Genomic DNA, 57,671 nt, shown 5'->3' on the forward strand with positions numbered 1-57,671 from the left:
GTTCGCAAAGTTTTTTATGATGTCTAATTTTTTTAGATCGCAGAGGCGTTTCACTCAGCAATGTATACAATGAGGTCTTTGCTGAACGAAGTGCCTTTGCGAACTGATAAATTTTATATAGTAATAAACCTAGCGAACCTTAGCGTTAATAATGATTGACGATTGACTTTGCGAAGCAAAAATTAACCATTGACTTAACACCTTCCAAATCTTTTTTCACAAAAAATATATTGCGTCAAGTTTTGTCGCATTACGGATATAGCTTTGTCATATCAAAATTACAGAGCTATGGAATTGCCATTTTACTTAAACTTTAACGACTTTGAAAGTAATTATTACGATAACCTTGAAAAATGGTTTGAAGAATATCATAATACCAGCGAAACAGATTATCTGAACGCTCTTGCGGAGCTTTACCGTCCGTATGTGTATTATAACTTTGCAGATGATATGCTAAAGCCCGATGCTTCCATTGAAGTGAAAGACTGCTTTTTCCCCTATCATGAAAAAATCGGGATATCTTTCTGTATTGATAGTGAAAACGGAATTTCCCCATCCAACGGAATGAATCAGGTATTTGAATTTAAAAATATTTCCATGATGGAGTATGCCCAGCATATTCTGGATAAGATCAATAAATTTTGTTCAAAAAATGCCCATGCTCTGGACGGTAGTAAAAATATTCAGGATTATATTAATAACTACAGCATTATTACTTCAATGGAAGGGGTAGGGTATTGTATCAGCTACAACCGTCATCAGAAAGCCATTCCTTTTTTAAAAGCTTATCTTCCTTATTATGGACAGACCGTTAATATGGCGGTATACAGAGACTTTCTTTTTTCTGTTGTTCAGATTGCAGAGTTTATAGACCAGAAATTAAAAACTGTACACGCTTTTAAACAAACTATTTATGCACGCTCAAGAGCGGAAGCCAAATTCAATGTGCAGTTGAGCCGTCAGTTTCTGACTTTGTGCAACTAAAATTTTACACCAAACATTCATACTTAATTATATTGCGGAAAACTTATGTTTTCAACCAAAAATCCCGGTTAGTAATGATCGGGATTTTGTATGGCAATTGTATGAATACTTGCTTACGTGTATTACTTGTTTTTTTTATAAGGAATGTTCCATACCAGATCGGCAGCCAGATAATGAACACCTCCATGATGAATACTTCTGCTGTCTCGGATGAGGTCATCCATATATCCTATATCTACAGTAAAAGGAGAATTGGGAATCGTAAACATATAATACGCCGCAATACGCATTTCGCGATAACCGAATGCACTCCATTCAGAATCCGGTTCATTGAGATAGCTTATAGAAAACAAAGCTTCTGCACTCAAAGCCAGTTTCTGATTGTTTTTTGGAGATAAATTATAGGTTAGCTGACTCTTGATGCGTGTTCTCAACTGAAAATCTTCCTCTACTTGATGAAAGTCTGCATCAAAAAACTTCCTGAATTCCTGACGGACGGTACTTTTAAGTTTCCATTTCCTGCCAAGATCAAAAGTATAGGCATATCTTCCGTAAATTCTGAATTCCTGTTCTGTATTTTCCTTATCATAAGGAGCTGTACTTTCGTACTGTGGCTGACGTCGGTAACTTAATGCATAACTATACTGCTGGTGTGGAGCAAAGGAATGATAAACTTCATGATTTAAAACAATGATCGCTTGCTTCGAAAATAAATTATGGTTATCAGTACTGCTTTTTCTCCCGATGGCCACATAGCTCAAAGCCTGTTTTTTACCCAAAGAGTCAAGTTGTCGCTTCACTCCGAAGGCTCCCCAGAATGCATTGTTGGCATCTCCCAGTCCAGGTGGACTGATCTGTGCTTTGATCGATGTTCCTATACATCCCAATAAAAATAATCCTGCAAAAAATTTCTTCATGCTCAATAGTGTGGATAACTGTTTTACTGTTAATGTTAAATAACTGCGAAACCATGAGACGGATAAGAATACTTTTGATACGCAGAGAGAATACTTTGTAATAGCAAAATTAGAGGCTTTGTTCATAGAATGTTTATTCAAAATCTTGTAATACTGTTTAAAAACAAGACAAAGTAAAGGCCCGATTTAGGATAGATTTAGGAATACTGTTTTTAAAGGAAAATAAATATGTTAATAAAATGTGGATAACTTGTGGAAAAGTGGATAGTGAGTAAAAGGATGTAAAAGCTAATCGTTTGTATAGCTGTATATATACTATCTTTTTACGATTTCAATGATCAGAACTGGCATGAAATGGATTAAAATTTATTTAGAATAGTTTAAATTAATATTGTGGGAGAGTTCTCGAATCCTTTATTTTGCACCTTTATTTATAATTATTTTAAATAAGGCTGAAAAAATGACACAATCAAATGAATGTATGCTCTTATCAGGGCATATGAACCATTCTGGAACGGCAAGATGGAATAACACATCAATCCATCACAACATCCGGTGGTTTAAACAACTGCTGATTCTTTTCTTCTCATTATTGAGTTTAACCACTTTGTACGCTCAGGATTTGCATGGAGAAATAACGGGAAAAGTGACTATGGTAGACGGACAGCCTCTGAGAGCAATATCTGTTTCATTGCTGGAAAGCAATCGTCAGACTTTAACGGATGATGAAGGAAATTATCATTTTGAAAACCTTAATGCCGGTTCCTATACCATCAAACTACAAATTCTGGGTAGTAAAGAAGTTCGTCTTCCTGTTGAAGTTAAAACAGGTGAAAATACAACACTTGATTATCAGCTTACCAAAGAAAATATTCAGGCAATACAGGAAGTGGTTATCATGAAAAATACCAACAGATTTTCTAAGAAAGAAAGTGGATTTGTAGCAAGATTACCTTTAAAAAACTTAGAAAATCCTCAAGTGTATAATACGGTTACAAAAGAACTTTTCCAGGAACAGGTAGCTGTGGATCTTGGAAGTATTTCCAAAAATGTACCGGGAGCAGGCGTTCCTATGATTGCTAATCAGGGAAGAGTAACCTTCCGTTCAAGAGGATTCGAAACTGAGCCTAATGCCAGAAATGGAGTAGCAGGAGCGGCTTTCTCAGTGATTGATCCTGTAAATCTTGAACGTATAGAAGCTATTAAAGGGCCGTCAGCTACATTATTCGGGAAAAGTGTAGCCAGCAGTTATGGCGGAGTCTACAACAGAGTGACGAAAAAACCTTATAATAAATTCGGTGGTGAAGTAGGCTACGTGGGAGGAAGCTGGAGTTATAACCGATTGACTGTAGACGTGAATACTCCTGTGAACAAAGACAGAACAGCGCTTTTCCGTCTTAATGCAGCTGGAACTTTTGAAAAGAGTTTTCAGGATCTTGGGTTTACCAATTCTTTAGCCATTGCACCGAGTTTTTCATATCAGATTAATGATCGTATGTCGCTTCTTCTTGATGTGGAATTTAATCAGGCAAAAGGAACATCTGTAGTTCGCTTTAATCCTTATACAGGAAGCAATAAAACTCAGTCTATTGCGGATATGAAGTTTCCTTATTATAAAAAATTCTTAGGTGATGATCTGGCATATGAAACTCAGATGATGAATATCTTTGCCCAACTGAATTATAAAGTTTCGGAAAACTGGACTTCTCAAACCATTTTATCCCGTGCAAGGTCAACAATTAATGGATATATCTCTGCGATAAATGGAAAAACAGACTCCACGGCAAGTGCTCAGGTTATGGTAGGGACAACTTCATTTATAGCGACCAATATCCAGCAGAATTTTATCGGAGACTTTCGTATCGGACGTTTCAGAAACAGAATGGTAGTAGGGCTGGATTATTATAACAATTCTAATCATTTCGACCGTTACCATACCAATACCAAAGTATTCAACTTTGTTCACCCTTCGGCAGACTTCAGAGTTAATCAGAATATCATTGATGCACTTACTGCAACCTCTGCCTTCAGAAAAGAAAACAATAGTGATAATACTTATGCTGCCTATGTATCGGATGTATTCAATATCACCGATCAGCTTATGGTAATGGCCAGTTTAAGGGTAGATCGTTTTCAGTTTAATGGAGTATATGATATTACCACAGGTGAAATTAAAGGAGGCTTAAGCAATAGCGGAACTCAATCAGGACCTTATGGGCAGACTGCTTTTTCACCTAAGATGGGAATTGTATATGAAATACTGAAAAATAAAGTTTCCTTGTTTGGAAATTATATGAACGGTTTTAATAATGTAAGCGGTGTAGATATCAATGGAAATACATTCAGACCGGAATATGCCAATCAGTTGGAGTTTGGGGTGAAGGCCGATATTTTCAATCACAGGTTGGTAGGAACATTAAGCTATTATAACATCCGTGTGGATAATATCTTAAGAACGAACCCCGATGATGTAAACTATTCCATACAGGATGGAACACAGCTCAGCAAAGGAATAGAAGCTGAAATTACAGCCAATCCGTTTTATGGATTCAATATTGTAGCTGGATATGCTTATAACGACAGTAAGTATACCAATGCCAATCCTTCTGTTGACGGTTTAAGGCCTGCGTTATCCGGGCCTGCCAATATGTTTAATTTCTGGGTCAGCTACCGTATCTCCGAAGGTACATTAAAAGGCCTTGGAATAGGTGGTGGTGGAAATATGGGATCATCTTCCTATCAAACCAATACGCAAACAGCAAAAGTTATTATTCCATCTTATAAAATGTTTGATCTGGGAATTTTCTATGATCAGCCTAAATATAGGGTAGGACTGAAATTCGATAATATAACGAATGAAAAAACATGGTCTGTACGTTTGACGCCACAGGCTCCGGCACGTTTTCTAGGAAGCGTTTCTTTAAAGTTTTAAATAATGATTATCATTGTAAAAAGCCCGGACATCAGTTTGGGCTTTTTATTTTTTTATGATAAAGATACGATCAGTTGATCCAGAGGCAGTAATTATTCCGGTAACGAATTTTTCCATAGGAGTTTCCCTGAAAATTTCCAGGAGTATTATCATTCCAGTCTTGTCGGATTACATACAGTCCGGGAAGTGTCGGTTTAAAAACAGCCCGGTGATTTTCATCAACAGAAAGATTCTTTTCCCAGTTTTCGGGGTTAAAGATCCTGATTGCAGTTCCTTTTTCAACAGGTTTCATATTTCTGTAGGGAAGAATAGTGTACAACCCATCTTTTTCCTGAAGAATAATATCCATAAACTGAGCGGGTGACACCACTTCCGAAGGTTTTCCAATCTGATAAGCACCACACATAAAATCAATAGGGCGTACATTTTCGTAAGGATTTTTAGAACGCAAAAGAACAGGCAGCTGGTCGTTCATTCCCACAATCCGGTAAGTTCCTTCTTTCTCAGGAATGAAAATTCCCTCCCAGTGATCTCCTTTCATTTGTAATTCAAGTCTTGCTTTTTCTCCTTTGGTATTCAGAATAAAAAATTGGAAATTTTTAATCTCATGAAATTCTGGTCCCGTAGTCCGGTGACGCTGGCTAAGATCATCAATAAAACCATAAAAAACCTGAACCTTTACAGGATCTTTTAATTTTCCTGATCCATGAATTTCCATCCAGTAAGCACTTGCTTTTGCTAATTGTGAGGAAAGAAAAAAAGCTGAAAATAGCAGCAGTGAAAATACTGTTCGGAGTTTATGCATATTGAAATATCCTGTTTGAGTAAGCGAATTTAATGAAAAAGGTTATTTTGCCATAATAAATTGCCACAATATCTACATACTGTGGCAACTTGGTTTTATGGACTGGTTGATTACCTGTTAGTTCTGTCTTACTCCGCACATCGCATCCCATGTCGTCCAGAAATGGGCGTTAATAGCTCCGATAGGAGGATTGGTACTGTCCGCAACAATTCCTACCATAGAAGCACAGTTGGAGTTACAGCCTATTTCATTATGACTTCCGGCCTGAGGCGGAATCTGGCGCCATGTACCTGTAGAACCACTTAATAATTCTACTTTGATTTCAAAGATTCCTGAAAGATTAGGAGTCTGAATCTGTTTGGTAGGGTTTTCACTTGAGATGAAGTCGCTCCAGTCTCCCTGTGAAAAAGTTACACGCCATGTTGAAATCATCTTAGAGGTATCGTTTTGTGGGGAAAGATACACCCAGAATTGTGCTCCGTTTCCAAGTACTAACTGACCTGAAGAATTTGCATTTACACTTGTTGATGTCATATTGATTTGTTTTTTAGGTGATTAGATTGTATTTCAAAGTAACGAAGAACAAAGCACCTGAAGTAGAGTATAAATTACCAATTATTAAACTGAGTATAAATACCTATGAGAAAAGGTATCAAAATATTAATCACAAAAAAGCCTGTGCTAATCATTAGCACAGGCTTTGGTTTCTTGCAGAAAGGAAGGGATTCGAACCCTCGATACAGTTACCCGTATACTACCTTTCCAGGGTAGCTCCTTCAACCACTCGGACACCTTTCTTTTTGAGATTGCAAAAATAGTGTATTTTCTGGAATATCCAAATAATTCTTACAAATTAATCTGTAATTTCTCCACAAAGGCTTCTGGTGAAATTATCAGCAAAGCTTCCGGAGTAACTTGGATTATCAATTAAGTGCATGGCTTTGGTGATCGCTGTTTCCGCTGTCATATCTCTTCCGCTGATCGCTCCGATTCTGGAGAAAATATTACTGTTTTCATACTTTCCGAATGAGATACCTCCTGAAATACACTGGCTTACCACCACAATTTCAGTTCCATTATCTCTGATTTCCTGAAGCGTTTCCTGAGTTTTTGCACTGCTGAAAATAGTTCCTGAACCGAAAACCTGAAGAATGAGAACCTTCATTTTAGGGATTTCTCTGAAGTGGCTCAAATGCATTCCCGGAAAAATTCTCCAGAATAAAATATCTTCAGAAATATGTTCATCCACGTGAAACTCAACCTCCGGATCACAACGGAACAGGTTATCTTTAATAATATTCAAATGAACTCCGGACTGTCCAAGAATAGGGTAATTCGGGCTTGAATAGGCATCAAAATACTCAGCAGAATATTTCAACGTTCTGTTTCCTCTTAATAATTTGTATTCAAAATAAATGGCAACCTCCTGAATGACTGCTTCATCATTTTCATAAAGACTGGCGTAATAAAGGCTGGTCAGAAGGTTTTCTTTGGCGTCTGTTCTCAGATCACCAATCGGAAGCTGAGAACCTGTCATAATTACAGGTTTTCTTAATCCTTTTAGCATGAAACTTAGTGCTGAAGCTGTATAAGACATAGTATCTGTTCCGTGAAGAATCAGAAAACCGTCGTAGTCATCGTAATTTTTTTGAATATAATTAGCAATAACTCTCCATTCCTCAGGTCCCATATCCGAAGAATCCAGTGGTTTGGCAAAAGGATGAACAAAGACTTCGCATTCCATAAGCCTCATTTCAGGCATTTTTTCAAATATATTTCCAAAATCAAAGGCACGGAGACTTCCGGTTTCGTAATCTTTTTCCATTCCGATGGTTCCACCGGTATAGATGAGCAGGACTTTTCGCTTCATGTATTAATTTATTAAGAATTGGAGCCCGATTAGGGTTCATAGGCCAAAATTACGTTAATTTGCAAAGATTTGAAAATGAATGAAACGCTTATCATGAAATTTTATAAAAATAACATGAAAATGACAGATGTTTCATAGGACTATTGAAAAAATAACTAAATGCGGATGAAAGATTTAACGCAAACCTTTGAATATTTAAAACAGTTTTTAACCGAAGAAAGACTTGAGAAAATTGAACATTTTTCTCAGGAAAGTTCAGACTTTGTCCTTCCCGTAGTGGAAGATATCTATCAGTTTAGAAATGCAGCAGCCATTGTACGGTCTGTGGAAGCCTGTGGTTTCCATAAAGTAGTGGCTTTGCAGGAAGAATATAGTTTTGAACCCAATCTTCGTGTAACAAAAGGAGCAGATACCTGGGTTGAAGTGGAAAAACTTCCCCGGAATATGGAATCCTTCCAGAATATTAAAGACCGGGGATATAAAATAGTGGTTGTTTCGCTGGAAAAGAATGCTAAAATGTTACCTGAATACGAAATAACAGAACCCATTGCTCTGGTTTTCGGAACTGAAATGGAGGGCGTTTCCCAGGAGATTTTAGATTTTGCGGATGAAACCCTTGCCATTCCGATGTATGGCTTTACCAGAAGCTTTAACGTTTCTGTCGCAGCTTCAATCTGCATGTATGAATTGAAACAAAAGCTGATAAAGTCTGGTATTGATTATAAACTGAATGAAGAAAAACTTTTAAGGATGCAAATCCTTTGGGCAGTGAATTCAATAAGAAGCGGACAGCAGATTTTTGAAAAATACCTGAAAGAGAACAATATTGACTGGAAATAATGAGTCAAAAATAAAAAAGAGAAGGTCTGAAACCTTCTCTTTTTTAGTCTATATCATATTATAATAATTCCAGGCTGCAACAAAAACGCCAGCCGTTTCTGTTCTGAGTCTTTGATTTCCCAGAGATACAGCTCTTATCTTATTTTCTGCCAGAAATGCAATCTCCTTTTCGGAAAAATCACCTTCAGGGCCTATTAAAAATGTAAGATGCTGCAGTTGAGGAATATCTTTAAGATCAATTCTTTCCAGATTCTCATGGCAATGGGCTACAAAAGTATGTTCCGGATCAATATTTTTTAGAAAATCACCTAGCTTTACAGCATCATTGATCACCGGAAAATGAAATCTCAGACTTTGCTTGGATGCTGCGATCGCTTGTTTCCTGATTTTATCGATGTTGATGTTTTTACGCTCCGTTTTCTCAGTAAGAATAATGCTTATTTCTGAGATACCCATTTCCACAGCTTTTTCCACAAAGAATTCGATTCTGTCAATATTTTTGGTAGGAGCAATGGCAATATGAAGTTTCGGATTGAATTCCGGTAGATTTTCTTTGATCTCAGAAACATCAATGCCGGCTTTCTTGCCTTCTATAACAAGTTTTCCCGAAGCCAGTTTCCCATTTCCATCCGTCACATGAATATCTTCTCCATCTCGCATGCGAAGAACTTTTACGATATGCTGCTGCTCTTCATCGTTGATCGTAACTTTATTTCCGTTGATATCTCCGTAGAATAGTTTCATATATCCTGGTTTATAAATGCCACTCCTGTTTTGATGGTGGTGTATATATCCGTATCACACTCCCTGTAAGAACACATGTATATTTCTTCTATCCATACATTATTAATGAAAATCAGATTTAAGTATTCCTGTTTTCTCAAATTATTTTTGATAGATAAATAATCTCCTTCTTTTGGTGTATAAGGAAAACTAAAAAGATGTTCAGAATTAATTAATTGTAAAACTTCCTCTTTGATATCCTGAATATATCCTGTCTCAGAACTTCCTCCGTTAAACTCTGAAAAAGTTTCTGATCCCTCCTGTCTTCCTGTGATCGTTTCTAATACCCAGTAATATTTTGAATTCTTTTTAGACTGTGTCCCCAGTATTTTTTCTTCTAAGAGTATTTTCATAAGTCGTATTTTGCGGTTGCGGAAGTTCTCAGATCGGTAAATTCTCCACGTTCAAACTTCAGTTTTGCCACCATGGCAATCATGGCTGCATTGTCTGTTGTATATTCGAATTTAGGAATATAGATATCCCAACCAAGTCTTTCTTTATTGTCTTCCATTGCTTTTCTAAGCGCAGAATTGGCAGATACACCACCTGCAATCGCCACCTGATTTACATTGAGATCTTTGGCTGCTTTTTCAAGCTTATTCATCAGGATTTCAATAATAGATTTCTGTACAGAAGCACAAAGGTCATTAAGATTTTCCTTGATGAAATCCGGGTTTTTTCTGACTTCTTTCTGAATGAAATACAACACTGAAGTTTTAATACCACTGAAAGAATAATCGTAGTTTTCCAGCTTCGGTTTGTTGAATTTAAAAGCATCAGGATTTCCTTCTTTGGCCAATCTGTCGATGATAGGTCCTGCAGGGTAATCAAGGTCAAAAATCTTTCCGATTTTATCAAAAGCTTCTCCCGCTGCATCATCAATGGTTTTCCCGATGATTTCCATGTCAAAATAGTCTTTTACCAGTACAATCATAGTATGTCCACCGCTTACGGTAAGGCATAAAAAAGGAAAGGTAGGCGGCACAGGATTTGCATCTTCGATGAAATGGGCCAGAATGTGGGCTTGAAGGTGGTTTACTTCAATTAAAGGTACATTCAGGCTCATAGCCAAAGACTTAGCAAATGATGTTCCTACAAGAAGAGATCCTAAAAGTCCCGGTCCGCGAGTAAATCCTATAGCAGAGATAGCATTTTGTTGTATATTTGCTTTAGAAAAAGATTTTTCAACAACGGGGATAATATTTTGCTGATGGGCTCGTGAAGCCAATTCAGGGACAACGCCGCCATATTCTTTGTGGATGGCCTGGTTCGCGGCAATGTTTGAAAGAATAGAATTTCCCTTGATGATAGCTGCTGAGGTGTCGTCACAGGACGATTCAATACCTAAAATTATAGAGTCGCTCATAATAATGGCAAAGTTAGAGAATAATAACGAGAATGAGAATAAAAAATCAGTAGCTGAAAACCTAGGGGATCAGGTACAGAAAACTGTTGAAAATGTAGAGGGAAAAGTACGGGAAACGGTGAAGGAAGCATCAGAGCTTGCTTCGGATGCTATACACCATCCTGTGGAAACCGCTGAGGAATTCGGAAAACAAGCGGTAAAAGATGTTACCAGCTACACATGGTGGGCAAAACTTCTCTTGATTCTCTTTTGGCTGGGGATTTTCCTTGTAGGTGGAGTCCTTATTGCCATCAATCTTCCGGTAACGAAAAAATGGGCAGCTGATCAGGCACTCAAGCTTGTTAACAATGATTTTAAATCCGATTTTTCTACAGAAAGTGTAGATGTCAATTACTTCGGTGATGTTACGATAAAAGGGTTAAAAGTAAAAGATTATAAAGGATTTAATTTTATTACGGCGCGTGAATTTCGTGCCGATTCGGACTGGATATCTCTTGCGGTAAATGCCATTTCAGGCAGCAGCAATTCTTTAAGCTTTAACTCTCTGGCTCTTGTGAATGCTGATGTAAAGGTGATTACTTATAAAGGGGACAGTATATCCAATTTTGTCAGATTTGTAGAACTCTTTGACAACGGGAAGAAAAGAGATCCTAAGAAACCCCCTTTTCAATTGAATTCCAGAATTCAGATCATTGATTCTAAAGTTTCCATTATTAATGAAAACTCTCCGGGAGAACAAGGGAAATGGCTGACAGCCACAAAATTCAATTTAAAAGCACCGAACGTAAAAGTCAATGGTCCGAATGTTTCGGCGTTAATCAATAATATGTCATTTGTAACTTCAAGATGGGGGAAATCTCATTTTGTAGATACTTTTTCAACAGAACTGTCTTTAACGAAGCAGTTTTTGTCATTAAAAGACCTTACCCTGAACACAGATCATACCTTACTTCAGGGAGATATTAAATTTAATCTTCATGACGGATCCTGGGCAGATTTTGCAGACAAGGTACGTTGGGATATGAATATCCAGCAGGGAAGCCAGCTAAGCGGGTATGATATCAGTTATTTTGTAACCAACTGGGATAATATCAAGCCCTTCAATCTTTCCGGGGTTATGACCGGTCCTTTGAATAAATTCCATCTTGAAAATTTTCTGATCAGAAACCCTGATGTTAATATTGCTACCAAAACGATGAAGGTTGACAATCTGTTGAAAGGTCATTTTGCTATTGAAACCAAAGACCTTTCCACAGATTTTACCTACAAGGATTTAAAAGCAATGATGCCTTCATTCATCTCCAAAAAGATGAAGAATTTTGCTGATGATTTCGGAAAGCTTAAATACAATGGAACTGCAAAAGTGAATCCGGATCAGATCTATGTGGATAATGGTAACTTAATGACAGGAATCGGGCAGGCGAAGATTTCCAAACTTACTTTGACGGGCTACAGTACTGCAATGCCAAAATATTCAGGTTATCTTGATGTAAAAGATCTCAATACTTCAGTCATTACAAAGAATAAAGCAGTCGGTTTAATTTCCGGTAAATTTGATCTTAACGGACAAAGTTTTGATGTCAATACCATGCGTCTGACTACAAAATCTCAGATTGCAAGTATTGAAATTATGGATAAAACGATCAATAATCTGTATCTGGATGGTTTATTGGATCATAAAAAATATAACGGACTCATCACTGTTAATGATGAACAGGCTAAAGCTACAGTCAAAGGATTGATAGATTTCAGTACTTCGAGGATCGCTATGGATGTGAATGCGGATGTCACTTACCTGAATATGAATTATTTTACCAATAAACCCGGTACTCAGGTGGTAAGTGGTCAGGTTGAAGGGAAAATGGCGATGTCTTCTATCAACGATCTTACTTTAGATGTAAATGCTAATAACCTTCACTTTGCTTCAGCTACTCAAAAATATAATATTCCGAATGCCAAATTAAAAACGTTTATTGAAGCAGGCGGTCGTGTTATTGATGTAGATGCTCCGGGAGCAGCTACAGGTAAGATTTCAGGAAAATACAGTCTTGCGGATCTTGCAGGAATGGTAGAAAATGGAGTGGGGAAGATATTAGTGGGTCCGCCGCCAAGAAAATTATACCGCGGACAGAATTTTGCACTGAAGTTTGATGTTCAGCAGGGATTAATCAATTATTTCTTACCCGAATTGAGGTTGCCACAGGGAGCTCTTGTAGAAGGGGAATATGATGGAAACTCAAACAACCTGATTTTGAATCTTGATGCAGCCTCTTTAAAATATATTATGACTAAGGAGGAAGAGATTACAGACGCTGACCAGGCGCTGGCATCTTCAAACCCTGATTATAAAATTAATGACCGTAAGAATCTCAGCAGAGATAGTGCGATGGTGGATAGTGTTAAAATTAGAATTAATACAGGTGACCTTAACCAGCAATTGTACGCTAAGATCAACCGAGTCATTTATAATAAAAATGTGATCAAAGATTTTGAGCTTAAAGGAAATAATGAAAACGGAAATACCCTTCATTTAGCCACTGTATTTAAGCATGGAAGTCCTGATGACGAGATTAATGAAAAGCTGAAGGAATATGCCATCAACGTAGATCAGTCTACTGATGCAGCCGGCGATTATGTATTCAGGTTTGAACCTACCGAGGTGAAATTCAATGAAGTTACCTGGGCGATAGATACAAGTCCTGAACTGAATCACTCCATTACCTATAGAAAGAAAACAGGAGATTTCGATATCCGAAATCTGAGAGTTTATTCCGATAAAAGTGCTTTGTTTATTAAGGAAGCCCAGTTTAAGTCTGCGAAAGATTTTTATGTAGATGCAGACATCAACGATTTTGCTGTAGAAAAGCTGCTGGAAATGCAGTCAGGAGGAAATACCATGGATATTAAAGGTCTTGCCAATGGAAGTGTTAAGATCAAAATGGATAAAAGTACCCTTCAGCCACTGGTAGATCTTAATATTGATGATATTAAGATGAATGGTAATGATATGGGAGATATCTCTATTTCTGCCACCAATGGATTCTCACTGAATGTATATGATATTGATGTAAAAGTTCATTCTGCCGGAGTACTTGGAAATAATAGTCTTAATCTGACGGGAACGGTTAATAATAATACTTCTTCGCCGATTATTGACCTTACAGCAGAAATGCGTGATTTTGACTTGTCGTTTACGCAGCAGTTTGTGCAGACTATTTTCGGAAACCTTCGTGGAAAAGCGACAGGAGATCTTAAAATCAATGGAAAGCTTAATAACCTTGATTATAGTGGTGATATTGCTTTAAAAGATTTTGGATTAAAGCTTTTATTTACCGGGGTAGATTATGCATTTGATGATACCGTGATTCAGTTAACTAAAGGACTTGCGATCCTCAACAATATTGAAGTACACGACGGAAGAACCAATTCCAAAGGAAATATCTCCGGGGCGATTCAGTTTGAAACCCTTTCTTCCATGGGGGTATCTCTCGTAATGAGAGCTGATAATCTATTAATGCTGAATACCACACAGAAAGATTTTGACCTGTTCTGGGGAAGAGTATATGGACAAGGAGATTTGTATGTAGACGGACCAGTTTCAGGATTAAGTATAACGACTCCTAATATGAAGGCACTCAACGGAAGTACCTTTACATTTAATTCCAGTTCTACTTCCAATGTGGAAGAATTTAAAATGCTGAGGTTCCTTAAAGAAGGAAAAGATGGTCTGATCACACTGGAAGAAAAGAAGAAAACAGGAGCCAATATGAATATTGACTTCAATCTCGCGGTAGATAAAGGGACCACCGTAAATGTACTGGTAGGAGATGATGTGGGAAATATCACAGTAAAAGGATCTGCTGATCCGTTGAGGTTTCACATGAACAGACAGGGGAATATTGCGATGAGCGGTACCTATAAAGTTGATAACGGAACATTTGTTTCTAAGGCTATTCTTAATAAAACATTCCAGATTGAAAGAAACAGTAGTATCAGATGGGATGGGGATGCTATGAAACCTATGTTGGATATTAATGCCAATTATATAAGAATGGTTTCCAATGCAGGAGAGTACCTTAGCATGGGAAAACTACAGCCTATCAGTATTCTGCTGCAGGCCCATATCACCCAGTCGTTGGTAGACCCTCAGATTGATCTTAATGTGACTGCAATGGATGTATCCAGCCAGGTAAGAGAAACCCTTGCTGCAAAAATGAGCCAGGAAGGAGAGAAGGTTCTCCAGTTCGGATCTGTATTGCTATTGAGTACCTTTAACGTATCCAATACAGGTGGGTTCGATGTAAATGTAGGAAATGTAGCGGAATCCTCAGGATATAATATACTTCTGAAGCAGTTGGGATCTGTTCTTAATACGATGAGTAACGAATTTCAGATTGACCTTAATTATGTGAAAGGAGATCAGAACTCAAATTATGGAGACAGAGCCAATGCGGGAGTAAGTGTAGCGCTTTCCCCAAGAGTTAATATCAAAACAGGTTTGGGTATTCCGTTATCAAAAACAGATGGTGCCCAAAACAATTACCTTTCCACGGAAGGATCAGTAGAATACGATTTATCGAAAAAGAATGATGGTTCACTGGTGATACGTGCTTATTCCAAGCCTACAAACATCGGAATGGTGAGTACAAACGGTTCTGCTAATCAAGCCTATGGAGGAGGGGTAGTGTGGAGTAAAAGCTTCAATTCTTTGTTTAAAAAGAAGAAAAAAGACAAAAAAACTTCAGACGCAAAAGGTGAAATAAAAACAGATTCTATAAAATCGAATGGTAAATAATTAGAATATTTTAATGATTTTTATCATCTGTGTTAATTATTGTTAATATTTGATATATATTTTTTAGTTAAATTATTTTTTGTAAATTTGCAAAAAATACATAGATTTTTTAAAGAAATTGTAATTTAACTAATATGAACTATCAACTGGACGAAATAGACAAGAAGATTCTTGATTTCTTAGTAGAAAACACAAGAATGCCTTTTACTGAAATTGCAAAGCAGATGGATGTTTCTGCTGGAACAATTCACGTAAGAGTGAAAAAGATGGAAGATGCAGGTATTATTTTGGGATCATCTCTTAACATCGATTATGGTAAGCTGGATTATCACTTTACAGCTTTCATAGGTATCCTTTTGACAAAATCAAACCGTACTCAGGAAGTATTGAAAGAATTGTCAACTATTCCTAACGTAATCGAGGCTAGCGTTATTTCCGGAAAATATAATATTTTCTGTAAAGTAAGAGCTAAGAATACTGATGATGCTAAAAGAATTATTTACCAGATCGACGACATTCAGGATGTAATGAGAACTGAAAGTATGATCTCTATGGAGGAATTCTTAAGTGACAAAAACAGACTGATCAACGCAATCTCTGTGTAAGTCAAATTTTAAACGAATAATTATAAAAGAACTTATGAAATCTCTCATAAGTTCTTTATTTTTGTAGGTATGGAAGAATACAGCTATTTTGACGAAGACCCGAAGAAAGGATGGGGATTTATACTGGCATTTGCAGCCTTGATGTTGTTTACTATAATGGGGCTTGGTATCGATGTGGATGAATATCTGCAGCATGAATACCTTCAGATTCCGAGATGGTACTTCTATGTGATTTTTTCTATTGATGTACTGATGATGATAGGGCTGGTATTGATGTTCTTCTATAGAAAAGTAGGAATATTTATGTTTCCGGCGTTATTGGTGCTGCACTTTTTTATGCATAATTATTATCTGTCTACATTTCTGTATACGGATGTTACCAATCTTTTCCTGTTTACAGGATTCGGAATGCTTGCCATTATCCCGAAATGGAAGTTTTTTAAATAAAATTTAATCAATACGATAAAATAACAAACCGCTTTTAAATCAGATTTAAAAGCGGTTTTCAATTATAACAAGGTTTATGAAAAAAATTATCTGAATACCAGGGAATTAAAAATTTCTTGCTTTAAAGGATTTTTTGACCAGTCATCCCAAACGCCTGTATAAGGATTATAGCCGCATTTCAGGGGTTTTGATATATTCAGGCCTTCTTTGTTTTTTAACATGTTTTCAGTGTATGCCCTGCAGTCTGTGCAGACATAACGGAACTCACAGTCTTTGCATATTTCAATTTGGTCTTTGGTAAGGTTCCAGTATTTTTTGAAATCAGGTTGATTGATAGCTTCTTCAAGGCTCTTTTTATCAACGTTCCCAAAACTTTCATTCATCAATGGACAATTTTTAATGTCACCTTTTCTATCGATGCCTACCTTTTTATACAGGCAGGAATTGTGGTTAACAGCTTCTATTACTTTAGAGATATTGGTATTGAAGTATTTCAGTTCCACTTTTCCACACGCAGATATTTTCAGATCATCTTTCAGAAAATTCAGTGAGAATCTATATTCATCTTTAGTTTTGAAAGAAGGCTTCGGACTATTGTAAAAAATGAGGCTGTAAATTCTGACCGTGTTTTTTTGAAGAGCCTGTAGGAAAGACAGGTCGACTTCCTGATGAAAAGGTGAGAAAATTTCTATTCCTGATAACACCGAGGTTTTAAAAATGTTATCAATTTCTATACAATCTTTTAAGGGTAAAGATTTAAGACTATAAATAACCAAATGTTTAACTCCAAGATTTTCTATTGACGGATATATTTTCTTTAAAATCCCGATATCTTCCATTTCGATAAAGAGATTAGTGATAGCGCTGGGCTCGTGATGTTCAAAAGAAAGAGGAGGAAAATTGCTGTCCCAATCATTTTCAGTAACAAATCCGTATTCTTTGTCCAAAAGAAGATTGACGTATTCCTGAATAATTACTTTGGATTCCTGATCATAATCTTTCAACAGGTCTTCAACAGACTTGTTTTTCAGCTCTTCTATAATTTCATACAACTCCAGAGGATATAGTTCGGATACATTTCTCTGTAGATCTGAAATCAGAATTCTGGTGATTCCTTTGGTGATAAGGATGTTTGAGAATAAATTAAAATGCTTCATGAGTTATGATTTTAAGCTATTTATACTCGATTCTGTGATTGAGTTCTATAGGGTTATTATCTTTTCTGATATTTTCTTGTTCGTTTTTATTCATTTGTCTGATATTAAAATCAATAACATTTCCTTGAGCATCTTTTATCGCTATTTATATTCAGCTTTGTAGTTTAGTTCGATGGGATTATTTTTCTCTCGAGTTCGTTTCTGGATATTTTCTTTCATCTCTTTGAAATTAGTTTTCATTATATTTCCGTTTTCATCATAAGCTATTATATCGGATTTTTTGATCATAGATAATGGTTCGGTGTAGTAGTTTTTTTGAAGTTTTTGAAAGTCTTCCCAGGTAATTTGCTTTTGAAATTTATCTGTATAAAGCTCTTTCCATTTAAAGTCTTTTATTTGAATAAGTTCAAAATCATAATCAAATTTTTCATCAGAGATTTTTACAATCAGTCCTGGCAATCCATAAAAAACATATGGACCTTGTGGTAAAGGGATTTCATTTGTAAACCAGGCATCCCACTTTCTCCCTCCATATTCTACTTCCGCCTTTTGACAATTGTAATTGGCTATTTTCTTTTTTTCTTTAGTGATTTTCCAATGAAGGTCCTCATTAACAGGAATAGCATATACGCTATGAATTAAAGGAACAAAAACGTATTTAAAAATCTCGCGATTATTGTTTTTCTTATACACATACAGCTGTTTATTATTATATTCCATATCAAATCCGTTTCCAATACCTTTTTTAGCTCTTAGTGAATCAGAAAGCCGAAATTGATAAGACCGAAATACAGAACTTTTGTCTTTAATATCCAGATAGAAAATAAAATTTTCATATTTTAAATTATCGGAATTGGGTTTATAACTGAGTTCATATATAAAGCTGAAGTTTTGTGCATTTAAAAATGAAATAAACATTATAATAAATGGATAGAATATAAAAGTAAAATTTTTCATAACAACCGACTTATTGATTTCATTGGTCTTTCTCTTGGGTAATATGATGTTTGACATTTGTCGGAATTCAAATAGTATAAAGAACCACTATTCAATTTACTTGTGTTTTTAGTCCTAAAAATATCAATATACTTGAAGGTTAATGGTAATTTATTTTTTTCTTTGTATAATCTTTTCATAAATATTCTGCTAATTTTTGTTCTAAGGAATAGTTACAGATATTGGATAAACTTGAAAATTGACCAATCGGATTAATTTCCAGAAAATAATATTTTTCTCCCTTCTTTATAAAATCCAAGGAGCCACAATTAATGTCTAATATTTTCATTAATAAATTGATTTTCTCCTCAATATGTCTTGGTAACATATAAGGTGAATTTCTATTGGGATTCTTTTTGTTATATTTTCTGAAGTCAATTTTAGTTTCCTCATCATTTTGCGAAAAAATGGCCATTGACCAACAATTACCATTGAAATAAAAAGTTCTAATCTCAAAGTCTTTTTCAATTTTCACTTGAAAAAAAGTGATAAAAAAATCATCATTTTCATGTTCTTCAACGGTGGTTGTATACATAAATCCACTGAAGTCTTTTTTTATTTCATCTAAGGTTACATTTCCCGTAATTGTCTTTAAAATTGTCTTATTAATCTCAACTTGATTCGTATTTTCTGCCAAATAATATTCAGGCACATCAAACCCTATTTCCTTAGCCTTATCTAGTACAATAAGTTTATTAACAGCTGAAGTGCTTTGCTTATTGACATGTCTTTTAGATTCCAATGTTTTTTGTACATAATCTTCAAGCCAATATTGAGTTTCGTTCATATTAAGAAGGATTGAATGATTGTTGTATTTCAGGCGATTGAACTTTAATCCGCCTCTCCTATACCAAACACTTTCAATTTCATCAATAAAGAAACTATTACGATTACTTTCAATCAAAATTCTTTTTTTTATAGTTTTTATATCAAATATTTCATCTTCATGAACTCTAATAAACTTTTTTTTCATGAGGATTAAATGCTTGATGACTTCTAAAGTAGCTGTTTCATTTTTTTGAGAGATTATAAGTATCATAAGTGTTTTTTGTAGAAAATATTTGTAGATCAGTTTAGATTAAAAATGGCAGGGATGTTATTGTTTCATTTTCTTTTGAAAATCTTTGGTGATTTTTGAAGATTGCTTTAGGCTTGGAAATCCAATTGCTCTTCGGTTTTTGTTTATTCGTGCTGAATCTGATGCACTAAAATGAGATGCGGAATAATGAATGAATATCCCATAAATAGTTTCATGATGGTTAATATATTGATGCTTATCTACCATATCTATATATTCTCTGGGGGTACATTCCCCAGATTTTACATATTCAAGCAATCTAACCTTAAAATACTCATAATTCTGTGACCCTGCCATATGATTGAGAAGGGCAATCATGGGCATAAATATGCTATTGTTGCCTGTCAATCCTATTTTTTGCTTGGACGGGAAACCATAATTTTTAAATGTCCATGAGAGAAGATCAGCATTTTTTCTATCATTGATTTCGACCATTGGTCCAGTTCGTCCATTGTATTGGTCCCTTTCAAATGCAATACTGAAAGAATCAACTAATGTTTTATTTAGGCCTTTTTTCCATTGGTTAACCTTCTGTTCTACAGCTATACTATCAATTCCATATTTTTTATAAAGCTTAAAAAAAGCTGTATCTTCTCTTTTGTATTTCCAGTAAGGTGCTACCTGTCCTATCAGTTTATCTAAGCTTTTATGTCCTCCAAAGTTTTTATTGTATCGTTCAGAATATTTAATATAATTTTCATATTCTTCTATTCTTTCATTTTGTGATGGCGGATATTTTTTAAATAATTTTTTATATTGTTTGATGGTAGCCAGAGTATCTTTATTTACTCTAAGTATACTGTCAATAGCATACACTTTGTTATAATAATCAATATAATTTAGTTTTTTGCTTTTACAGGAAAATAAGAATAGCACAATAAGTAGTATGAATTTTATTTTTCTATTCATTATTGAAATTTTTATTGCGTTTTTTTAGAGAAAAGGAGGGGTATTTCCCCTCCTGGCATGTTTAATCAACAGTTAGGGTAGCTACTTTCTTTCCATCAACACAGATGATAGTGTCACCGGTATTACCTGGCTGACCGTTAGGACCAGACTCAGAAGTTGTTTTTTCATTTGTTGCTCCTCCTCCAATAATACTTTTTGTATTTGCTAACTTTTTGTTTTCCAAAGAAGAAAAATCTCTCTTCATTCCAATTAATTTTTTCATGTTTGTAATTTTTAAAAATTTGATATTTAATTTTGCCATACAATCCCTGACATGGGTTTTGCTGATCAGCTTTTATTTTTTGTTGTGCACATTAACAAAAAACATCACTTGTGTTTTCTTCAGCAAACATAAAATGAAGAGTAATTAAAACTTTAATTTTTTACCCTTAAACTTTTACTTAAATTACTAAGGGTATGAAATAAGGGTTGTTAAGGTTTTGATTTTGAATGTCTTAGTTTTTTTAAGAATCTTTATATACATTACTCATTTCATGTATTTCTTTTTTACCTTTTATTTCGGTTTTCTTGTAAATATTTGATAAATGAGTCGATAATGTTTTCTCTGAGATATTTAATCTTTGACTTAGCTCTGCATATTTCAAGTTCGGGTTCTCTAAAAGAATCATTAAAACCTCAGCTTCTCTTACTGAAAGCTTTTCAAATGGTATACTCTTTTTAATTTCCTTTTTACGAAGAGGGTATAGGAAATAATCTATGGAAACAATAAAGAATCCCAAGGTATAAAAAGTTTGAACTATAAATTGATTTCCTGATGAAGCAAGAATTGTAAATACAAATAATACAATACTTAAAAATCCAATAGCACCATTAATTGAGTGAACTTTTAAAAAAAATTCTTTGTTTGATTTAAATTTTAAATATTGATTTTTTATAATTGATATAGTGTTTACTAATAATATGACTAAAATGATTGATAAGAAAATATATCTAGAAATATTTATTGATTTAGTGAGTGTAAGTGGAATAATAAAAGAACAAATAAAAATGAAGAGAATAATTGCTCCTAACATAAATAGATCAACTCTTCTAACAAATCTAACTTCATATTCTTTTATTAAATAAGAGACAAAATAAATCGCAGATGCCAATCCTGATGTATAAGAATAATATACTGTGTAATTAAATCAAGTGGAGAATTTTTATCCGGAAATAATTCTTCAACAATATTATAAATTAGGCCTGCTATTAACAACAGAAGAAATCTAATATAATATGGTTTATCTTTCTGATTAAGCCGAATTAGTAAATTGGTTGCAACTAAAATTATAAGAATCAGAAATATTAAAACATAAATAATTGTGCTTATATGAATCCCAAAAACAAACATGACTGTAAATTTGTTTTAAAATTTAATACAAAATTCTTCACACCAAAGTTTATAGAGTTTGGGATAAGAATATCAATAAAAGCCTGACATAGAATATCAACTGCCTTTTCTCTATCCTGATAAGTAGCTTTTTTCATACATTTTGTTTTTCCCAAAAATATGAATAATTATGTGGTGTTATGATTTTTTTAATTGGTATTCAGTTGTTTGTGTTGGTTTTTTATCCTCGTATTATTGAAATAAATTATGTTTAATATTGTTTTTTTAGTTTTTATTTCTGCATTTCTCGGATTGTGTCCGCAAACACCCTAAATAATTTGTTTTTTACTTTATTTTTAACAGAAAAATTATTTCTCTAAAATTTTCTTTACAGCTTCTTCACTGCTATTGCAATTTTATATTCTACATTTTGAAGATATAATGTATTCTCTGTAAATGTCATTTTACTATTCCGAATCTCTATTCATCAGGCACAAGATGAGTATTTTATAATAATCTTACAAACGGTTTTGGAGGTTTTATTGCCATCAAATAATCGGTTTGATATTGTATAGCAGTAATATAATTCTGTTGATGGCTATTTTGTATTTCAACTGAAGCTTCTCTGAAATTTTCTATATATTTTAGAGTAAGGGGTAGCTTATTTTTTTCTTTGAATTTCTTTTTCATAAGTATTCTGCTATTTCTTTTTCGAGTAGATAATTGCAAACTGCTGATAATCCTAAAAACTGACCAACGGGGTTTATCTCTAAGAAATAAAAATCATTTTTATTTTTTATAAAATCAAGTGAGCCACAGTTGATATCCATTGCCTGCATAAGGATATGTACTTTTTCTTCAATTTCTTTTGGAAGATTATACCTAACATTCCGATTCGGTACCTCGTGATTATATTTTCTATGATCAAGCTGAGTCTTCTTATCATTTTGAGAAAAAATAGCAGTAGCCCAGATTTTGCCATGAAGATAAAAGGCTCTTACTTCAAAATCTTTTTCAATCATTTCCTGAAAAAAGGTAATAAAGAAATTTTCTTTTTCTACCTCTGTAACAAGTGAAGTATACAGAATGCCTTCAGAAAAACCACCAACTGATTTCAATATTATATTTTCAGCAATAGATTTTGTAATCGTTTTATTCACAACCAGCTGGTCCGTGTTTTCTGCCAAGTAGTAGTTCGGGACTTTCAATCCTACTTTTTTGGCCTGTTCAAGTACTAAGAGTTTATTCAAATGGCTGTTGCTTTGTTTGTTAATATGTCTTTTTGTTTCAAGCATTTTTATTACATAATCTTCAAGCCAATATTGAGTTTCATTCATATAAGCATTGATAGAAGCGTTATCATATTGTTTCCTCATAAACCGTAATCCTCCTCTGCGATACCAGACAGTAGTAATATCTTCAATAAAAAAACTATTTCTTCGACTTTCCAAAAAGATTCTGTTTTGTTCTGTTTTTATTTCAAAAACTTCATCTTCATGTATACGAATAAAAGGTTTATCTAATGCTTTAAGCCACTTAATAACTTCATTTGTGGTTGTTTCCTGATTAGCGGAAAGAATAAGAATCATTTTTTCTTAAATTTATCTTTTCTTATTTTAGATGAATGTTTAATACTGGGAAGACCTATACTTTTACGGTTGCGGTTAATCCGGACAGAATCCTGATTATTGTTCCGTAAGCTGTATCGTACAGCAGTATTTCTATAGTAATCATAGGTATCGGACATTAAGGCATATTCCTGTGGAGAACAATGACCTGATTTTACATATTCGAATAATTTTTTTCTGAATTCAGGGTATTTTTTTGAACCAATCATATGACTTAATAATGTGGGCATAGCAATGAAAACGTCATTGTTTCCTAATCTACCTATTTTTTGTCCATCAGGAAATCCATAATGTTTAAATGTCCAGAAAAAAAGATCTGCATTTTTTTCAATGTTCTTATATACAAGGGGGATATTCTCAGGCCGTCCCTCCTGGTCACGGATCATCGCTATAGTAAAGGAATCCACAAGCCTTTTATTCAGGTTTTTTTTCCAATCTGCTACTTTTTGGTTGACTTCCACGCTGTCTATCCCATATTTCCTGCAGAGCGGGTAAAGTTTTTTATAGTCATTACCATAGGGAGCGTTTAGGGTAATAAGCTTGTATAGGCTTTTCTTTCCACCAAAATCTTTATGATAATGATCTGCAAGTTGAATATAGGTTTTATATTCTTCAGTAAGCTCCTGATTTTTGGGCTCATACTTCTGGAACAATCTTTTGAACTTTCTTATCGCTTTTTCAGGTTGATCAGCCATTCTGTAAATACTGTCAATTTCATTCACTTTGCTGTAATATGTAACGTAGTTCAATTTCCTGTTTTTGCATGATAAGAAAGAAACTAAAATAATGAAAAGAATATAATACGTATATGGTTTCATAAGCCTGTAAGGACATTATTTAAATGGTAACTTTGAAAGGAATAAAGGAGGGTTGCCCCTCCTTCATTAGTTTAATGTTGCTGTTGGGCTACACACAGTAATTCTGCCTATATAAGTTCCTCCCGGTGCTGTATAGGTGTCGTATTCTTCACAGCCTTCTCCAACGGAAACATTAGATTTAACATTATAGCTGCCTCCCTGAATTGCCTTAAGGTCTTTCAGTTTTTTGTTTTCCAAAGAAGAGAAATCTCTCTTCATTCCATTTAATTTTTTCATTTTGATAAGTTTTTTTGTGTTGTTTAAAAAATTAATGTCAAATAAACCCTGACATAGGGCCGAATATTTTTCATGTTTATTTATACTGTACACATACAATCTAAAGATGAAAAAGGTATTCTGTCAACGTTGATGTTTTCAAATCTATAAATATTCAGTTCACTTCAGTGGGATAAAATGTGTAAGTGATTTGTTTATTTTTTGTACATATATGCACATGCAAAATGTGCATATTTCAGTGGGTTCGGTGAAATATTTCAATCTTGGAAAAGTATAAAGTATAGTCAGATCATCTTAAGAAAACCTCTGGATATAACAGGGGTGTGAATAGTATTATTTTCTATTGTACAATACGGCTGAATGAGTACAAAATGTATTGGAAAATCATGTGTTTGTACACTCATTATCGAAGAAATTTATATATTTCAGAGCATATTGTTTGCAAAAAATAGTTTTTTTTAGTGTGAAATTGATATACTCAACAAGTAATCTTTCATAAAAAATACCAATTTTATATAGTAAATAGAAAAGAATGACATTAAATCATAAAAAAGTAAAGCCTTTTAACATAGAGTTAAAAGCTTTTTAGTAGCTTAAATTACAGGTCAGAAAATACTCCCTGGAAAAAAGATTCTAAGGCAGTATTTTCATCCAGCCCGAACTTCTTTTTCAGACGGTATTTGGTCATTCTTACGCTCTTAGGTTCTACGTTGAGGAGGTTGGCGATTTGTTTTGTATCCATTCCCAGATAGATATAGGCACAGTATTTCAAGTCCAGCGCAGTGAGTTTTTGTTTAGCTTTTTCACTGATGTTTTTAAAGAAATCCGGATGCAGCTCCTGAATGGTAAATCTGACTTTTTCAAAATCATTATCAACACGGCTTTCTCCTTTTACAACCTGGTGAATATTGATGTCAGTATCAGAAAGCTGGTTCTGAAGGTTCTGCAGAACCTCATTCTTATGCTGAATATGAAGCTGGCTGGCTAATACCTCACTTTGAAGCTTTTGCTGCTGAAGGGTAAGAAGTTCCTGCTCAGCCTTTAATCTGGCCTGTTCTTCCTTCTGAAGTTTAATCAGCATTTCCGCTTCATGCTTTTCTGTATCAAGCTTATTTTCCCTTTCTATGGAATATCTTAGCTTAAAATGATAAGAACGGAACATAAAGAAAGCTCCAACCAACCCAATAATTCCCAAGCCAATATAAAGGAGTTTTTCTTTTTTCAAACTGGCCGTTTTTTCAGTAAGAGATCTTAGTTCAGATTCTTTTTTCTGAGACTGATACTGTGCTTCCAGCCTTTTGGCAATTTCAGCCTGGCCTTCGTCAAATAGGAGATTACTGTATTCTGCTACTTTTGACTCGTATTGGTAGGCTTTCTCATATTTTTTTTGCTTTGCATACAGCTGGGCAAGATCTTTTACTATATTGATCATGACATGGTAATAAACCGGCTTTAGAGTAAGAAGGATCTGTTCAGCTTTCAGGAGATATTGCTCTGACAAAGCATCATTTTGATCCCGGGAAGCAAGATTGCTTAAAACACCCAGTGCTCCTGCCTGAATACCCTGGTTAAGTGTTGTATGCTCAGTAAGCGCGAATATTTCATTGGCATTATTCTCAATTTCCTCCCTTATCTCAGGAGTTATAACAGGATAGCTCAGATAATAATTGATGAGATTCAGCAGTGCCATAGCTTGTACATGAGCAGACACATGACCCGGAAACTGATGATATAGCGCAACCGCTTTTTTACACATTTCTATCACAGGTTTCAGATCTTTTAAGTCTCCGGTCTTTTCATGTTGGAAAGAATAGCAGACTGCCAATGCAGAATAAGCTGAACTCAGCAAGTTTTTATTTCCGGATTTCTCGGCAAGCTCAATGGATTTTTTTGCATATTGGGTAGCATTTTCAGCATCATTCCATTCTGTGTAGATTCCATAGAGAAGATAATTGAGTTTTGCATTCAGCGTGATTTCAGAAGGCTGTTTTTCAACCATAGAAAGTGCTTTCTGAATAAGTTTGATCGTATTTTCAGATTCACCAAGAGCTTTCCTGTAGTAAATATTCAGATAACCGGCATATAATGCGGCCGTTGTATTATGACTTTTCTGAACAATTTCATTTGCAGCATCAATAATAGGGGGAATTGTATTATACTCAGACTGGTTAAGCTTAATAATTCCTTTTTGGGTAAGGGCTTTTACTTCTTCAGCATCATTTTGTTCTTTTTTGGCCAGTTCCAGCTGTTGTTGTACATATTTTTCGGCGGTAGTATATTGATCACTGACTCTGTAATATTCGGTAAGCTCATTGTAAATTCTGAACTTTTCTGCGGACGAAATATGATCTCCTTCCAATTGGTTTTTGAGGCCATCAATAAATGTATTCTGTGCGGGGTATAAGGTGCAGATAAAAAGTATACAATATAAAAGTGAGTACTTTAGTTTCATGGGGTGAAAGTACAAAAATTGTAGACATCTGTCAATTTCCTACCTAAGAAAGTAAAAAGAACTGTTATTTTTATCTTTCTGTAAATCAGTATTTTATTTGTTTTTGTAGACGTTTTGTAGTCGGTTGTAATCTCGGTTGAAGATGTTTTGTAGTTGCTGAAATGATGAAGAGGATATTTTTCTGTTGCAATTTTGAGCCAGAAAAAAATCAAAGAATAGTAATTTAAAATTTTACAGCTATGGACAACAAAACATTATCAATTGTTTCTTACATTACACTTTTCGGATGGCTGATTTCCTTCTTTATCGGAAAAGAAAAATCGAATAAACTTTTAAAATATCATTTGAAACAGTCTTTGGGATTGATTATTTTTTCAATCGTATTATCCATCATCCTCAATGGTATTATGATGCTGACCAAAATTGGAATTCTTGGAATATTCGGTTTTATTCCTTTGGTATTAATGATCATCGGAATCATTAATGCCGCCAATGATGTTGAAAAACCTTTACCTCTGATCGGGAAAATGTTCGAGGATAAATTCTCTTTCATCGGATAATATCTGAATTCTCGAATATGGAAGGTTGTAAACATATAAAGAAAGAAGGTTCGAATTATCTGGTGAAGCAGTATATGGCACTTCAGCATATTATAGGAATAGCCTGGGTTTGTATTTCAATCGGAAAAACAGAAAGAAGGCAGTTACCAGGCATTCAATAATTCTGTTAACGATTTCTTGGTAAAATGAGAATTGCCCAACGAAGTCTGAATGAAAATAATCAGGAACTGAACAGTGATCTTGATGATCTGGAAAGAGAAGCAGGCTACATCCTTGATCGTTATAACAGTTTTGTAGACTGATTTACCAATAACTAAAATTTGATTAATGAAAAAAATATTAGGAATTATTTTGATAATGATAGCCTTTTGCCTGGTCATGGTGATTAAAATAGGACCATCCAGAGAAACTTCCTGGTTGTTCAAGTATGGAGAACTGATTCCTATGCTCGCCGGAGCAGCTATTTTAATTCCCGGATTAGTACTGTATAATAAAAACAGATAGCTATAATCATGAAATTGAACAGCCTTTGTAAGAATATAAGGTGCTGATTTGACAGGATAAAGGTAATTTTACCGCCCATTTTAAAAAAGAAAAGAAGTATGGATTTTGAAATTTTGAAACAGCAGATTGAAGACGCTGCAAGGAAAGCTTTTTTAGAAGTGTATGAAAAGCATGGAGCTGAAGAAATTTACAGCTTTGCACTGTACAGCGATGAGGGAGCAATGACAGTTTGCCCTGCTGCCAATACATTGAAAGTAATGGAGAATACAGAGGATGATGATGCTCTTTATTATAAATATGAACCGGCAGAATGGACCTACGAAATGGAAGGAGCCGATAAAGAATTCGATGTAATCTGCACTCAGTTGAGAACAGAGCTTAGTAAACACGATGAAGATGATCAATGGTTTGAGAATTTTCAGGCTAAACTATATTCAATCTGTATTGAAGTACTGGAGAAACTTAAAAATGAGAACTTTTTTACAAAGATCACAGGCAAAGATATTTTCCTGATTTTTACGGTTTCAGATTATGAGTTTGAGCACGAAGACCTGAAAAATCTTATCATCAGATTGAATGATAATGACTACAAAAATGAATATCTGGACTGGATGGCTACCTGGGGCAATTAAAAGGATGAAGAATTAAAAAAAACACTTTAAATATATACATATGAAGCCCGATAAAATAATTGTCTCAGAAGCCTCTTATACATTACAATCTCTATATAAATGCTTTTAAGCATCAGAATCAACTACCAACCCAAATATAAAGAACAATTACATTCATTATGAACAACTATCAATTTTATAAACAAGAAGGAAACCAATATATTTTTAAAAACCAGCCGGTGTTTATTGCTGTACTCTGCATTATTTTTCTGGTTATTGCAGGATTGATTTTTAACAGTGTAAGAACCGGGAGCTATATCATTATGGCGGTAGTAGCTCTTATTATTGTCAACTTCTTTACCAAGAAATTTATCATCGATATGGACCGGAAAACGATAACTGGAAAACATACCATTTTTGTTCCGGCAAGAACATATCCGATTGAGAATTTTAGAAATTTCCATGTGGTAGCAACAAAATACATGGGATTTATCACCACCAATGTAATGCTGTCTGTTTATTTTGAAGTAGATGGTAAAGAAAAACAGCTTACGATAGGTCAGGCGCTTACCCAGAAAGGAATACAGAAAATGGTCAACGAAACAGAAGATATTATGAACCTTAATAATTCTGAAAATGGACATCAGAGACCGCTATAAATTTGAAGAAAACGGAAGTGAAATAAGCTTTATGCCCAATTACAGTTTCCTGCGCACTTTGGTTTGGTGGCTGGTCTTGGGAGTCATTGCACTTCCTGTGATCATCTATTATTTTATGGGGAAAATGTCCGGAGATCAGTTCAAAATTGCCATAGGATTATGGGCCGTTTACATGATTTATTTTCTCTTTGATCTCTTTTTCAGAATTCCTGTGAAATATATTTTTGATAAATCGGAAAAGTGTATTTACAGAAAACTGCTGCTTTCCAAAAAACTCATGAACTTTGATGAAATGACCTATTTTGTGAATGATGAAAGAGATGGGTATTATTATTCCATCGGTAAAAAGAGAAATCAGTTTGTGAAAAACTACAGAATCAGTAATTATTTTTCTGGTTCAAAAGCTTCTGAAAGAAGAGAAGATGAATATATTAAAGAAATTTTATGCCCCATACTGATGGCTGTAGGAATTCCCTTGAATGAGGAAGAATAATAAGCAGGATAAAAACTAATACGATGAAGAATGGGTGTATAACCATTCCCCTCCGCTGGAGGGGTGGCAAAAATTCAAAGAATTTTTGACGGGGTGGTTTATACATCACAAAAAACCGATTTTCACAAATCTATCAACAAAAAACCCGGCGGTTTCGAAGAAACCGCCGGGTTTTTTTTATATAAAACAGCTTATCTTAAGCTAAAATTCTCTTTACAGCTTCTTTTACTGCAGCAGCATCAATCTTATACTTTTTCATCAGTTCAGCAGGTGTTGCAGACTCTCCGAAAGTATCATTTACCGCTACGAACTCCTGTCTTGTAGGTCTTTTTCTTGCCAGCATACCAGCAACAGATTCTCCTAAACCACCAAGGTAGTTGTGCTCTTCAGCCGTTACAATTTTACCTGTTTTTTCAACAGATTTTAAAATGATCTCTTCATCAAGAGGTTTGATTGTGTGAATGTTGATCACCTCACAAGAAATACCTTCTTTCTCAAGCTCATCAGCAGCTACAAGAGATTCCCATACAAGGTGTCCCGTGGCAACAATCGTTACATCAGTACCTTCCTGAAGCATAATTCCTTTTCCGATTTCGAAAGGCATATCTTCCGGAATAAAAACAGGAACTACAGGTCTTCCGAATCTTAAATATACAGGCCCTTCAAAATCTGCAATCGCTAAGGTAGCAGCTTTAGTCTGGTTGTAGTCACAAGTGTTGATCACTGTCATTCCAGGAAGCATTTTCATCATACCGATATCTTCAAGAACCTGGTGAGTCGCTCCATCTTCTCCTAAAGTAAGACCTGCGTGAGATGCACAGATTTTTACATTTTTGTTAGAATAAGCGATAGACTGACGGATCTGGTCATATACTCTTGAAGTAGAGAAGTTAGCGAAAGTTCCAGTAAAAGGAATCTTTCCTGTAATACTAAGACCAGCTGCAATTCCCATCATGTTTGCTTCTGCAATACCAATCTGAAAGAATCTTTCAGGAGCCTTCTCAATGAATTTCTCCATCTTCAAAGAACCGATAAGGTCTGCGCAAAGTGCTACTACATTAGGATTTTTGTCAGCCAGTTCAGCCAATCCTGCTCCGAATCCTGAACGCGTGTCCTTTTTTTCTGTATATGTATATTTCATTTTTTACTAAAGTTTTTGATCATTGATAAATGATGAGTGATTAAATCATTTTATAAAGTTCCAGGAGTATCATTTATCAAAAATAATTTATCATTTATAATTAATAATCAGCAGGAGCTTCCAGGTATAATTGCTTGAATGCTGTGTCTAGCTGCTCATCATTTGGAGCTTTACCATGCCATGCATGAGATCCCATCATATAATCAACCCCATAACCCATTTCTGTATGAAGAAGGATAGCTACAGGTTTTCCTTTTCCGGTTTCTGTTTTTGCCTTCTCAAGGATTGCAATTACAGCTTCAAGATCATTACCGTTCTTTTCTTCCAAAACAATCCATCCGAATGCTTCCAGTTTTGCATGAAGATTTCCTAAGCTTAATACATCATCTGTATCTCCGTCAATCTGACGTCCGTTGTAATCAATAGTAGAAATGATATTATCTACCTTTTTAGCAGAAGCATACATCAAAGCCTCCCAGATCTGACCTTCCTGAAGCTCACCATCTCCGTGAAGAGAGTAAACAAGAGATTGATCACCGTCTAATTTTTTACCCTGAGCTACTCCAAGTGCTACAGAAAGTCCTTGTCCAAGAGAACCTGAAGCAATTCTGATTCCCGGAAGACCTTCGTGGGTAGTTGGGTGTCCCTGTAATCTTGAATCTAATTTTCTGAAAGTGCTCAGCTCTTCCACAGGGAAGAAACCAAATCTTGCTAAAGTAGAGTAGAATACCGGAGAAATGTGTCCGTTTGATAGATAAAAATGATCTTCATTTTTACCTTCCATTGTGAAAGGAAGTTTATAGTTCATCACTTTCCCGTAAAGGGCTGTGAAGAATTCTGTACAACCCAAGCTTCCACCAGGGTGTCCTGAATTTACAGCGTGAACCATTCTTAAAATGTCTCTTCTGATCTGCGTAGTAAGAGTTTTTAACTCTTCGATACTTTTACTCATTATATCTGATTTATTTGCATGCGAATTTACAATTTTTTACCGGCTTACGGAAATGCAAAAATCCGGATATAAAAACCCGGATTTTGTATGATTTGAATATTTTTCTGCTTTTAACAGCCTTCGTTGAGGTAAACGGAGATTTCTGTCACTATATTATTAACAAATTTAAAACTTAATAGTGTTCCTGCCTGACTGTCTTCAAGATTAAAATAACCGGTGTCTTTAATCGGTTTGCCATTGGAGTCCCAATCCGGGCGTACACTGAAATTGGTGTAGCTTCTATAAGCATTAATCAGATCATCTCTTGTACTTCCCACGCCGATTCCGCTTTTGGTTTTAAATTTTTTACTCGTTGTTGTCATATAAGTAATGGAAGGAACACTCGGATTGGCTTCATTGATGTAATTATCAAAAAGATCAATCTGGATGCTTTCTCCGTTATACTTTACTATATTTTTTTTCTCTCCATTGGCATTGATCAGCTTAACTCCTGCAATTTTTTCAGCTTCAACCTTAGGCATGAAAACTTTAAAAGGTCCAATTCGTAATGTTGAGACTTCAAAGTTTTCTTGGGCATTTGTAAAAGTGAATGTTAATAGAAATGTGAAAATTGCAATAATTTTTTTCATGGTTTTTAAATTTATATTTTTTTTTATTTTGATTAATTTAAAAATGAATTTATATAATTCTTATCAAAGATAATTAAAATACAAAAGTCTATAAAATCAGTTATTTAGATGAGGATAAAAAAATGAAAATTATTTATTGAGTGTAATGCTTTGTGGTAGCAGGATTATTGATTTTTTGCTATTAAATGTCATTTTTTTTTGAATTTTCATATGTGATATTTAGATTAATTTAACTAATTTTATAATTCAATATTATTTGAATTATAAATATTTAACTAATTATTTTTTAGTTTTTTGTCTTAATGATTGATTAAATAAAAATTACATACCATTTATATGAAAATTAAACAATTATTTTATTTGGGGATATTTGTGATATCCGTTTCCTCGGGGAAAGCCCAGGACTTTTTTACGGTAATCAGTGAGAGGTCCATCAAAGCAGATCCTAAAAACAGAACAGTACAACCGGAAAAGTCATTGACTTACAGACTGGATGTAGCCGGAATGAAAAGTTATTTTAATTCTGTTCCGGAATTGAAAGACAGTGACCGTAAAGATAATGCTCCGATTATTGTTCTTCCGATGCCTGACGGAACAAAAGCAAAATTCAGAATCTGGAAGTCTTCAGTAATGGCTCCCGGATTAGCCAGCAAGTTTCCTCAGATTGTTACTTTTACAGGACAAGGAATTGATGATCAATATGCTACCTTAAAACTGGATTTTACCGAACTGGGATTCCATGCACAGATAAAATCTGTAGTGGCGGGTGATTCTTATATTGATCCTTATGCTAAACAGGATGTCAATAATTATATCATTTATAAGAAAAGTGATTTAATAGATAAAAATCCAAGATCTTGTGGAGTAAAGGATGAAGACGATTCTCCACTGGGAAAAAAAAACGCTCAAAAAACCGTAGCACCAAGCGTAGGAAATCAAATTAGAGTTTTCAGGTTTGCAGTGGCCTGCACAGGAGAATATGCGGTGGCTGCAACGGGTACAGCAACACCTACGGTCGCACAGACACTTTCTGCCATTGTAACCTCGGTAAACAGAGTAAATGGAGTCTACGAGCAGGAAGTAGCTTCAAGGTTGGTACTGGTGGATAATGAAGCCAATGTGGTCTTTACAAATGCCGCTACAGATCCATTTAACGGAAATAACAATGCCAGCACATTAATTAATGAGAGCCAGACTCAGATTGACTTACTGATAGGAAATGCCAATTATGATATCGGACATACTTTCAGTACCGGCGGTGGCGGATTAGCCGGATTGGGAGTAATCTGTAATGCAACGAATAAAGGAAGAGGGATCACCGGCTCGCCTAACCCGGTTGGAGATCCTTATGATATTGATTATGTAGCTCATGAAGTAGGGCATCAGTTTGGGGGTCCGCATACTTTTAATGCCATTACAGGGAGTTGTAATGGTAACCGTAGTGCAGCCAACGCTGTAGAACCGGGAAGTGGAATCACGATCATGGCATATGCAGGAATTTGTGGAAGCACCAATAATTTAGCTTCTAACAGTATTCCTACTTTCCATACCAAATCCTACCAATCTATTACGACAAAAGTTCAGTCAACCACATGCCAGGTTACGCTGCCAGTTAATAATTTTGCTCCAACGGTAAACGCGGGAGGTGATTATACAATCCCCAAGAGTACACCATTCAGATTGGAAGGTTCTGCTACAGATATAGATAACAATCCGCTTACATACAGCTGGGAACAGAATGATGCAGGACCTGCAGGTGACTGGAATGCACCAACAGGGAATGCTGCGATCTTCAGATCATACGTACCTGTCACCGTTCCTTACAGATATTTTCCAAAACTTACAGATGTAATCAATGGTACAGTATCCAAAGGAGAAGTTAGACCTTCTTATGCAAGAACAATGGAGTTCAGACTCACGGTAAGAGATAATAACGCGGGGTGTGCAGGAGTAGCCAATGATGATGCTATTATTACTGTTGATGGAAATTCCGGACCGTTCAATGTAACTGCACCTGCTACAGCAGTAAACTGGGCGGGGAATTCCACCCAAACAATAACATGGGATGTAGCCAATACCACAGCTTTTCCGGTGAATGCTGCTACTGTCAATATTTATCTTTCTACAGATGGAGGGCTTACCTACCCAACGCTGATCCTGGCCTCGACTCCGAATGACGGTTCTGAAGCTGTTACTATTCCTAACGTAAATACGACACAGGCAAGAATTATGGTTGCAGCAGAAACAAATGTTTTCTATAACATTAATCCAATCAACTTTACCATTACCCAGACATTGGGCGTGAATGAAACTGCTGCACATAAAGATGTATTTGTAGTATATCCTAATCCAAGTAAAGGATTACTGAATGTGAAATTTACCAATTCAAATGAAGTATATGATATTACCGTATACGATGTAAGCGGAAAATTAGTGTTCACTCAAGCTGATAATAAGCTGAATCATGATAAAACAGGTACTTTTGACTTGTCGCACCTTGTTCAGGGAGATTATCTGATTAAGGTTAAATCTAAGAATCTTGAGAAAACAATCAAGTGGATTAAAGAATAATCTATTTCCCTGATTCAAATAAAATAAAGGCTGTCTTCAATAGAGGACAGCCTTTTTTGTAATGTATGTTATTTTAAACAACTCTTAAATGTTGTTTGTTTTTTACCAGCCACAGACCAATGAAGGTTAGTAATCCGTTTAAAACAATGAGTTCTACTCCGATTTTGTAATCAGTATAAGTTGTAACAGCCAGATTGATTAAATAAGTTAATACAGGTGCTAAAAGGGTAACCGTAAGGATGGAGTATTTTCTGGAGATCTGGAACTTGGTGAAAATTCCAAAAGCAAAAAGTCCTAATAGTGGTCCGTAAGTATAGCCTGCAATTTCCATGATCAGATAGACGATAGATTTGTCATTCAATGCTTTGAAAACCATAATCAGGATGAAGAATACTACGGTGAAAATCAAGTGCACTTTCATACGAAGGCGTTTTTTCTCTTTCTCAGTTTTTGTTTTATCCTCATTAAGGTTAAGTAGATCTACACAATATGAACTTGTTACAGCTGTTAAAGCTCCGTCTGCAGAAGGGAATAAGGCTGAAATCAACCCAATAATGAAAATAACAGAAATAGCCATCGGGAAGTATCCCTGAAGTGATAAAGCAGGGAAAAGATCATCTCCCATTACGTTTTTAATATTTCCTGCTGCATCTTTAAATCCGAAAATATTCGTTACTGTCTCAGCGTTTATTGTTCCATATTCTGCTCCATGCTGCAGGGCAAAAAGGTATAATAATCCTCCCAGGAATAAGAATGCAAGGTTCACAATAAGAAGTGTTCCGGCAAAAGTCAGCATGTTTTTCTTTGAATTCTGAAGATTATCCACAGAGATATTTTTCTGCATCATTTCCTGATCCAGTCCCGTCATAGCAATGGTAATAAAAATTCCACCCAGAATGGTTTTCAGGAAAAAGGTTTTGGAATTAGGATCAAAATTGATGAAATGAGTATAATTTTTCTGTTCAAGAATCGTATAGGCTTCTCCAAACGATAGATTCAGGTTAGATAAAATATAGACAATACAAGCTACAAGACTGATGATCATAAAAGAAGTCTGCAGTGTATCTGTAATAACAATGGTTTTTACACCGCCTTCAAAAGTGTACAGAAGTACCATTAATAAAAGAACAAGAGATGTTACCCAAAACGGAACTCCCAACCCTTCAAGCAAAAATATCTGTAAAACATTTACTACCAGATACAATCTTGCGGTAGCTCCAATTGCTCTTGAAATAATAAAAAAGATAGAACCGATTTTATGTGCCTCCACATTGAATCTTTTCCCCAGATACGTGTAAATAGAAGTCAGATTCATCTTGTAGTAGAGTGGTAGTAATATCGCTGCCACAATGAAATATCCGATGAAGAACCCGATTACCATCATGTAGTACTCAAAACCTCCATAGATGTATTCTGAACCGGTCATTTTTCCGACAGTTCCCGGAACGGAAATAAAAGTAACCCCACTTAAGCTGGTTCCTATCATCCCGAATGCTACGAGCCACCATTTACTCTTTTTGTTACCGATAAAAAAAGACTGGTTATCAGAATTCCGGCTGGTGAAATAAGAAATCACCAAAAGACCGATAAAATAGACGAAAACAAATAACAAAAGGATAGTTCCTGGATTCATTCTTGATTTTTAAATTTTAGCAAATATATAAAAAAGATCAGTCGTGAATCATGAATTTAGTTCAGACACAATTTTTATATAATTACTTTTTTGAAAGTGATCCAGGCTTGCGATAAAACCAGTATTTTCAGAAAGGTCTGAAGCTTGGAGCTGGAAGCTGGAAGTTATAAAGCTCATAAAAGAAATTATTCTCTATATTTTCATCTTTTTATAGTGACATGGGTAAAAAGTAACTTTACTTTTCTGTCTTAAAGCCGGATACTGTTTTCTGAGTTAATGGTTAACAGTTTGCTTCATCAAATCAATTAAAAATTGATTCACCCTTTGCCTGCTTAAAATTTATATAATTCAAAATAAACTTTGCGTTAACAGAGATCTGGTATTGAGAATAAAATAACTGCATAAAAAAACCTTTCAGATGGCTCTCTGAAAGGTTTGTATAGTAAGGGTGTTATACCGTGATTAATTCACCAAAACATCCTGAAGTTCTTCACTTTTCTGAAAACTTGCTTTAGCGAAAGGACAGAGGGGAATAATCTTCTTGTCATTTTTTCTGGCAAAATCTACAGCTGCCAGAAGCATTTCCTTGCCTACACCTTTTCCGTTGTAAGCTTCTTCCACCTCGGTGTGGTCTATAATAAATCTTTCTTCTCCTGCCCAGGTATAGGTCATCATTCCTGCGCGTCTTCCATCTATGAAAGCTTCAAAACTTCCGTGTTTCTCGTCGTTGTTTTGTTTTACTTCGATCATGTTATGAGAATTTAGTTAGTATTTCTATGTCGTTGGTTAATATTTTATGAACAGGGCATGCATCCGCAATGGTGTGCAGTCTTTTACGCTGCTCATCATCCAGAATCCCTTCAAAGCTGATGTCTCTTTTGAAAACTGCTCTTTTTGTTAATGGAAAGTTTTCAAGCTCTACTTCTACATTGATGTTTTCTATATCCCATTCTTTTCTTTCAATATACATTCTTAAGGTAGCTGCAGTACAGCTTGCCAGTGAAGTAGCCAGAATTTCCATAGGATTAAGACCTTTGTTCTGTCCGCCTTTATCAACCGGTTCATCCGTAATGATTGTATTTTCGCCGGCTGTTACTTCTGTATAATATTTTGTTTTTCCTAAACTTGCTTTTACCGTTACCGCCATTATTTTGCTGTATTGAATTTATAACTTAATGCACCTGATGGGCATAGGTCGATCTGATTTTTTAGTTCTTCGGGACTTGCGTTTTCTGCTTTTATCCAAGGTCTTTCTTTAGGATTGTAGACTTTGGGAAGTGTTTTTACACATATGGCAGAATGGATGCATTTTTTAGGCTGCCAGATGACAGTAATGTTTCCGTTAGGATATTCGTGTGTTTCCATATCAATTTTCTTTTAATGTTTTTTCGATTCTTCTGTCCGGAATCAGCCATATAAGAGCCACGATATAATAAAAACCTATGGCAATATAAGGATAAAAAAATGAAGTAGCGATTCCCAGGACATAAAATACAATTGAGATATACTCTTTATATTTTGAATGAATAGCTTCTTTTAGCTTTGAATCTTCTCCTTCGCACCTGATAATCACATGTTCCAGAATGGTGTAAGCAATAGCCGACATAATGAGCCCGATACCATAGACTGCAACAGGATTTTTTGCAAAATTTGTCGTCCCGATCCATTCCGTAGCGATTGGCATCAGAGAAAGCCAGAACAGAAGGTGAAGGTTGGCCCAGAGAATGCTGCCATTTACTTTCTTTACCGTCTGAAACAAATGATGGTGATTGTTCCAGTAGATTCCTACATAGATAAAACTGAAAATATAAGCCAGAAACTTAGGAAGAAGAGGTTTGAGACTGGCCCAGCTGTTTCCTTCAGGTACTTTCAGTTCAAGTACCATAATGGTGATAATAATAGCAAGGACACCATCACTGAACGCCTCCAGTCTTCCTTTGTTCATTTACTTTATCTGATTTTTAAAGTTTTGTATCTTACCTTTCAGATCATTCAGCATATCCGGGTTGATAACACCGCTTTCCATATCAAAATTTTCGTAAAACTTTGGAAGTGAAAAAGTATCCTTGATATCTGCTGCAAACTGTGGGAAAAATGTTTTTGCTGTATTCATCACATTTCCGCCTCCGTAACCTCCGGGAGAGGTACTCATCAGAAGCATCGGTTTATTCTGAAATACTTTTACATCAATCCTCGAGGACCAGTCAAAAACATTTTTAAAGGCCGAACTGTAAGAACGGTTGTGTTCTGCAAGAGAGCAGATGATCACATCACATTCCTCAATCGCTTTTAAAAACTGATGGGCTTCATCCGGAAAACCTTTCTTTTCAAGATCTACAGAGAAAACGGGCATCGTGAAATCGTTGAGGTCAATCAGATTGATTTCTTCATCCTGAAAATCTTTCAGAACAAATTTTACAAGTTCTCTGTTGATAGAAGTGGAAGACGTACTTCCCGCAAATGCTAATATTTTCATGGTTGATAAAACTGGACTGAAATTATTTTCTGTTTAAAATAGCCTTAGGAAGTGGCACATACTCGGTTTCATCGCCAGGAACCAAAGGAAATGCTTCGTGATTCTGGTCATTCCAGTTTACCTTTGCCTGATCAATTAATTCCTTGTCAGAGTTCACAAAATTCCAGAAGATAAAACGCTCTTCATCGAATGGCTCGCCACCAAAAAGATAAACCGTTCCGTTTTCACTCATCTCGAATTCGCAAAGCTTGGTATCTTTAGCAATCATCAGCTGTTTTGAACCATAAGAATTTCCATCTGTGGTCACCGTTCCATCCAGAACATACATGGCTGCTTCCCCGTAAAGGTCTTTCCCGATGCTGATTTTCTTAGCTTCTTTTGTTTTGATTTCAATGAAAAATAACTTGCTGTGCACTGGAACCGCAGATGTTCTTCCAAATGCTTCACCGGCAATTAATTTATATTGAATACCATCTTCTTCCCACACCGGAATTTCATCTGCTTCAATATGATGAAAAGTAGGCTCAGACTGCTCAAGATGCTTCGGAAGACCCACCCAGATCTGAAATCCGTGAAGTCTTTTATCACTGTGTCTTAAATATTCAGGGGTTCTTTCTGAATGTACAACTCCTTTTCCGGCAGTCATCCAGTTGACAGCACCCGGTTTTATTTCAATAGCACTTCCAATGCTGTCTCTGTGGAAAATAGAGCCTTCCAGCAGATAAGTTAATGTAGATAAGCCGATATGCGGGTGTGGCGGAACGTCAAGATTCTGATAATCTTTTAATTCTGAAGGCCCCATGTGGTCAATAAACACGAAAGGCCCAACCGCTCTTTTTTCACGGAAAGGAAGAAGCCTTCCTACCAGGAAATTTCCGATATCTGCTGCTTTTTCTTCAATAATAAGTCCAATATTTGACATGATGATGTGATACTTTTTAAAATGTTATTTAAATAAATTAATGAGTACTGATGAAGGGTTAAAGTTTGTCATAACCTTCAAATCTCTCATCTACGATACGTTTCCATTCAGGGTGTTTCTTAATAAAAGCGAAAACATAAGGACAGAAAGGAAGAAGTTTTTTTCCGCTTTCTTCAATAAAATTCAAAGTTTTTTCTACTACCGCAGCCGCTGCGCCAGTTCCGGCCAGTTCTGCTTCCGCTTCAGTATGGATCAAAGAAATCTGATGCATGGTTTCGCGGTAATCAATAAATGCAAAATGTCCGTTGAATTCTATTTCAAATCTTTTTTCGGCTTTTACAAGAGGTATATTTTCAAATTCTGGTTTCATACTATTGTATTAAAAGTGTCGCATTTCCTATCAATGCAGGAAATTGCGTGTTAAGACAAGTAAACCTTATAGGTTCATAAAACCTATAAGGTTTGCCATTATATAAAGTTAATAAAAAAAGGAATAATCGAAGATTAAGATAAATTTAAATCTTTTTAATCTTCAAGATACCCAAATTTTCCGGTATTAAAATCCTCGAAAGCCTGCATGATTTCTTCTCTGGAATTCATCACAAAAGGTCCGTGAGGATAAATAGGTTCGTTGATAGGCTCGCCGCTGATAATTAAAACAACAGCATCTTCTTTTGCTTCAATGGTGAATGTTTCGCCTTCATTTTTAAATAATACAAAATGATCCGATTTAACATTTTCTTCTCCATTAATGATCATACTTCCTTCAATCGCCAAAGCTGCCGTATTGAAATGAGCAGGGAAATTAAACTCTGCTTTTCCTCCAGCTTTAAGTTTGGCATTCATCATATGAACCGGTGTGAAAGTGCTTGCTGGTCCTTTGTGACCATCATATTCTCCGGCAATTACTTCTATAAAACCATTTTCACCCAGATCCACTCTTTCCATTTTGGAGTTTTCTATAGCCTGATATTTCGGGCAGCTCATTTTATCCTTTGCAGGAAGATTCACCCAAAGCTGAACCATCTGAAAGATTCCTCCTTCTTTTGCCCATTCGGTTTCATGATATTCTTTATGAAGAACTCCTTTAGCGGCAGTCATCCACTGAACATCACCTTCTCCGATCACACCGCCGCCGCCAGCGCTGTCATGGTGCTCTACTTTTCCGCTATACGCTATGGTTACTGTTTCAAAGCCTCTGTGCGGATGTACTCCCACACCTCTTGGTCTGTCGGATCCATTGAAATGAAATTTTGAATTGTAATCCAGCATGATAAACGGATCCATTCTTTTCATATCCAATCCGGGAACTCCCGGAATGAAATTGTGAACCCTGAATCCATCGCCTACAAAGTGCGCAGGTCTTGGAGATACTACGATTTCTATTTTTTTAGTTGCCATCACATTGTTGATTTATGTAAACAAAATTACCATTGTTATATGCGAAAAGCATTGATCTGTGTTAAGTTCGTAGGAAAGGATGAAACCGTGATCTGATCTGTTTACTCTTCCTTCGACTTCATATTCTTTCCATCCGAAATATGAAGCCTTCTGAACACAAATCCTGATAAAATCGTTAATATACCTACCGTGAGAAAAGTATACCGGAATGCATTGTGGATTTCTCCTTTGATCAGATCTGTATTTTCAAATAATTTTAAAACAATCAGTCCGAAGGCAATTCCAAAGCCGATTGCTAATTGTTGATTAACGGAGATCAATGAGTTTCCGCTGCTGGTCTGAAAGTTTCGAAGATCAGCAATAGAAATGGTGTTCATAGAGGTAAACTGTATCGAGTTGAAAAAACCTAACACCGCGATGATGGGAACAAACCAATATAGGGAAGTGTGAATGTTTGGAATGGCGAGAAGGCATATTAATGTTCCGATGATGAAGGTGTTCACCATTAAAGTCTGGCGGTAGCCATATTTATCTAAAATCTTAATGACAGAGGATTTTCCGAAGATGGCCGTCAAAGCCATTGGTGCAATGATCCAGCCTGAAGTGACTGCAGATTGTTTGTACGCAATCTGAATCATCAATGGAAGCAATAACGGAACAGAACTGATTCCTAATCTGGTGGCCAGATTTCCCACAATACCTACCCGGAAAGTTCTTACCTGAAAAAGGTTTAAAGGAAAAATAGGATGTCCTCCTTTTTTTGCATGTCTGTAGTAATAATAAAGTAATAAGAAACCAAGGATAAAGACGACAAGAACCGGCGTAATATTCTGCATGTCTCCAAAAAGTTCGAGCGATACGGAAAGCAGGAGAGAAGCCGCTGCAAAGATTAAGAAGCCCTTTAGATCAAAATCAACATCATCCGATTTGTAATTGGGCATGAATTTTAATCCTAAAAGAATTCCCAGAACTCCAATAGGAATATTGATCAGAAATATCCAGTGCCATGAAAGGTAGTCTACCATATAACCTCCCACTAACGGTCCGAGTACAGGTCCGATAAGTGCAGGAATAATAGCAAAGTTCATAGCCTTGAGCAGTTCGTTTTTATCAAATGTTTTAATGAGTGCCAGCTTCCCAACGGGTGTCATCAAGCTTCCTCCAACTCCCTGAACGACCCTTGAAATTACCAAATGGGTAAGATTTTGAGACATGGAACAAAACAGTGAGCCTAAGCTGAATAGCACTAATGAAAATATAAATACTTTTTTTGTTCCAAACCGGTCTGCCAGAAATCCACTGGCGGGCATAAAAACAGCTAATGTCAGAACATAACTGATAATAGCGTTCTGCATATTAAGCGGAGACTCTTTCAGGTCTTTTGCTATAGAAGGCAGAGAAGTATTCAGAATCGTTGAATCCAGCATCTGCATGAAAATAGCAGTGGCCAGAATTAAGGGAAGGATTTTCTTTATGGAGGTCTGTTGTGGGCTTGTTTCTGTCATTTTGTATAGGCTGGACATAGAAAATATCCAGACTTATTTTTATTTGAAGAACTTGCTTGCTTTAAGCGGTCTGATCCTTAGATCATGAAATCCATATAAAATTAAAAAAGTCCTGCGAGATTTCACAGGACTTTTTGATTTATTTTCTAGGTTTTTCTACTCCTTTCCATTCATCACCGGCTTTTCTATACTGGCTTAAGGTGAAAGTTTTGAAATCCTTTGTTTTATATTCGATGTTATCGGTATTCTGCTCAAACGGCATGATGTAGTAGTATTCGATATCCGTTTTATCAGATTTGTTTCCTTTTTTTACAGAAGGAACGTATTTTGAGAATTTATAGCTTGGAAGATATTGTTTCAATCTTGTGTAAAAAGCTTTGTCTTCTTTTTCGCTAGGGATAATATCTACAATGTTCAGATCGTCTTTTTTCTTGTCAATCCAAAGATAATACGTCTTTTCTTCTCCTATATTTCTGTTGAACGAGTTGAAAGCAAATAATTCTTTCGGTACAAGTTCCTTGATTTTTTCCGGATCAACCTTCGTATAATACTGACCTTTTGAAGGATCTACATACGTTTCAAGGTTATACATTAAAACAGAATTGTTCTCGAATTTTTTATTTTTAAAATATTGATTTAATGATAATTCTGCAGTTGCTCTTAATTCTTTCCCCCTTGCATCCAGTTTTTTTGTAGGGTTCTGAGGGTTTACATATTTTACAAATTCATATAAAACAACAGGTTTAATGTCTTTAAGGTGAGGATAAGTTTTCAGTTGCTCTGCCTTTACAAGCCAATAGAATTGTTGATAGTAGTCGTCCTTATCTTGGTCTTTCACACTCTTATAAGCCAAAGCAAGCTTCTTTGAATTCAGATATTTGCCATATTTTCCTTGTCCAAAAGCAAAACTTATGGCTAATAAGGCAAATAAAACAGTAAGGTTTCTTCTCATTTTTTTATAATTGATATTTTCGTTTTCCAAATATAATTATTTATTAGATATTATTTTGGATTGTGAGTTAAATTATGCCATATTGTTATTGTTAATTCAAGAAAAAATCCTGTATTGCTACAGGATTGATAAATTATTACTGAGGGAGTTATAGGTTGAATGAAAAAAATATACATTTCAATAATCAACTAATACTATTGAAAAGTTGAAATAAATAAACGCTATGGCCGCAAGGTTTATATTTCATTTTATCTAATTTCGGTCGCAAGGGCACTTCGTTCAGCTAGGATATCAGATTGTCTGTTGCTGAATGAAACACTTTTGCGATCGTGCTTAAAACTATAAAATTTCTTAGCGAACCCCGCGTTAAAAACTATTTTACTGCGTTAAATAAACGCTATGGTCGCACGTTTTATATTTCATTTTATCTATTTCGTTCGCAAGGGCACTTCGTTCAGCTAGGATATCAGATTGTCTGTTGCTGAATGAAACACTTTTGCGATCGTGCTTAAAAACTATAAAATTTCTTAGCGAACCCCGAGTTAAAAACTATTTTGCTGCGTTAAATATACGCTATGGCCGCAAGGTTATATTTAATCTTATGTATTTCGTTCGCGAAGGCACTTCGTTTAGCAAGGAAATCGGTTTGCCTGTAGCTGAGTGAAACGCCATTGCGATCGTTCTTAAATATAAGAAAAATGGCTTAGCGTGCTCTGCGCTAAAATATCCCAAAACCCGAATCACGTAACAAATTCATGAGCGCAGCGGATTGACAATTAACCATTCAACAACACACCCTTCTAATACGAAGTCTCATGCACCTTCACAGCTCTCCCGCTTGGATCATTCATTTTTTTGAACGCTTCATCCCATTCCAGAGCAATAGGAGTGGAGCAAGCTACAGATGGAACCGATGGAACGGTAGCCGCTGCAGTTTCACTTGGGAAATGTTCTTCAAAAATCGTTCTGTATCGGTATTCTTCTTTGTTCTGAGGCGTGTTTAGCGGGAATCTGAATCTTGCATTAGCCATCATCTCATCCGTTACTTCTTTTTCAGCCACCTCTTTCAAAGTATCGATCCATGAATAGCCTACACCATCCGAGAACTGTTCTTTCTGTCTCCATACAATTGAGTCAGGAAGAAGGTCTTCAAAAGCTTTTCTCAATACCCATTTTTCAATTTTTCCTTCAGCAGTATTGATCATTTTATCCTGAGGGTTAATGGTCATGGCAATATCCATGAATTCTTTGTCAAGGAAAGGGACTCTTCCTTCAATTCCCCAGCTCATCAGTGCTTTGTTGGCTCTTAAACAGTCATAAAGGTGAAGTTTGCCTAGTTTTCTTACAGTTTCATCATGGAATTCTTTTGCGTTAGGAGCTTTGTGGAAGTATAAATAACCTCCGAACAATTCATCGGAACCTTCTCCTGAAAGAACCATTTTAATCCCCATGGATTTGATGACTCTAGCTAAAAGATACATCGGGGTGGATGCTCTGATGGTGGTTACATCATAGGTTTCAAGGTGATAAATGACGTCACGTACAGCATCCAGTCCTTCCTGAACAGTAAAGTTAACCTCATGGTGAACAGATCCGATGTGTTCTGCCGCTTTTTGAGCAGCAGCAAGATCCGGAGAACCAACCAAACCTACCGCGAAACTGTGAAGTCTTGGATACCATGCTTCCTGAGTATCGCCACTTTCAATTCTCTGGCGGGCAAATTTTGCAGTGATCGCTGAAATAACAGATGAATCTAGGCCTCCTGAAAGAAGTACTCCATAAGGGACATCACTCATCAGTTGTCTGTGAACGGCATCTTCAAGACCTTTTCTCAATTTTGAGATATCCGTTTCATTTTCCTTTACATGATCAAAGCTATCCCATTCTCTGGTGTACCATTGCTGAAGTTCTGTTCCGTCCGGACTGAACATCAAATGCCCTGGCAAGAAAGTTTCTATTTTTTTGCAGATCCCTTCAAGAGCTTTTAATTCAGAAGCAACATAGTAGTTTCCGTTTTTGTCCCAACCCTGATAAAGCGGGCAGATTCCCATATGATCGCGGGCAATAAGATAAATATCGTTTTCAGTGTCGTATAAAGCAAATGCAAAAATTCCGTTAAGTTTCTCTACGAAATCTTTTCCGTATTTTCTGTAAAGGGCAAGAATCACTTCACAGTCGGACTGAGTCTGAAACTCATAATCCGGAAATTCTTCTTTAAGTTCTCTATGGTTATAGATTTCACCGTTCACCGCTAATACTACTTTTCCATCTTGAGTAAATAGAGGTTGTTTTCCAGAGGTAGGATCTACAATAGCAAGTCTTTCATGAGAAAAAATTACTTTCCCGTCCTGAAAAACTCCACTCCAATCCGGTCCTCTGTGACGGATTTTTTTTGACATTTCCAATACCTGAGGTCTTAATACTTCAGTTTTTTGCTTGGCATCAAATAAACATACAATTCCACACATAATTTTTATTATTTATGGAACAAAAGTAGAAGTGATGTTTATAAATAACAATGAAAAATATTTAAATGTGAAAGTTTTTAATTAATTAGTATTTTAAAGTTAAAATTTTTAATTAATTAAGTGGATTAATATGTTTTTGATTAATTTTTTTCGTTGAGCCATAATTTATATAAATCCATACGAAATAAAAATGACATATTTATTAATCTATGGTAATTAATTATATGAATTTTACCCCTTACTTTGTGGCTCGAAATAATTTTTTTTCATCATTTGTGTTTTTACCTTCTTGCAATTCTCATGCAAGAAGGTTTTGTTTTTATTGTATACCCAGTAACGTTCCCGAAACATTCCAAGCGCTGAAGCTTGTTCCTTCTGTAGGTCCCTGTGGAATTTTTACCTGTATGGTGTGTTTACCTGCTTTGAGATTTCCCAAAGGAATGAAATTAGGATTGGTAACCGTTCCCGGACACCAGTTTGATCTGCTGAGGTCTGATGATGAAAGCCCGTCCTGGAAATTTCCGGAAGCAGGATTGTATAAACGATACGAACCACAATCTGTTCTCCATGGGATAAATGAAAATACAGCATTTCCATCTAACGATATAGAATTGGCTTTAGGAACGAACTCATCGCCATTTTCCCAACCGCCGTGTCCCGTTGTAGTATATCTTAGCTGTGCATTTTTCAGATCTTTATCTAAAGTGAAAGTCACAAGAAGACCTTTATCCTGGTTGAACATGGTAGAGTAGTCCTGTCCTGCCATTTCCATAATATTTAACGTATTGAATAAAGGAATGGCGGTATTGTTTTTATTGACAGTCTGATCACTTTTATGAATGGTAATGTCCAGGCTCACTTTATGTCCTCCTTTATCGTAATTGCCAATAAAGGTACCTATCCAAAGCTCTTTTCCGGATAAAGCTGGTTTCAACTCTGTAATATCCTGTCGGTAAGGGCTGATGGTTTGCCAGTCTTTTCCTTTTAGTTGAATATGATTGAACTTCTGGATTCCGAAGGCCGTAAAGAAACGCATCATTTCCATGGCTGGGCTATAGCTCTCTGTAGCGGTTACTCCGTAATATTGTTTTCCATTTCCGTTTTCGTAAACAGGAAGTGTTTTTGCTCCTTTCTCAAGGCCGTCAAAAAAAGATTTTTCTTTGTCCTGCGGAATGAAGAATACGGTTCCGGTTCTGTCATAAGCATCTCCGTTAGATTGCTGCTTCAGTTCAACAAAAATATTTTCTCCATCTGTGATCGCGGGGAATTTTATTTTTTTCAGAATGATCGTTCCGTTGGCGTATCTTTTAATTTGTGCGTCAGATTTTGAGGCATCGGAGAAATTGATGGTTTCATTTTCGAAAACATTCAGTGTAGTAAATCTGCTTTTCCAAAGTAAATCTTTGTATCCCAGCTGATCGGTTGTCTGTAGGTTTCCTTTTACAATGTTTTCGATCCCTGTATTTTTGATTTTTTTGATTGATCCGGCTGTAATTAAAGAATTTTTATTTCTTTCCACTTCCAGAACCAATCCTAAATTCTGGCCTAAAACCGATGGTCCGCCTTTTAAATTCAAATCATTGGTGTACCAGACTTCAATAGTATTTGAATTGACCTTTGTAACTGCTTTTTTACAGTTGTATCCTAAAATCTTTTTTGTTTCATTGGTAAGCTCAAAATCCTGTTTTCCAACAGACTCTGTATCTGATGATGAAATAAGGGATCCCGGTTTTAAAAATGCGTAAGAAACAATAGTATTAGAGGGTTTTTCTACCTTAGTAATCTCGTAAGGATAACTGCTTTTTTGCTCCTTAATGGTACTGTTGAGAATAAAATTTTCTTTCTCATTGACCCAAACAATGGTAGAGGGCTGATCCGTTGATACCTTTCCGTTATACGAACTGGTGTACTGAATTTCATAGGTCTGTGCAGAAAACAGACAGTATACGAAAACAGCCAGAACATTGAAGACAATTCTTATATGCATAAATAAATGAGTTTGCAGCAAAGGTATTCTAAACTTTCTACAGTATCAATACGGTTTTAATCTATACAGTTAGTAGAGAATGTACTTTAAATGTTACAAAAAATGTTACATTTTTTTTGAAAAGGGTTTAAATAAAAAAAAACTACTCCAGAAAATAGAGTAGTTTAGTGTATTGTTATTGGATTTAAATTAAGAAACTCTCTCAATCAAAGCCATATAGAAGCCATCATACCCTTCGCTAGGCATTACTTTTTCGTCTTTAATCATCTTGAATCCAGGATTGTTTTTGATGAACTCATCTACCTGAAGATTGTTTTCAGAGGGAAGGATAGAACAGGTAGCATATACCATTTTTCCTCCTTTTTTAAGCATTTTAGAATAGTCCTGAAGGATTTGTTGCTGCTCCTTTTTAATTCTGTCAATAAAGTCCTGGTCAATTTTCCACTTACTGTCCGGGTTTCTTTTCAAAACGCCAAGACCTGAACATGGTGCATCAATCAGAAGTCTGTCCGCTTTTTCATGAAGACGTTTAATCACTTTGTTGTCAGAGATCATACGGGTTTCAATATTGTGCGCTCCTGCTCTTTTGGCACGACGCTTCAGCTCGGCAAGCTTCCATTCGAAGATATCTAATGCTACAATCTGACCTTTGTTTTTCATTAATGCTGCCAGGTGAAGTGTTTTTCCACCAGCTCCTGCACATGCATCTACTACTCTTTGTCCTTCTTTTACATCAAGGAAATACCCGATTTTCTGAGAAGAAGCATCCTGAACTTCAAATAATCCTTCTTTGAAAGCCGTAGTAAGGAAAACATTTTTCTTTTCTTCCAGCTGAACAGCATCAGGATAATTTTTAACAGGATAAGAAACAACACCTTCATCTGAAAGGTCGGAAATAAGTTCTTTAGTTGTGGTTCTTAAAGAGTTGGCTCTTAAAACCGTAGGAGCCTGCTCGTTTAAAGCAATCATTTCTCTTTCCCAGTTTGCACCCAGTTCTTTTTCAAGAGTTTCAGCCAGCCATTCAGGAATAGAGTGTTCTATTGCTTTTGTAGGAACAGTGTTCTTTTTAAGTTTGGTAAGAATATCGGCGATTTTGATTCCGTCAAATTCTTCGAATTTTTTATAATTGGTTTTACTCCAAAGTAAATACGCAATAATCAGTTTGTAGATATTGTTGGGTTTCACACCTTCACCCATATAGTATTCAAGGCGTTTTTTCCAACGGATAATATTGTAAAAAATTTCAGAAACAACGGCTCTGTCCTGGCTTCCCCATTTTCTGTTGGCTTTCAAAAGTCTTTCAATAACTTTATCGGCGTATTTGTTTTTCTCAAAAAATGTCTCCTGTAAGGCATCGTGAATTCCGATTGCCAAGTTTCTGTGAATAAGTTCCATAAATTTGCTTCGCTGTTTGAATCTGCAAAAATACGACTTTTAATTGAGAGTTGAGGATTTGGGTGGGAGAGTTTGAGAATAGGAGAGATGAAGGGGATAGTGGATAGTGAATGGTAAATGGTGAATCCGCTTCGCTTGTGAATTTTCGGGTTTCCGGTTGCGGGGCTACGAGTAATTATATATTGTACATACCAGTTTTCTAATGGAGGATTGTGCATTCACCATTCACCTTGCAAAGCAAAAATTGACTATTGACAATCTGAGATTCAGTAGTGAATGGTCTGTGTATTTATTATTTTTTTGCATGCTAGAAATAAATTTTAGTACTGAATCTGTAAAGATTTTCAGAATATTGATATTTTTTATTTGTTGACAATAGCCTTTCCCTTTAGAACAAATACACCTATGTTTTTGCTTAATGAAAAATATTTGCTGATAAAATATACACTGTTCATGATTATACTTTATTTTCTTTGCAGCAAGTATATTTAATTTATGTTAATTCACCGTCATGTGTTATATTAACGTATGCTTATTATCTACTATACTGAACTTTATCTCTTGACTTCAACCTCCAAAAAGTTCTACCTTTGCAAAAAATAAAAAGATGAGTGATACAATACTTTGTCCAAAATGCAGCTCCGAGTTTACCTACCCGAGCGATAATATGATGGTATGTTCCCAATGTTTCTATGAATGGGATCCGGCAGAAGCAGCTGCTGAAGCTGCCAACGAAGGAAAAATTCTGGATTCCAACGGAAATGAACTTCAGGATGGAGATTCTGTAGTGGTAGTAAAAGATCTTCCGGTAAAAGGAGCACCAAAACCGGTAAAAGCGGGGACTAAGGTGAAAAATATCCGTTTGAGACCGGGAAGTGATCACAATATTGACTGTAAAATTGATGGTTTCGGAGCAATGGCTCTTAAGTCAGAATTTGTAAAGAAAGCGTAAGAAAACTTAGTTTTTTATACCTTAAAAATAAGAAAAGGAAAAAATTGGACAGTGTAATCTTTCAAAAGACTTAATTGCAAGATTGCTAATGTCCGTCCGGAAGGCAGAAAGAGAATTAACCAAAAATTTCCTTATACTTTAGAAGTACAAATGTAAGAAAAAGTTTTTATAACAGTTTCTTGTGTTTGTACTTTTTTTATTGATAAGTATAAGTGAATGTATGAGTTATGGGTGTTTCAGTCTTTCGGCTAAATAAACGAAACATGTATTGTTCCAGCTATTTTCTCATCCGTATACACAACAAGTTCCTTTCCTTTTGCCCTTAATTTGTTCCAATAATAATTTCCTGCAAACCTGCTTTCAAGAACTTCGGCTTCGAGACCGTCTTCTGTAATTCTGATTTCTTTCGGATAATAAGAAAACTTTTGAAGCTTGAAATCTTCTGCTTCAGCCTCACTGAAAATATTCACTTCTCCAAATAATTTAGCAACATAAGCGTTGTAAGGATTTCTGTAGGTTTCTTCCGGGCTGTCATTCTGAATCAGTCTTCCGTTCTGCAGAATAACAATCTGGTCCAGCCATGGCATAATATCCTGAAGCTCATGAGTGGAAATAATCAGAGAAACGCCATGTTGTTTTACATATCTGAAAAGCCTTTCCCTCAGTTCAATTTTTCTCGGAAAATCCAGATTACTGAAAGGTTCATCTAAAATAAGAAGCTTGGGAAGTACAGATAATGCTCTGGCAATAGCGACTCTTTGTTGTTGCCCGCCGCTTAAGTATTTGGGAAGTACATTCGCAAATTCTTGAAGCCCTACCACTTCAAGAAGCTCCGTTACGGTTTCTTTTTTTTGTTTTAAATTGATATTAGAAATAAATTTTCCTACGTTTTCAGCCACTGTCGCGTAGGGCATAAGATCAAAATTCTGTGCTACGAATTTCATTTCAGGTTCTCCCGGAACAAGATTTCCTTTCGGTCCCAAAAGCTTTGTTCCGTTAAAAATAATCTCTCCGCTTTCCCAATCCAAAAGACCATAGATAAGGTTAAGAAGAGTGGATTTTCCACATCCGCTTTCACCTGCAAGAGCTATGATTCTGTTTTCTTCAAACCTTAGGTTAAGGTTCTGAAACAGGGGATTTTCTTTGTTGTGAGAGAAAAATAAATTGTTTATTTCTAATAGCATATTACAAATGTAAGGTTTTTATGAAAACATAATTTTTTTTATTATATTAGCGGAACTAATAAAAATAAATCAAAAATGAGAAAAAAACTGTTTTCGTTAGCTATTCCTGCATTATTTATTGCTGCTGTAATGGTTTCTTGTAAAAAAGACAAACCACTTACCAGTGAAACTAATGAGGTGACGACTACTAAAGAAGGTAGCCAGTTCACTTTGGATACGCTAAACAGTAAGGTTGAATGGAAGGGATACAAAGTATTTAAATCTGAGAATACAAGCCATTTTGGAACCATCAGGTTTGAAAGTGGAGATGTGACGGTGAAAGACGGAAAACTGGAAAGCGGAAAATTCGTTGCTGATATGAATTCTTTAACTTCTGTGGATCTGAAAGACAGTCCGGATGATTTAGGAAAATTAAACGGCCACCTGAAAAGCGGAGATTTCTTTGAAGTTGAAAAATTCCCGACAGCTTCTTATGAGATTACAAAGGTTACTCCGGCTACAGAAGGTGATTATAATACTCTTTTGGATGGTAATTTAACGATTAAAGGAATTACAAAACCTGTTCAGTTTAAGGCTAATGTTTCTGTGAAAGACGGAGAAGTAAGTGTCGCTACTGAACCGAAAGATATCAAGAGAGAAGAGTTTGGAGTGAAGTTCCAGGCTCCGGCTGAAAACGGTGTGATTAAAGACGAGGTAACTCTTCAGATCAGCATTAAAGCCTTAGAAAAGAAATAATTTTTTTATTTAAGTGAAATAAGTGATTGAAGTCTGCCTCCCGAAAAAGAGGCAGATTTTTTTTTGACGGACTTATTATTCAACTTAAAATCGTATTTTTGCAAAACATTTTGAAAGGGTAAAACAATGATAGAAAAGATAGAAGAATTACTGGTCGAAGTAAATGGCTTCAATGCTACCTCTAAGGAAGATATCGAAAACTTCCGAATCAAGTACAACGGTAAAAAAGGGGTTCTTAATGATTTTTTTGAAAAATTTAAAGAAGTTCCTAACGACCAAAAGAAAGAATTCGGACAGAAGATCAACACTTTGAAGCAGGCAGTTGCTGTAAAACTGGAGGATTTGAAAAATGCTTCCGCATCTTCTGTTGTGGTTGAAAAAGAAGATCTTACAAGACCCGCTTTTCCATTGGAATTGGGTTCAAGACATCCGATCAATCTGGTAAAAAACAGAATTATTGAAATCTTCAAATCTATCGGTTTTGCCGTAGCAGACGGACCAGAGATTGAAGATGACTGGCATAACTTTACCGCGCTTAACCTTCCGGAATACCATCCGGCAAGAGATATGCAGGATACATTCTTTATTGAACAGAATCCTGATATTCTTTTAAGAACGCATACTTCTTCCGTACAGACCCGTTATATGGAAGAAAATCAGCCGCCTATCAGAATTTTATCTCCGGGAAGAGTGTTCAGAAATGAAGCAATCTCTTCACGTTCTCACTGTATTTTCCATCAGATTGAAGGATTATATATTGATGAAAATGTAAGCTTTGCAGATTTGAAGCAAACGATTCAGTTCTTCACGACTGAGCTTTTCGGAAAATCTAAAATCAGGATGAGACCTTCTTTCTTCCCTTTCACAGAGCCAAGTGCTGAAATTGATGTGTATTGGGGATTAAACTCTGAAACAGATTACAGAATTACCAAAGGAACAGGATGGCTTGAGATCATGGGATGTGGAATGGTAGACCCTGCCGTACTGAAAAATGTGAATATCGATGCTGAGAAGTATTCAGGATATGCATTCGGAATGGGTATTGAAAGAATCACGATGCTTCTTTACCAGATGAGTGACATCAGAATGTTCTTTGAAAATGATATCAGAACACTGGAACAATTCAAAACGCTATAAAAAATCAAACCTCCGGAGCTCCGGAGGTTTTTTGTTTTTAATTACTGACCTAAGAAACAAAACGTAATTAAAAACTGATCTTATTGAAAAATTTACACGTGTCTGTTTCTTATGTCCATACTTCGGTTCGAATCCGCTAGGTATCTCAAATAAAGTATTGATATGCTGCAGCTCTTTAGCCTGCCTCTATTATAAAGACAATCAATATTAATATTCTATTACATTGAACATACAAAAACCTGTCTCAAAAGTGTCATTCTGAACGAAATGAAATGGAGTGAAGAATCTCAGGTTATTAATTATCGCTGAGATTCTTCCTTCATCAGAATGACAAAAATCAAATTATTTGACTTTTGAGACAGGTTTTATCTTTAAAACTAAGGATTGTTATTTAGTGAACTTTAAAGGGTACTTCACATTTTTATAATCATCAATACTCGCTTTCAGTGATCCTACTGCAAGTTCAGCTTTCAACAGCATAGGAATGTGGTTAGCATCATTGGAAACCCACATGGTTACGCCTTCTTTTTCCTTAAACACTCTTCCGCTCTTTACAGATGGAATAATCTTTAAACAGTTGATGGTTCCGAATTTTGTCTTTAAGTTTTCTGTTCCTGTTACTTTCAGCTGGAAAGGAAACATTTCATCATCAATCCACACATTCATATTAATAACCGTTCCTACTTTCAATTCATCGGGACTTTTACTTCTTAAATAATAAAAGCATGAAAGCATATCCTGAACACCTTTTACTGATTTTAAAACCTTAGAACCATTGGCTGGGGTCTTTTTATCCGTTAAAATTAAAGTATTATTATCATGATTAAAAACCGTTTCAAAATGCTGACGATAACTTCCTTCACGTACATTTCTGACATAAAAGCTTGGTAATCCCGTCTGTGTATTGATGAAACTTTCATATAAGTCTTCTACTTTAAAGAACGCTTTTACAGCACCTGTAGTTTGTCCTGTTCCTTTTACATAAAGATGAGGAACTCCTTTGTAGGTAGTTTGTTTGGTAGTAAGATTGGCAGTTCCTGCATTAAGGAAACCATAGTGAATTCTAAGAGTAATAGATTCGCCATCTGCGATATTATCAATCTGGGCCGAGCCTAAAAAGAATATAAATACAGCAAAAAGGTTCAAAAGTTTATTCATAACAAGACTTTTACAAAAATATTGCCAAATTTAAAATCTTAATTGATAGATATTTGACAAATCTCAGGTTTTTATTTAGAATCAATTAAATATGCTTCGCATTAAAATTAGTAAATTTGCAGTTACATGTATAATTAAATTATCTTAAAGATTATGATAACCACTGATATATTGATCATAGGTGCGGGACCTACAGGACTTTTTGCAGTTTTTGAAGCTGGTTTATTAAAAATGAAGTGTCATATTATTGATGCACTTCCACAGCCGGGAGGGCAATTGGCGGAACTTTATCCTAAAAAACCTATTTTCGATATCCCTGGTTATCCTTCAGTGAATGCCGGAGAATTGGTGGATAATCTGATGGAGCAGATCAAGCAGTTCCAGCCTGGATTTACCTTAGGGGAAACCGCTGTTTCTTATACAAAAATAGATGATGAGTGGTTTGAAGTGATCACGAATAAAGGAACCGTTCACAGATGTAAAGCGATTGCCATCGCAGGAGGTTTAGGGACTTTTGAGCCAAGAAAACCTACTTTTGAAAATATCGCTGACTATGAAGAAAAAGGTCTTGAATATTTCGTTAAAGAACCTGAACACTTCAGAAATAAAAAAGTGGTGATTGCTGGTGGAGGTGACTCCGCGTTAGACTGGAGCATCTTCCTTTCCAATGTTGCCAGTGAAGTAACTTTGATCCACAGAAGAAACGAGTTCAGAGGAGCTTTGGATTCCGTAGAGAAAGTTCAGGATCTGAAAAACCAAGGGAAAATCAAATTAATCACGCCTGCTGAAGTTACCGGTATTAAAGGTGACGGAAAAGTAGAAGCCATCACGGTAGAAGTGGAAGGTCAGGAAGCTTACGATATTGAAACGGATTATTTCATTCCTTTATTCGGATTGACTCCAAAATTGGGAGAGATCGGAAACTGGGGATTAAATATCGAAAAAAATGCAATCGTTGTAAATAACGCTCTTGATTATCAAACTAACATTGATGGGATCTACGCTATCGGAGATATCAATACATACCCTGGAAAACTGAAGTTGATCCTTTGTGGTTTCCACGAAGCGACTTTAATGTGTCAGAGTGTATACAACAGACTAAATCCTGGTAAAAAATTCGTATTAAAATATACAACGGTAAGTGGTGTTGACGGATTTGACGGAAGCCGTAAAGAAGCAGAGAAGGCAGTTGTGAAAAAAATTGACTAATTTTGCAGAATTATGTCAGACGTTAATATTAAAATCACCGACAGAGAAGGGGTAACCCACGATGTCGTAGCTCCTACGGATATGTCCATGAACTTAATGGAAATTATCCGTTCCTATGAATTGGCAGAAGAAGGTACTATTGGAGTATGCGGAGGAATGGCGATGTGTGCTTCATGCCAGGTATATGTAATCAATGATCCCGGTTTGGAACCGATGGGTGATGAAGAAGATGCCATGCTGGCTGAGGCTTTCCATGTGAAAGACAACAGCAGATTGGGATGTCAGTTGCATATTGCCGATGCTATGGAAGGGCTCGAAGTGGAAATAGCTCCTTATCCTTAGAAAATATTTTTTAATCTTAATAAGAAACCCGTCCGAGTTATTCGGACGGGTTTTTTCTTTATACCTCATCTTTGCTGATCACTTTCCAGATTGTAGGAGCCTGATAATTTCTCATTTTTTCCAGCAGATCATCAATTGAATTACTGAGGAGTACCATATCACTGTTGATTTGTTTTAAAAATCCTTTGTCCACCATGGTCTGAATAAGTTGAATCAAGTCATCATAAAATCCGTCAATGTTCAGAATTCCGATAGGTTTTTGATGAAGTCCCAGCTGTGCCCATGTGATCATCTCGAAAAACTCTTCCAACGTACCATAGCCACCGGGAAGAACGATAACCCCGTCACAGAGTTCGTTCATTTTGGTTTTTCTTTCGTGCATGGTTTCCACGATGATAAGTTCTGTCAGGTTCTTGTGGGCAATTTCTTTGGATTGTAAAAAGTGGGGAAGGACTCCAATGACCTTGCCTCCTTCGGCTAATGCTCCGTCTGCTATGGTTCCCATCAAACCAACATCAGCACCGCCATATATAAGCTGTATACCTTGTTGAGCTAAAGTTTGTCCCAATAAAAATGCTTGTTCTTTGTAAATGTCGTGCGAGCCAAAACTTGAGCCGCAGAATACGGTGATACTTTTCATATTACTTGCAGAAATCAATTAAATAGTTTCTAACATCAAAATCTGTTAAATCTCCAGCTTTTCTGAAGCTTGTACATGCTTGTTCATTTTTTCCAACAGCAAGATATGATATCCCTAATTTAATATATCCGTCACGAAATCTTGAGATGAAACGATTATCTTTAATTTGTAATTTATCCAGTCCACTGAGACTTTCGATTGCGTTTTCAAATTGATTGTTATTATAGTATTCAAAACCATTTCCAATAATATGGTATAAATCTTTCTCCGATTTGTCACTCAAATCCTGGAACAATTTTAAAAAATGTTTTTCTTCAGTTACTAACATGTCTATTCCATAAGGATTTTTAAAATATTTTTCGGCCTGCATTAATGCTTGCACAAACTGTGTGTCATATTGAGGAGTACGCTTGTCAAGTATTTTAATA

General features: G+C 35.7%; 57 protein-coding genes and 1 tRNA gene (1 of these 58 running past the window's edge). 18 read left to right on the forward strand and 40 right to left on the reverse strand.

All coding sequences use genetic code 11. The features are described from left to right. Nucleotides 1-288: 288 nt before the first annotated feature. A complete protein-coding gene (locus tag RAH34_RS18420) occupies nt 289-984 on the forward strand; it encodes a hypothetical protein (RefSeq protein ID WP_306597096.1) in 696 nt (231 codons plus the stop codon). A gap of 122 nt (nt 985-1,106) precedes the next feature. Here RAH34_RS18420 and RAH34_RS18425 read toward each other — a convergent pair whose 3' ends face one another. Next, nucleotides 1,107-1,901 carry a DUF2490 domain-containing protein gene (locus RAH34_RS18425; protein ID WP_306597097.1) on the reverse strand — a complete coding sequence of 265 codons (795 nt, stop codon included), beginning with the start codon at nt 1,899-1,901 and terminating at the stop codon, nt 1,107-1,109. 460 nt (nt 1,902-2,361) lie between these two features. On the opposite strand from RAH34_RS18425, the gene RAH34_RS18430 reads away from it, so the two are divergent. Next, complete coding sequence (locus RAH34_RS18430; protein ID WP_306597098.1) at nt 2,362-4,833, forward strand: TonB-dependent receptor; 2,472 nt, start codon at nt 2,362-2,364, stop codon at nt 4,831-4,833. Between the two features lie 70 nt (nt 4,834-4,903). Here RAH34_RS18430 and RAH34_RS18435 read toward each other — a convergent pair whose 3' ends face one another. The 4 genes from RAH34_RS18435 to RAH34_RS18450 all read right to left on the reverse strand — a co-directional run bounded on the left by RAH34_RS18435 (nt 4,904) and on the right by RAH34_RS18450 (nt 7,508). Then, nucleotides 4,904-5,638: a hypothetical protein gene (locus RAH34_RS18435; protein WP_306597099.1), complete on the reverse strand. Its 735-nt coding sequence runs from the start codon at nt 5,636-5,638 to the stop codon at nt 4,904-4,906. Between the two features lie 117 nt (nt 5,639-5,755). Then, complete coding sequence (locus RAH34_RS18440) at nt 5,756-6,172, reverse strand: hypothetical protein (RefSeq protein ID WP_034696971.1); 417 nt, start codon at nt 6,170-6,172, stop codon at nt 5,756-5,758. 177 nt (nt 6,173-6,349) lie between these two features. Beyond that, a tRNA-Ser gene (locus RAH34_RS18445) sits at nt 6,350-6,436 on the reverse strand. A 55-nt stretch (nt 6,437-6,491) separates the two neighbouring features. Next, on the reverse strand, nt 6,492-7,508 hold the full coding sequence (locus tag RAH34_RS18450) for an asparaginase (protein ID WP_306597100.1): 1,017 nt from the start codon (nt 7,506-7,508) through the stop codon (nt 6,492-6,494). 159 nt (nt 7,509-7,667) lie between these two features. Between RAH34_RS18450 and RAH34_RS18455 the strand changes: the two genes are divergently transcribed. Next, nucleotides 7,668-8,348 (forward strand): TrmH family RNA methyltransferase, encoded by a 681-nt coding sequence (locus RAH34_RS18455; RefSeq protein WP_373427994.1) that lies wholly within the window; start codon nt 7,668-7,670, stop codon nt 8,346-8,348. A 48-nt stretch (nt 8,349-8,396) separates the two neighbouring features. Here the strand turns inward: RAH34_RS18455 and RAH34_RS18460 are convergent, their stop codons facing one another. Genes RAH34_RS18460 through tsaD form a run of 3 tightly spaced genes read right to left on the reverse strand, consistent with a single transcriptional unit; the run spans nt 8,397 to nt 10,497 of the window. Next, nucleotides 8,397-9,092 (reverse strand): 16S rRNA (uracil(1498)-N(3))-methyltransferase, encoded by a 696-nt coding sequence (locus tag RAH34_RS18460; RefSeq protein ID WP_114820740.1) that lies wholly within the window; start codon nt 9,090-9,092, stop codon nt 8,397-8,399. After that, entirely contained in the window at nt 9,089-9,484 is a 396-nt protein-coding gene (locus tag RAH34_RS18465) for a hypothetical protein (RefSeq protein WP_114820741.1), read from the reverse strand. The genes RAH34_RS18460 and RAH34_RS18465 overlap by 4 nt, the downstream gene beginning before the upstream one ends. Then, nucleotides 9,481-10,497 carry a tRNA (adenosine(37)-N6)-threonylcarbamoyltransferase complex transferase subunit TsaD gene (gene tsaD / locus RAH34_RS18470; RefSeq protein WP_105702627.1) on the reverse strand — a complete coding sequence of 339 codons (1,017 nt, stop codon included), beginning with the start codon at nt 10,495-10,497 and terminating at the stop codon, nt 9,481-9,483. Before tsaD ends, RAH34_RS18465 begins: the two co-directional genes overlap by 4 nt. A 4-nt stretch (nt 10,498-10,501) precedes the next feature. Here tsaD and RAH34_RS18475 point away from each other — a divergent pair, with 4 nt between their 5' ends. The 3 genes from RAH34_RS18475 to RAH34_RS18485 all read left to right on the forward strand — a co-directional run bounded on the left by RAH34_RS18475 (nt 10,502) and on the right by RAH34_RS18485 (nt 16,344). Then, on the forward strand, nt 10,502-15,292 hold the full coding sequence (locus tag RAH34_RS18475; protein ID WP_306597102.1) for a translocation/assembly module TamB: 4,791 nt from the start codon (nt 10,502-10,504) through the stop codon (nt 15,290-15,292). 134 nt (nt 15,293-15,426) lie between these two features. Further along, entirely contained in the window at nt 15,427-15,897 is a 471-nt protein-coding gene (locus tag RAH34_RS18480; RefSeq protein ID WP_002984446.1) for an Lrp/AsnC family transcriptional regulator, read from the forward strand. A 69-nt stretch (nt 15,898-15,966) separates the two neighbouring features. Continuing rightward, complete coding sequence (locus RAH34_RS18485; protein WP_062675432.1) at nt 15,967-16,344, forward strand: hypothetical protein; 378 nt, start codon at nt 15,967-15,969, stop codon at nt 16,342-16,344. Nucleotides 16,345-16,430: 86 nt separating this feature from the next. Here RAH34_RS18485 and gwsS read toward each other — a convergent pair whose 3' ends face one another. The 11 genes from gwsS to RAH34_RS18540 form a co-directional block, all read right to left on the reverse strand. Continuing rightward, a complete protein-coding gene (gwsS, locus tag RAH34_RS18490) occupies nt 16,431-17,501 on the reverse strand; it encodes a grasp-with-spasm system SPASM domain peptide maturase (RefSeq protein WP_306597103.1) in 1,071 nt (356 codons plus the stop codon). Between the two features lie 141 nt (nt 17,502-17,642). Next, nucleotides 17,643-18,458 carry a GLPGLI family protein gene (locus RAH34_RS18495; RefSeq protein ID WP_306597104.1) on the reverse strand — a complete coding sequence of 272 codons (816 nt, stop codon included), beginning with the start codon at nt 18,456-18,458 and terminating at the stop codon, nt 17,643-17,645. 175 nt (nt 18,459-18,633) lie between these two features. After that, entirely contained in the window at nt 18,634-19,536 is a 903-nt protein-coding gene (gwsG, locus tag RAH34_RS18500; protein ID WP_306597105.1) for a grasp-with-spasm system ATP-grasp peptide maturase, read from the reverse strand. A 57-nt stretch (nt 19,537-19,593) separates the two neighbouring features. After that, nucleotides 19,594-20,484, reverse strand: coding sequence for a hypothetical protein (locus tag RAH34_RS18505; RefSeq protein ID WP_306597106.1), 891 nt, complete (start codon nt 20,482-20,484; stop codon nt 19,594-19,596). 61 nt (nt 20,485-20,545) lie between these two features. Next, on the reverse strand, nt 20,546-20,746 hold the full coding sequence (locus RAH34_RS18510) for a hypothetical protein (protein WP_306597107.1): 201 nt from the start codon (nt 20,744-20,746) through the stop codon (nt 20,546-20,548). 241 nt (nt 20,747-20,987) lie between these two features. Further along, nucleotides 20,988-21,635, reverse strand: a complete 648-nt coding sequence (locus tag RAH34_RS18515; protein ID WP_306597108.1) for a helix-turn-helix transcriptional regulator — start codon at nt 21,633-21,635, stop codon at nt 20,988-20,990. A 725-nt stretch (nt 21,636-22,360) separates the two neighbouring features. Next, the gene (locus tag RAH34_RS18520) at nt 22,361-22,543 is read right to left on the reverse strand and encodes a hypothetical protein (protein WP_306597109.1); all 183 of its coding nucleotides are present in this window, start codon (nt 22,541-22,543) and stop codon (nt 22,361-22,363) included. Beyond that, nucleotides 22,540-23,442 carry a grasp-with-spasm system ATP-grasp peptide maturase gene (gwsG, locus tag RAH34_RS18525; protein WP_306597110.1) on the reverse strand — a complete coding sequence of 301 codons (903 nt, stop codon included), beginning with the start codon at nt 23,440-23,442 and terminating at the stop codon, nt 22,540-22,542. The genes RAH34_RS18520 and gwsG (RAH34_RS18525) overlap by 4 nt, the downstream gene beginning before the upstream one ends. Then, nucleotides 23,439-24,230 (reverse strand): hypothetical protein, encoded by a 792-nt coding sequence (locus tag RAH34_RS18530; RefSeq protein WP_162800904.1) that lies wholly within the window; start codon nt 24,228-24,230, stop codon nt 23,439-23,441. The genes gwsG (RAH34_RS18525) and RAH34_RS18530 overlap by 4 nt, the downstream gene beginning before the upstream one ends. A gap of 135 nt (nt 24,231-24,365) precedes the next feature. Then, nucleotides 24,366-24,575 (reverse strand): TIGR04139 family peptide modification target, encoded by a 210-nt coding sequence (locus RAH34_RS18535; protein ID WP_162800905.1) that lies wholly within the window; start codon nt 24,573-24,575, stop codon nt 24,366-24,368. Between the two features lie 598 nt (nt 24,576-25,173). Beyond that, nucleotides 25,174-27,027, reverse strand: coding sequence for a hypothetical protein (locus RAH34_RS18540; RefSeq protein WP_306597111.1), 1,854 nt, complete (start codon nt 27,025-27,027; stop codon nt 25,174-25,176). Nucleotides 27,028-27,266: 239 nt separating this feature from the next. Between RAH34_RS18540 and RAH34_RS18545 the strand changes: the two genes are divergently transcribed. The 6 genes from RAH34_RS18545 to RAH34_RS18570 all read left to right on the forward strand — a co-directional run bounded on the left by RAH34_RS18545 (nt 27,267) and on the right by RAH34_RS18570 (nt 29,854). Continuing rightward, entirely contained in the window at nt 27,267-27,587 is a 321-nt protein-coding gene (locus tag RAH34_RS18545; RefSeq protein ID WP_114820755.1) for a DUF4870 domain-containing protein, read from the forward strand. A 17-nt stretch (nt 27,588-27,604) separates the two neighbouring features. Further along, nucleotides 27,605-27,748: a hypothetical protein gene (locus tag RAH34_RS18550; protein WP_162800906.1), complete on the forward strand. Its 144-nt coding sequence runs from the start codon at nt 27,605-27,607 to the stop codon at nt 27,746-27,748. 166 nt (nt 27,749-27,914) lie between these two features. Next, entirely contained in the window at nt 27,915-28,091 is a 177-nt protein-coding gene (locus RAH34_RS18555; protein WP_162800907.1) for a hypothetical protein, read from the forward strand. Between the two features lie 98 nt (nt 28,092-28,189). Next, the gene (locus tag RAH34_RS18560; protein ID WP_306597112.1) at nt 28,190-28,723 is read left to right on the forward strand and encodes a DUF4303 domain-containing protein; all 534 of its coding nucleotides are present in this window, start codon (nt 28,190-28,192) and stop codon (nt 28,721-28,723) included. 158 nt (nt 28,724-28,881) lie between these two features. Continuing rightward, nucleotides 28,882-29,361 carry a hypothetical protein gene (locus RAH34_RS18565; protein WP_114820757.1) on the forward strand — a complete coding sequence of 160 codons (480 nt, stop codon included), beginning with the start codon at nt 28,882-28,884 and terminating at the stop codon, nt 29,359-29,361. Next, nucleotides 29,339-29,854: a hypothetical protein gene (locus RAH34_RS18570; protein ID WP_306597113.1), complete on the forward strand. Its 516-nt coding sequence runs from the start codon at nt 29,339-29,341 to the stop codon at nt 29,852-29,854. The genes RAH34_RS18565 and RAH34_RS18570 overlap by 23 nt, the downstream gene beginning before the upstream one ends. Nucleotides 29,855-30,050: 196 nt before the next feature. On the opposite strand, the gene RAH34_RS18575 is transcribed toward RAH34_RS18570, so the two are convergent. The 3 genes from RAH34_RS18575 to RAH34_RS18585 all read right to left on the reverse strand — a co-directional run bounded on the left by RAH34_RS18575 (nt 30,051) and on the right by RAH34_RS18585 (nt 32,576). Further along, nucleotides 30,051-30,995, reverse strand: a complete 945-nt coding sequence (locus RAH34_RS18575; RefSeq protein WP_034697001.1) for a transketolase family protein — start codon at nt 30,993-30,995, stop codon at nt 30,051-30,053. A 100-nt stretch (nt 30,996-31,095) separates the two neighbouring features. Then, entirely contained in the window at nt 31,096-31,980 is an 885-nt protein-coding gene (locus RAH34_RS18580) for a transketolase (RefSeq protein ID WP_228411970.1), read from the reverse strand. A gap of 77 nt (nt 31,981-32,057) precedes the next feature. Further along, on the reverse strand, nt 32,058-32,576 hold the full coding sequence (locus tag RAH34_RS18585) for a hypothetical protein (RefSeq protein WP_114820758.1): 519 nt from the start codon (nt 32,574-32,576) through the stop codon (nt 32,058-32,060). 336 nt (nt 32,577-32,912) lie between these two features. Here RAH34_RS18585 and RAH34_RS18590 point away from each other — a divergent pair, with 336 nt between their 5' ends. Next, nucleotides 32,913-35,147, forward strand: a complete 2,235-nt coding sequence (locus RAH34_RS18590; protein WP_306597114.1) for a reprolysin-like metallopeptidase — start codon at nt 32,913-32,915, stop codon at nt 35,145-35,147. 73 nt (nt 35,148-35,220) lie between these two features. Here the strand turns inward: RAH34_RS18590 and RAH34_RS18595 are convergent, their stop codons facing one another. The 14 genes from RAH34_RS18595 to RAH34_RS18660 all read right to left on the reverse strand — a co-directional run bounded on the left by RAH34_RS18595 (nt 35,221) and on the right by RAH34_RS18660 (nt 49,886). Then, nucleotides 35,221-36,780 (reverse strand): sodium:solute symporter, encoded by a 1,560-nt coding sequence (locus tag RAH34_RS18595; RefSeq protein ID WP_306597115.1) that lies wholly within the window; start codon nt 36,778-36,780, stop codon nt 35,221-35,223. Nucleotides 36,781-37,242: 462 nt separating this feature from the next. Then, the gene (locus tag RAH34_RS18600; RefSeq protein ID WP_171006298.1) at nt 37,243-37,530 is read right to left on the reverse strand and encodes a GNAT family N-acetyltransferase; all 288 of its coding nucleotides are present in this window, start codon (nt 37,528-37,530) and stop codon (nt 37,243-37,245) included. A 1-nt stretch (nt 37,531) separates the two neighbouring features. Continuing rightward, complete coding sequence (locus RAH34_RS18605; protein ID WP_306597116.1) at nt 37,532-37,927, reverse strand: OsmC family protein; 396 nt, start codon at nt 37,925-37,927, stop codon at nt 37,532-37,534. Beyond that, entirely contained in the window at nt 37,927-38,145 is a 219-nt protein-coding gene (locus tag RAH34_RS18610) for a (4Fe-4S)-binding protein (protein ID WP_114820762.1), read from the reverse strand. Before RAH34_RS18610 ends, RAH34_RS18605 begins: the two co-directional genes overlap by 1 nt. 1 nt (nt 38,146) lies before the next feature. Next, complete coding sequence (locus RAH34_RS18615; protein ID WP_114820763.1) at nt 38,147-38,725, reverse strand: TMEM175 family protein; 579 nt, start codon at nt 38,723-38,725, stop codon at nt 38,147-38,149. Further along, nucleotides 38,726-39,256, reverse strand: coding sequence for an NADPH-dependent FMN reductase (locus RAH34_RS18620; RefSeq protein ID WP_306597117.1), 531 nt, complete (start codon nt 39,254-39,256; stop codon nt 38,726-38,728). 22 nt (nt 39,257-39,278) lie between these two features. Then, nucleotides 39,279-40,178, reverse strand: coding sequence for a pirin family protein (locus RAH34_RS18625; RefSeq protein WP_114820765.1), 900 nt, complete (start codon nt 40,176-40,178; stop codon nt 39,279-39,281). Between the two features lie 58 nt (nt 40,179-40,236). Continuing rightward, a complete protein-coding gene (locus RAH34_RS18630; RefSeq protein WP_114820766.1) occupies nt 40,237-40,548 on the reverse strand; it encodes a GNAT family N-acetyltransferase in 312 nt (103 codons plus the stop codon). 155 nt (nt 40,549-40,703) lie between these two features. Further along, nucleotides 40,704-41,579, reverse strand: a complete 876-nt coding sequence (locus RAH34_RS18635) for a pirin family protein (RefSeq protein ID WP_306597118.1) — start codon at nt 41,577-41,579, stop codon at nt 40,704-40,706. Between the two features lie 101 nt (nt 41,580-41,680). Further along, nucleotides 41,681-43,084, reverse strand: a complete 1,404-nt coding sequence (locus RAH34_RS18640) for an MFS transporter (RefSeq protein ID WP_306597119.1) — start codon at nt 43,082-43,084, stop codon at nt 41,681-41,683. Between the two features lie 139 nt (nt 43,085-43,223). Further along, the gene (locus tag RAH34_RS18645) at nt 43,224-44,066 is read right to left on the reverse strand and encodes a hypothetical protein (protein WP_034697012.1); all 843 of its coding nucleotides are present in this window, start codon (nt 44,064-44,066) and stop codon (nt 43,224-43,226) included. A gap of 770 nt (nt 44,067-44,836) precedes the next feature. Beyond that, nucleotides 44,837-46,504 (reverse strand): asparagine synthase B, encoded by a 1,668-nt coding sequence (gene asnB, locus RAH34_RS18650; protein ID WP_306597120.1) that lies wholly within the window; start codon nt 46,502-46,504, stop codon nt 44,837-44,839. Between the two features lie 319 nt (nt 46,505-46,823). Continuing rightward, nucleotides 46,824-48,491: a GLPGLI family protein gene (locus RAH34_RS18655; RefSeq protein WP_306597121.1), complete on the reverse strand. Its 1,668-nt coding sequence runs from the start codon at nt 48,489-48,491 to the stop codon at nt 46,824-46,826. A 189-nt stretch (nt 48,492-48,680) separates the two neighbouring features. Next, nucleotides 48,681-49,886 carry an RsmB/NOP family class I SAM-dependent RNA methyltransferase gene (locus RAH34_RS18660; RefSeq protein WP_114820771.1) on the reverse strand — a complete coding sequence of 402 codons (1,206 nt, stop codon included), beginning with the start codon at nt 49,884-49,886 and terminating at the stop codon, nt 48,681-48,683. Nucleotides 49,887-50,493: 607 nt separating this feature from the next. On the opposite strand from RAH34_RS18660, the gene RAH34_RS18665 reads away from it, so the two are divergent. Beyond that, nucleotides 50,494-50,838 (forward strand): zinc ribbon domain-containing protein YjdM, encoded by a 345-nt coding sequence (locus RAH34_RS18665; protein ID WP_306597122.1) that lies wholly within the window; start codon nt 50,494-50,496, stop codon nt 50,836-50,838. A gap of 248 nt (nt 50,839-51,086) precedes the next feature. Here the strand turns inward: RAH34_RS18665 and RAH34_RS18670 are convergent, their stop codons facing one another. Beyond that, a complete protein-coding gene (locus tag RAH34_RS18670) occupies nt 51,087-52,022 on the reverse strand; it encodes a sulfate/molybdate ABC transporter ATP-binding protein (protein WP_306597123.1) in 936 nt (311 codons plus the stop codon). Nucleotides 52,023-52,097: 75 nt separating this feature from the next. On the opposite strand from RAH34_RS18670, the gene RAH34_RS18675 reads away from it, so the two are divergent. Together RAH34_RS18675 and pheS are read left to right on the forward strand one after the other, a co-directional pair. After that, nucleotides 52,098-52,757, forward strand: coding sequence for a YceI family protein (locus RAH34_RS18675; protein ID WP_306597124.1), 660 nt, complete (start codon nt 52,098-52,100; stop codon nt 52,755-52,757). A 126-nt stretch (nt 52,758-52,883) separates the two neighbouring features. Continuing rightward, nucleotides 52,884-53,894 carry a phenylalanine--tRNA ligase subunit alpha gene (pheS, locus tag RAH34_RS18680; protein WP_076596202.1) on the forward strand — a complete coding sequence of 337 codons (1,011 nt, stop codon included), beginning with the start codon at nt 52,884-52,886 and terminating at the stop codon, nt 53,892-53,894. 387 nt (nt 53,895-54,281) lie between these two features. Here pheS and RAH34_RS18685 read toward each other — a convergent pair whose 3' ends face one another. Beyond that, on the reverse strand, nt 54,282-55,052 hold the full coding sequence (locus RAH34_RS18685) for a DUF3108 domain-containing protein (RefSeq protein ID WP_114820774.1): 771 nt from the start codon (nt 55,050-55,052) through the stop codon (nt 54,282-54,284). A gap of 153 nt (nt 55,053-55,205) precedes the next feature. Between RAH34_RS18685 and RAH34_RS18690 the strand changes: the two genes are divergently transcribed. Then, on the forward strand, nt 55,206-56,261 hold the full coding sequence (locus RAH34_RS18690) for an NAD(P)/FAD-dependent oxidoreductase (RefSeq protein WP_062675398.1): 1,056 nt from the start codon (nt 55,206-55,208) through the stop codon (nt 56,259-56,261). Between the two features lie 12 nt (nt 56,262-56,273). Continuing rightward, nucleotides 56,274-56,603, forward strand: coding sequence for a 2Fe-2S iron-sulfur cluster-binding protein (locus tag RAH34_RS18695; protein WP_034697026.1), 330 nt, complete (start codon nt 56,274-56,276; stop codon nt 56,601-56,603). A 58-nt stretch (nt 56,604-56,661) separates the two neighbouring features. Here RAH34_RS18695 and RAH34_RS18700 read toward each other — a convergent pair whose 3' ends face one another. Beyond that, on the reverse strand, nt 56,662-57,243 hold the full coding sequence (locus RAH34_RS18700) for a TIGR00730 family Rossman fold protein (protein ID WP_114820775.1): 582 nt from the start codon (nt 57,241-57,243) through the stop codon (nt 56,662-56,664). Nucleotide 57,244: 1 nt separating this feature from the next. Continuing rightward, nucleotides 57,245-57,671 carry the 3' portion of a hypothetical protein gene (locus RAH34_RS18705; protein WP_114820776.1) on the reverse strand. The gene runs 542 nt beyond the window's last position, so 427 of the gene's 969 nt are visible here — the last part of the coding sequence; the start codon falls outside the window, past its right edge; its stop codon occupies nt 57,245-57,247.

Origin of the sequence: Chryseobacterium sp. WLY505 (genome assembly GCF_030846215.1) — a bacterium.
In the GTDB taxonomy this organism is placed as follows: domain Bacteria; phylum Bacteroidota; class Bacteroidia; order Flavobacteriales; family Weeksellaceae; genus Chryseobacterium.

Coding starts and splice junctions, on each gene's coding strand:
- RAH34_RS18420 (WP_306597096.1), top strand. CDS start 289: ATGGAATTGCCATTTTACTTAAACTTTAACGACTTTGAAAGTAATTAT.
- RAH34_RS18425 (WP_306597097.1), bottom strand. CDS start 1,901: ATGAAGAAATTTTTTGCAGGATTATTTTTATTGGGATGTATAGGAACA.
- RAH34_RS18430 (WP_306597098.1), top strand. CDS start 2,362: ATGACACAATCAAATGAATGTATGCTCTTATCAGGGCATATGAACCAT.
- RAH34_RS18435 (WP_306597099.1), bottom strand. CDS start 5,638: ATGCATAAACTCCGAACAGTATTTTCACTGCTGCTATTTTCAGCTTTT.
- RAH34_RS18440 (WP_034696971.1), bottom strand. CDS start 6,172: ATGACATCAACAAGTGTAAATGCAAATTCTTCAGGTCAGTTAGTACTT.
- RAH34_RS18450 (WP_306597100.1), bottom strand. CDS start 7,508: ATGAAGCGAAAAGTCCTGCTCATCTATACCGGTGGAACCATCGGAATG.
- RAH34_RS18455 (WP_373427994.1), top strand. CDS start 7,668: ATGCGGATGAAAGATTTAACGCAAACCTTTGAATATTTAAAACAGTTT.
- RAH34_RS18460 (WP_114820740.1), bottom strand. CDS start 9,092: ATGAAACTATTCTACGGAGATATCAACGGAAATAAAGTTACGATCAAC.
- RAH34_RS18465 (WP_114820741.1), bottom strand. CDS start 9,484: ATGAAAATACTCTTAGAAGAAAAAATACTGGGGACACAGTCTAAAAAG.
- tsaD (WP_105702627.1), bottom strand. CDS start 10,497: ATGAGCGACTCTATAATTTTAGGTATTGAATCGTCCTGTGACGACACC.
- RAH34_RS18475 (WP_306597102.1), top strand. CDS start 10,502: ATGGCAAAGTTAGAGAATAATAACGAGAATGAGAATAAAAAATCAGTA.
- RAH34_RS18480 (WP_002984446.1), top strand. CDS start 15,427: ATGAACTATCAACTGGACGAAATAGACAAGAAGATTCTTGATTTCTTA.
- RAH34_RS18485 (WP_062675432.1), top strand. CDS start 15,967: ATGGAAGAATACAGCTATTTTGACGAAGACCCGAAGAAAGGATGGGGA.
- gwsS (WP_306597103.1), bottom strand. CDS start 17,501: ATGAAGCATTTTAATTTATTCTCAAACATCCTTATCACCAAAGGAATC.
- RAH34_RS18495 (WP_306597104.1), bottom strand. CDS start 18,458: ATGAAAAATTTTACTTTTATATTCTATCCATTTATTATAATGTTTATT.
- gwsG (WP_306597105.1), bottom strand. CDS start 19,536: ATGATACTTATAATCTCTCAAAAAAATGAAACAGCTACTTTAGAAGTC.
- RAH34_RS18505 (WP_306597106.1), bottom strand. CDS start 20,484: ATGAATAGAAAAATAAAATTCATACTACTTATTGTGCTATTCTTATTT.
- RAH34_RS18510 (WP_306597107.1), bottom strand. CDS start 20,746: ATGAAAAAATTAATTGGAATGAAGAGAGATTTTTCTTCTTTGGAAAAC.
- RAH34_RS18520 (WP_306597109.1), bottom strand. CDS start 22,543: ATGAAAAAGAAATTCAAAGAAAAAAATAAGCTACCCCTTACTCTAAAA.
- gwsG (WP_306597110.1), bottom strand. CDS start 23,442: ATGATTCTTATTCTTTCCGCTAATCAGGAAACAACCACAAATGAAGTT.
- RAH34_RS18535 (WP_162800905.1), bottom strand. CDS start 24,575: ATGAAAAAATTAAATGGAATGAAGAGAGATTTCTCTTCTTTGGAAAAC.
- RAH34_RS18540 (WP_306597111.1), bottom strand. CDS start 27,027: ATGAAACTAAAGTACTCACTTTTATATTGTATACTTTTTATCTGCACC.
- RAH34_RS18545 (WP_114820755.1), top strand. CDS start 27,267: ATGGACAACAAAACATTATCAATTGTTTCTTACATTACACTTTTCGGA.
- RAH34_RS18550 (WP_162800906.1), top strand. CDS start 27,605: ATGGAAGGTTGTAAACATATAAAGAAAGAAGGTTCGAATTATCTGGTG.
- RAH34_RS18555 (WP_162800907.1), top strand. CDS start 27,915: ATGAAAAAAATATTAGGAATTATTTTGATAATGATAGCCTTTTGCCTG.
- RAH34_RS18560 (WP_306597112.1), top strand. CDS start 28,190: ATGGATTTTGAAATTTTGAAACAGCAGATTGAAGACGCTGCAAGGAAA.
- RAH34_RS18565 (WP_114820757.1), top strand. CDS start 28,882: ATGAACAACTATCAATTTTATAAACAAGAAGGAAACCAATATATTTTT.
- RAH34_RS18570 (WP_306597113.1), top strand. CDS start 29,339: ATGGACATCAGAGACCGCTATAAATTTGAAGAAAACGGAAGTGAAATA.
- RAH34_RS18575 (WP_034697001.1), bottom strand. CDS start 30,995: ATGAAATATACATATACAGAAAAAAAGGACACGCGTTCAGGATTCGGA.
- RAH34_RS18585 (WP_114820758.1), bottom strand. CDS start 32,576: ATGAAAAAAATTATTGCAATTTTCACATTTCTATTAACATTCACTTTT.
- RAH34_RS18590 (WP_306597114.1), top strand. CDS start 32,913: ATGAAAATTAAACAATTATTTTATTTGGGGATATTTGTGATATCCGTT.
- RAH34_RS18595 (WP_306597115.1), bottom strand. CDS start 36,780: ATGAATCCAGGAACTATCCTTTTGTTATTTGTTTTCGTCTATTTTATC.
- RAH34_RS18600 (WP_171006298.1), bottom strand. CDS start 37,530: ATGATCGAAGTAAAACAAAACAACGACGAGAAACACGGAAGTTTTGAA.
- RAH34_RS18605 (WP_306597116.1), bottom strand. CDS start 37,927: ATGGCGGTAACGGTAAAAGCAAGTTTAGGAAAAACAAAATATTATACA.
- RAH34_RS18610 (WP_114820762.1), bottom strand. CDS start 38,145: ATGGAAACACACGAATATCCTAACGGAAACATTACTGTCATCTGGCAG.
- RAH34_RS18615 (WP_114820763.1), bottom strand. CDS start 38,725: ATGAACAAAGGAAGACTGGAGGCGTTCAGTGATGGTGTCCTTGCTATT.
- RAH34_RS18620 (WP_306597117.1), bottom strand. CDS start 39,256: ATGAAAATATTAGCATTTGCGGGAAGTACGTCTTCCACTTCTATCAAC.
- RAH34_RS18625 (WP_114820765.1), bottom strand. CDS start 40,178: ATGTCAAATATTGGACTTATTATTGAAGAAAAAGCAGCAGATATCGGA.
- RAH34_RS18630 (WP_114820766.1), bottom strand. CDS start 40,548: ATGAAACCAGAATTTGAAAATATACCTCTTGTAAAAGCCGAAAAAAGA.
- RAH34_RS18635 (WP_306597118.1), bottom strand. CDS start 41,579: ATGGCAACTAAAAAAATAGAAATCGTAGTATCTCCAAGACCTGCGCAC.
- RAH34_RS18640 (WP_306597119.1), bottom strand. CDS start 43,084: ATGACAGAAACAAGCCCACAACAGACCTCCATAAAGAAAATCCTTCCC.
- asnB (WP_306597120.1), bottom strand. CDS start 46,504: ATGTGTGGAATTGTATGTTTATTTGATGCCAAGCAAAAAACTGAAGTA.
- RAH34_RS18655 (WP_306597121.1), bottom strand. CDS start 48,491: ATGCATATAAGAATTGTCTTCAATGTTCTGGCTGTTTTCGTATACTGT.
- RAH34_RS18660 (WP_114820771.1), bottom strand. CDS start 49,886: ATGGAACTTATTCACAGAAACTTGGCAATCGGAATTCACGATGCCTTA.
- RAH34_RS18665 (WP_306597122.1), top strand. CDS start 50,494: ATGAGTGATACAATACTTTGTCCAAAATGCAGCTCCGAGTTTACCTAC.
- RAH34_RS18670 (WP_306597123.1), bottom strand. CDS start 52,022: ATGCTATTAGAAATAAACAATTTATTTTTCTCTCACAACAAAGAAAAT.
- RAH34_RS18675 (WP_306597124.1), top strand. CDS start 52,098: ATGAGAAAAAAACTGTTTTCGTTAGCTATTCCTGCATTATTTATTGCT.
- pheS (WP_076596202.1), top strand. CDS start 52,884: ATGATAGAAAAGATAGAAGAATTACTGGTCGAAGTAAATGGCTTCAAT.
- RAH34_RS18685 (WP_114820774.1), bottom strand. CDS start 55,052: ATGAATAAACTTTTGAACCTTTTTGCTGTATTTATATTCTTTTTAGGC.
- RAH34_RS18690 (WP_062675398.1), top strand. CDS start 55,206: ATGATAACCACTGATATATTGATCATAGGTGCGGGACCTACAGGACTT.
- RAH34_RS18695 (WP_034697026.1), top strand. CDS start 56,274: ATGTCAGACGTTAATATTAAAATCACCGACAGAGAAGGGGTAACCCAC.
- RAH34_RS18700 (WP_114820775.1), bottom strand. CDS start 57,243: ATGAAAAGTATCACCGTATTCTGCGGCTCAAGTTTTGGCTCGCACGAC.